This is a genomic window from Rhizobium sp. PP-F2F-G48 (genome assembly GCF_004342335.1).
GTDB lineage: Bacteria > Pseudomonadota > Alphaproteobacteria > Rhizobiales > Rhizobiaceae > Ferranicluibacter.
On the sequence record NZ_SLVH01000001.1, the window covers coordinates 851,420 to 908,232 of the forward strand.

Below are 56,813 nucleotides of genomic sequence, written 5' to 3' on the forward strand. Positions count from 1 at the left end.
AAATGCTGCAACGCAGCATAAACGACGGGGCATGGAGGCCGGCGATCGGGGCGGGCGGGCACGCTTCGCTCCGCGCACGCCTACGAGATGTTCCCCGGCTTTGCACCGGGCTTTCGGCTTGCGGTGCGGGTCATTCAAGGCCTGCGACGTTCGGCCGCGACAATGCGTCACGGTGGGACTGACGCAAGGCTGCCTTGCGGCATTTGCAAGGCTGGACATGCCCGTTTATCAAGCATAGAACCCGGGACATGGCTCGGGAATCCGGAGCGGCTTCGGGCTGCCGGTTTTCCGGCGGGGAGGCCGCGGGGCAAGCGGTCAAGAAAGTGTGGCGAGCTGGTCTCGCCTTATTGATTTGGCGCCGTTCTTTCGATCAAGTGCGGGAGGACAGAACCGGCGTCGGGGACGCGTGTGCGGCTTTTCGAGCCGCCGGGTTGAGAGGATGAAAAGGCCGTGAGCGAACACCACACGACAAGCGAGACACCGAGCGAGCCGACGCGCCGCGACTTCCTGTATCTGGCGACCGGCATGGCCGGCGCCGTCGGCGTCGCAGCGGTGGCCTGGCCGTTCATCGACCAGATGCGGCCGGACGCCTCGACGCTCGCGCTCGCCTCCATTGAGGTCGACGTGTCCAGCCTGCAGCCCGGCATGTCGCTGACGGCGAAATGGCGGGGCAAGCCGATCTTCATCCGCAACCGGACGGAGAAGGAAGTGGAGGAGGCCAAGGCCGTCCAGCTCGCCGATCTCAAGGACCCGGTGGCGCGCAACGCCAACATCGCGGCCGACGCGCAGGCGACGGATATCGACCGCTCGGCCGGCGAGGGCAAGGAAAACTGGATCGTCATGATCGGCTCCTGCACCCATCTCGGCTGCGTTCCGCTCGGCCAGGCCGGCGATTTCGGCGGATGGTTCTGTCCCTGCCATGGCTCGCATTACGATACGGCGGGCCGCATTCGAAAAGGCCCGGCGCCGATGAACCTCGCCGTGCCAAACTTTGCGTTCACGTCCGATACAGTCATCAAGATCGGTTGAGGGGGATTGCCGATATGAGTGGGGAACATTCAACCTATACACCGACATCGGGACTGGAAAAGTGGGTGGATTCGCGGCTGCCGCTGCCGCGGCTGGTCCATGACAGCTTCGTGTCCTATCCGGTTCCGCGGAACCTGAACTATGCCTATACCTTCGGCGCCATGCTGTCGGTGATGCTGATCATCCAGATCGTCACCGGCATCGTGCTGGCCATGCACTATGCCGCCGAAACGACCGTCGCGTTCAACTCGGTCGAGAAGATCATGCGCGACGTGAACCATGGCTGGCTGCTGCGCTACATGCATGCCAACGGCGCCTCGTTCTTCTTCATCGCGGTCTACCTGCATATCGGCCGCGGCCTCTATTACGGCTCCTACAAGGCGCCGCGCGAAATCCTCTGGATCCTCGGCGTGGTCATCTATCTCCTGATGATGGCGACCGGCTTCATGGGCTACGTGCTTCCCTGGGGGCAGATGTCCTTCTGGGGCGCGACCGTCATCACCGGCTTCTTCTCCGCCTTCCCGCTGGTCGGCGAGTGGATCCAGCAGTTCCTGCTCGGCGGCTTCGCCGTGGATCAGCCGACGCTCAACCGCTTCTTCTCGCTGCATTATCTGCTGCCCTTCATGATCGCCGGCGTCGTCGTGCTGCATATCTGGGCCCTGCACGTGACCGGCCAGACGAACCCGACCGGCATCGAGGTGAAGACCAAGACAGACACCGTCTCCTTCACGCCCTATGCGACGCTCAAGGATGCGCTCGGCGTGTCCATCTTCCTTCTCGTCTACGCCTGGTTCGTGTTCTACATGCCGAACTATCTCGGCCATCCCGACAACTACGTGCCGGCCAATGCCCTGAAGACGCCGGCCCATATCGTGCCCGAATGGTACTACCTGCCGTTCTACGCCATGCTGCGCGCCATCACCTTCAATGTCGGTCCGATCGACTCCAAGCTCGGCGGCGTTCTCGTGATGTTCGGGGCGATCATCGTCCTGTTCTTCCTGCCCTGGCTCGACACGTCGAAGGTCCGCTCGGCCGTCTATCGTCCCTGGTACAAGCTGTTCTTCTGGATCTTCGTCGTCAACGCGATCCTGCTCGGCTGGCTCGGCTCGCGCCCGGCGGAAGGCGCCTATGTGGTGATGTCGCAGATCGGCACGCTCTACTATTTCGGCTTCTTCCTGGTGATCATGCCGCTTCTCGGCCTGGTCGAGACACCGCGACGCATTCCGAACTCCATCACCGAAGCGGTGCTGGAACAGAAGGCCCGCAAGACCGCGGTGGCGGCGTGATGGCAAGAGACGAGACCAAGGAAAGCATGACGATGAAACAGCTGATCACCGGCCTCTTCGTTTCGGCCTTCGTGCTGGGCGGTACCCTTGCCGGCGCGACAAGCGCGCTGGCGCAGGAAAACGCGCCGCACGAGGGCAAGACCGCGACCGAGGAGCATGGCGGGGGAACGCCGCACTTCCCGATCAAGAAGCCGCAGGAAGAAGACTGGTCGTTTGCCGGCCCGTTCGGCCACTACGACAAGGGCCAGCTTCAGCGCGGGCTCAAGGTCTATACGGAAGTCTGTTCCGCCTGCCATTCGATGAACCTCGTGGCCTTCCGCATGCTGGAAGAGCTTGGCTATTCCGAAGCGCAAGTGAAGACCTTCGCGGCGAATTACGAGGTCCAGGACGGACCGAACGCCGAGGGGGAGATGTTTACCCGCAAGGCCCTGCCGTCCGACCATTTCGTGTCGCCCTTCCCGAACGCCGAGGCTGCGGCCGCAGCGAACAACGGCGCGGCGCCGCCGGACTTCTCGCTGATCGCCAAGGCGCGCGGCATCGAGCGCGGCTTCCCGACCTTCGTCTTCGACATCTTCACGCAGTATCAGGAAGGCGGAGCGGACTATATCCACGCGCTGCTCAACGGCTATGAAGAGCCGCCGGCCGGCGTGGAGATCGCAGCGGGGACGCATTACAACCCCTACTTCGCCAATGCCGCGGCGCTGGCCATGGCCAAGCCCTTGAACGAGGGCCAGGTGACCTATGAGGATGGTTCTCCGCAGACGGTGGAGCAGTATTCCCGCGACGTCGCCTCCTTCCTGATGTGGGCCGCGGAGCCGCATCTGGAAGAGCGCAAGCGGACCGGCTTCATGGTGCTGATCTTTCTCCTGATCTTCACCGGCCTGATCTACCTGACGAAGAAATCCGTCTACGCCAGCAAGGAGCACTAAGGCGCTCCGGGCCTTGCCCGGCCGCTCAGGTCTCCATCAGACAAGACACTGAAATGAAAATGGCCTCGCGGCGTTCCGCGAGGCCATTTTTTTGTACGCTCTCCAGCGCCGCTGACAGCGGTCGCCCGATGGGCTGTTGCCGATATGGTTTTACGACCAGAAGCGGCGGAATGTCGGGATATGGTCGGCCTCGGCTTTGCGGTAGCCGACGCCGTGGCCGATGAGGAAGCCTGCGAGGCCGACGAGGCCGAGAAGCAGGACGGTCGAGGACGGATGCTCGGTGGCCGTCTGGCGAACGGCTGCGGCTTCCGATCTGACGACGTTGACCGCTTTGGTGGCTCTGGTTTCATTCTCGCGGTGGCCCTGGGGCAAGTCGAGATTGGTCATCTGTTTCTCCTCTTTCTGTCTGTGGGTGGTCGGTCGGGCTGTCTGTGTGTGGTCGGGCACTCATGTCCCGGCCCGGTCTCTGTCGGTCGTTTTCCCGACAAACTCCCGTTCCCTTTCCTGTCGTTCGTCTTTTCGGGACAACCGGATCCCTGACACACTCTAGCGGTTGTTTTCGACGTCCAGTTCGATCTCGCGGCGCGAGATCAGATCGAGGGATCTGTCCGGTGCGATGCGGTAGGTCTCCGACCATTCTCGTCCATCGGGCGCGCGGAAGCGGTGCGGGAAGGTGCTGCCGATGGGGGATTTCGTCAGCTTGGTCTGTGGCTGGCCGCCATAGGTGATGCTGCCGGGAATAGGCGCGACCGAGCTTCCGGCGGCACCCGATGACGTGCCCGGCGTGGTGCAGGCCGTCAGGGCCAGCAGTGCGGCGGTCGCGGTGGCAAGAGCCAGTCTGTTCATGGATCACCTCTCTCAATGTCGGGCCACGCGTTTCTCAATGGTGGGATACGCGTCGGGCCCGCATCGCACCTCGAAAACGATTTGCTGGACGATATCGTTCCATGACAGGTGATCTGGTGTTCCGAGACGATGTTTCAACAGCAGGGGGTCGACGGCCATGGAAGCCGGCGCGTCGATGACCCGCTCTTCCTGCGGATCGACCGGACGCGAAAAACCCGCCGCACGAGAGACCATGCGGCGGGTTTCGAAGGGCGCAGGCGATCGGCTGGCAGGCGTCAGCTGAAGCGACCGGCGGCGTGGGCGAGCATGGTGTAGACCTTGCCCGTGTCGGAGGTCAGGTAGGTCTGGGTGATGACGCGGTCGCGGTCGTTGCGGGCGACGTCGGCCAGCAGTTTCTCGAAATCGGCGATGTAGCGATCGACGGCCGTGCGGAATTCCGGTTCGCGGTCGTATTTCCGCTGGATCTCGTCGAACGTCTGCTGGCCCTTCAGCGTGTAGAGGCGGCGCGTGAACACGTCGCGCTCGCCACGCTGGTAGCGGCGCCAGAGATCGACCGAGGCGTCGTGATCGATCGCGCGGGCGATATCGACCGAGAGCGAGTTCAGCGATTCCATCACGTGGCGCGGATTGCGGCTGTCGGTGCTGCGCTGGCCCTGCGGGGCCGGGGCAGGTGCCGCTTCCGGCCGCAGCCGTGCTGGAGCGATCTGCTGGGGCTCCTCCTCGCGGGAGGCACCGCGCAGGAGATCGCGCATCCAGCCCGAGCCGCCTTCGCGCATGTCATCCTCTGCGGATGACGCCGGGCGGAGCGGCGAGCGGTCGGACAGGCCGACGCTGCCGCGCAGCGGCGTTTCGGCCGGCGCGGAGGACCGTGGCTGGGCCGCAGGCTCCTGCAGAGTGCGCGGCGCGCGGGGGGCTTCCGGCGATGGCATTGCGGACTGGCGCGGCTCCGCCTGAGGACGGGCGGTGGCAGCCTGTGTGGGCGCCGGGGTTTGGACGGGCTGTGCCGGAACCGGGCGCGGCTGGGCAGAGGCGGCCGGGGCCGGGGCCGGGGCTGGGGCCGGGATAGGCCGAGCCGGTGCGGCCGGCTGCCGGTCCTGCGGGGTCCGGCCGGCTGACGGCTGGACCTCGGCGCGCTGTTCCGTCGCCTGGGGCCGCTCCGTCGGTGCGGGACGCGGCTGGGCCGACGGTGCGGAACCGGATGCCGGTACCGGCGCCGGGTGGCGCTGCGGCAGGACGGGGGCTTGCGTCGTGGCAACCGTGCGCGCCGGTGCGGCCTCCGCCGTGCGGGCGCCGAGCAGCGTCGAGGGGGTCGTCGGATAGGCCGCGTAGGGATTGACCTGCGACGTCTGTGCGACGGCCGTCTGGGTCGGCTGCGGCTGGGCGTAGAGCGGCGGGGCATAGGCCGGCTGGGCCTGTGCATACACCGGCTGGGCGGGTGCCTGCTGGCTTGTCGCCCGGCCGCGATACGGTGTCGGTTCGCCGATTTCGAGCTGGCTGGAGGAGCGCCCGACGATGTCGGACAGTTCCTGCAGCGCCTTGATCTGTTCCGACACCGCGCGGCGCATGACGGCCGCATTTTCCTTGGCTTCTTCCGGCAGGTCGAAGGCGCCGCGCTTCAATTCGGCGCGGGTCATGTCGAGTTCGCGACGGATTTCCTCGCCGGACCGGCGGATTTCATCCGTTGCGCCGGCAAAGCGGCCGATCGCTTCGTCCACGGACTGGCGGATCTGCTCGCGCATGTTTTCCGACAATGCGTCGGACCGCTTGCCCGTTTCGTCGAGCAGACCGTCGATGTCCGACAGCGAGGCGCCGACGCTGCCGCGCAGGCGGGCCGCGACGTCGCTGGAGCGCTCTTCGGCGCGGGCGAAGGTGCGATCGACGGAGGCACCGGCGGCGTCCGTCGCCGCGGCGATCGCCTCGCGCATGGCATCGCCTGCCGTGCGGGTGCGGTTCTCTGCGTCGGTCAGCGTGCGATCGACGTCGGAGGCGGCCGCGCGGACACCGTCGCGCAGCGTGCCGGCGACCTGGCCGGACCGTTCCTGCGTGCGGGCGAGCAGCGCGTCCACCGACTGACCGGCATCTTCGCCGGCCTGGGCCAGCGCGTCGCGCATGGCGAGTGCCGCCGTCTGGGTGCGCTCTTCGGCATCGGTGAGGATGCGGCCGACATCGTTGAACGAGGCCTGGATGCCGTTGCGCAGGTTGCCGGCGATCTGGTTCGAGCGATCCTCGGCGCGCTGGAACGAGCCTTCCACAAAACCTTCGAGCGCGCGCATGGTGCGCTCGATGTCTTCCGAGCGGCTGACGAGGCCGACGGAGAGGGTGCGCAGGGCTTCCTGGCGTTCCTCCAGCGTGCCGGCGAGGTTGGACTGCGCGGCGGCCAGGAGATCGGAGGCCTGGCCGAGCATCCGGGAGTGATCCTCGAACCGGCCGACGAGGCTGCCGACCTGCGACAGCGTGTTGGACGAGACCGAGACCAGACGGTCGGCCTTGCCTTCGAGAAGGCGGGTCGAGGCCGAAAGCATGTCGGAGGTCCGCTCGGCGGTTTCCGAGAAACGGTCGCCCGTGGCGTTCAGACGCTCGTCCATGGCGCCGAAGGTGCTGGTGGCTTCGCCAACGACATCGGCAATGGCGGCATTGCTGGCCGAAAGGCGTTCGATCAGCGCTTCCGCGGTCGATTGCAGGCGGTTCTCGACCATCTGGATCGCGCGGGCCGTTTCCTCGGCACGCTGCGAGATGGCGCCGAGCTGCTCGCCGGTGCGGGCGGAGAGGGCCGTCACGAGAGCATCGTTCTCGGCGCGCAGGCGCTCCGCGCCGTCGCGGGCGGCGGTGGTCAGTCGGTCGGCGGCATCGCGACCGGCGGCGACGTAGGAGTCCAGCACCGGGCGGGCCTGGTCCTCGATGAGGCGCGACAGTTCGCTGGTGCGGCCCGAGAGCATGGAATTGAGATCGCGCGTCCGCTCGTCGAGCGTGGTGCGGATCGCCTCGCCGCGGGCTTCGAGCGCCTTTTCGACGTCGGAGAGATCGCGCTGCAGGGCGTTGCCCTGCTCGGCGATGCGGTCCTGCGTTGCCGAGGCGCGCACGAGCGTCGCGTCGGCGGCTTCCCCGACGCTGCGGGCGAGCTCGGCGCTGCGCATGGCGGCCGTGGCGGCCGTGCGTTCGATGGCATTCTGGAAATCGGCCTGGCGCGCGGCCATGGCTTCGGCGAAATCGCCGCCGACCTTGGCGAGCACGTCGGACGAGCGGACGGCCTCGGCGTCGATATCCTGGGTGGTGTCGGAGACGGCGCTGCGCAGGCTGCCGACGAGATGGGCGGCCTTGCCTTCGATCGTGCGGCTGACATTGTCGAGGCCGACGGTCAGCGCGCGATCCATGGTGCCGAGGCGCTCTTCGATACGGCCCGTGCCGCGCTCGATCGTCGTCTCGATCCGCGTTGCGGCTTCGCTGCTGATCCGATCGAGTTCGCCGGTGCGCGCGGCGAGCGTCTCGGCGATGCGGCTGGCCGCTTCGCTGCTGATGCGGGCGATTTCCTCGGTGCGGCCGGCAAGGCTGCCGGAGATGCGCTCGGCGGCGGTGCGGCTCGCCTGGTCGAGTTCGGAGACGCGCTCCGACAAGGTGCCGGCGATGCGGTTGCCGGCTTCGTCCACCAGCGCATCGACATTTCCGACGCTGTCGCGGATGCGGGTCTCGAGCTGGCCGAGGCTCGCCTCAATGCGGGCGCCGGTTTCGTCGAAGCGGGTGTTGATGCCGGTGATGGAGCTGTCCATCCGCTCGGTCAGGCCGTCGGCCGCGCGGGCGAGTTCGGCCGTGGTGTCGCTCAGGCGCGTGGCGACGCGGCTGGTGCTGTCGCGCAGGCGGCCGTCGAGCGCTTCGGCGCTCTGGTCGATCGTGCGGGCGAAGGCCTCCTGGCGCTCCTCCAGCGTCATTTCGAGCATGCCGGCGCTGGCGGCGATCGTGGTGGCGATCGTGGCCGCCTGATCGTTCAGCATGTCGGCAAGCTGGTTCGAGCCATCGGCGACCGCGCTGTTGAGGGCCGCGATGCGGGTGTCGAGCGTGACGCGCAGGCGATCGTCCGTGGTGGACAGCGTCTGGTCGAGGCTGGCGGCGCGGGCCGACAGGGTCTGTTCGATCGCGCCGGCGCGGGTGTCGATGGCGGCCGCCAGCTCGGCGGCATGGGCGGACAGGGCGCCGGCGATTTCGCCGCTCGCGCCGGTCATGGTGCCGGCGATGGCGTTGACGCGGCCGGTCATGTCGTCTGCGATGTTGGCGGTGCGGTTCGTCAGATCGCGGTCGATCTCGGCGATCCGGTCGGTCATCGTCTCGGAGATGGTCGTCGCGCGCAAGGCGAGCTGGTCGGCGATGTCCTCGACGCGCGTCGTCAGCGTGTCGCCCATTTCGGCGGCGCGGCCGACGAGGATGCGCGACAGGTCTTCCGTGCGCTCGGCAAGGCGGTTGTCGATGGCGGCGGTCTGGCCGGTCAGCGTCTCGTCCAGGGCGCGGGCGTGCTGATCGATCATGGTGCCGAGGCGCGCGGTGGTGCCGTCGAGCGCGCGTTCGATGCGATCGGTGGCGCCGGTGAGCGAGCCGGAGAGGGCGGCGGTGCGCGCCTCGATCCCACCGGTCGCATCGTTCAGCATGTCGCTGATGCTGGACGCGCTGGTGGCCAGCAGGAAGTCCAGGCGTTCGGTGGTGCCGTCGATCGCGTTCTCGATGGCGGCGGTCGAGCCGCCGAGGACGTCGGTGAAGGCGGCGGTGCGGTCTGCGAGGATCGCGTCCAGACGGTCGGATGTGCCGGAAACGGTCTTGTCCAGATGACGCGTCGCTTCCGAAAGCGTGCTCTTGATGTTGCCGGCGCCGCGGACGAGGACGGCATTGATGTCGTCGGCATTGCCCTCGACCGCAGCCTCGATGGCGGTGGTGGTGGCGGCGAGTTCGCGGGCGCGGGCCGCGAGAACCGCGTCGATGCGCTCGGCGGAGCCGGCGAGCGTGCCATCCAGCAAGGTGGTTGCGCCGGCGAGCTTTTCCGACAGGCCCGTGGTGCCGCGGGCCAGCAGCGTGTCGAGCTGTTCGGCGGTTCCTTCGATTACGCCTTCGATGCCGGCCGTGGAGGAGGCGAGCACGCCCGAGAGCGTCATGGTGCGCTCGATCAGGATGTCGTCGATGCGCTCGGCGGTGCCCGTGAAGGTGGCGTCGAGGGCGCGCGTCGCTTCCGACAGGGAGCCGGTCAGGGTCGTCGTGCCGCGGCTCAGCACGCGGTCGATCTGCTCGGCCGTGCCTTCGACGGCACTTTCGATGCCGGCAGTGGACGAGGCCAGCACGCCCGAGAGCGACATGGTCCGCTCCGCCATGATGTCTTCGATGCGTTCGGCCGTGCCGTCGAACGTCCGGTCGAGCGTCCGCGTGGCCTCGGCGAGCTTGCCGGCGAGGCTTTCGGTGTTCTGCGAGAGGACCCGGTCGAACTCGCCCGCCGCACCCTCGACGGCACTTTCGATACCGGCGGTGGAGGAGGCCAGCACGCCGGAGAGCGTCATGGTGCGTTCGATGAGGATGTCGTCGATGCGCTCGGCGGTGCCCGAGAACGTGGCGTCCAGCGTGCGTGTGGCGTTCGAGAGGGCGCCCGTCAGGGTATTCGTGCCGCGGCTCAGCACGAGGTCGATCTGCTCGGCGGTGCCCTCGACGGCGCTCTCGATGCCGGCCGTGGAGGAGGCGAGCACGCCCGAGAGCGTCATGGTGCGCTCGGTCAGGATCTCGTCGATACGCTCGGCCTTGCCGGCAAACGTGTTGTCGAGGGCGCGCGTGGCGTCGGTGAGCGTCGTGTTGAGGGTGCTATTGCCGCGCAGCAGCATCTGCTCCATCTGCTCGCTCGTGCCTTCGATGGCGGCCGTCGAGCCCGCGAGAACGCCAGCCAGACGCGTCGTGCGCTCCGCCATGACCTCGTCGATGCGATCGGCGGTTCCGGCAAAAGTGGTGTCGATGATGCGCGTTGCGCCCGACAGTTTTTCCGAGAGGGTCGCGGTGCCCTGAGACAGCAGCGTGTCGATCTGCTCCGTGGTGCCCTCGAACAGGCTCTCCATGCCGGCGGTCGAGCCGGCGAGGACGCCCGAGAGTTCGAGCGTGCGCTCGGTCAGCATGGTGTCGATCTGTTCGGCGGTGCCTTCGAGCGCCGCGGTCGAGCTTGCGAGCACGCCCGAGAGGGTCATGGTGCGTTCGCTGATGATGTCGTCGATGCGCTCCGCCGTGCCGGCAAAGGCGCCTTCGATGGTGCGGGCGGCCGTCGAGAGGGTCGCGTCCAGCGCGCCGGCGCGGTCGCTCATCAGGGTTTCGATCCGCGACGCATTGTCCGACAGCGTTGCGGTGATGGTGGCCGCACGGGCGGCCATGATGCCGTCGATCCGTTCGGCATTGCCTTCCAGCGCGCCGTCGAGCGCTTCGGTGCTCGCGGCCAGCATGACCGAGAGTTCGAGCGTGCGGTCCGACAGCGTGTCGTCCAGGCGCTGGTGGCTGCTGGCGATCGTGCTGGCCAGGTCGTCGGCGCGCGCGGTCAGCGAGCCCTCGATGCGGCCCTGTGCGGCGTCGAGGCCTTCCAGCAGGCCGCGGGCGCGGGTGTCGAGCGTTTCCTGAAGGCGCTGTTCGGCACTGCCGATCGCGGCGGTGACGTCGTCGCTGCGGGTCGCGAAGGCCTGTTCGATGTTCCCACGGGCCGTGTCGAGAGCGCCGAGGAGGCGCTCGCTGCGGCTGTCGAAGGCGTCCGACAGGCGCCGTTCGGTGGTGTCCAGCGCCGTGGTGACGGCGCCCGTCCGCTCGGCCAGGAGCGTGCCGATCCGGGCCTCGGAGGCTCCGAGGCCGTCGATCAGCGCGCCGGTGCGGCTGTCGAGGGTTTCCGCAAGGCGGGCCTGGGTGGAGCCGAGCGCCGTCTCGAGGCTGCCGGCGCGTTCGGCAAAGCCGGTTTCGATCCGCTCCTGCGCGGCGGTCAGCGCGCTCATCAGCGAGCCCGAGCGGGCCGCGAGAACGCCGTCGATCCGCTCATGCGCCTGGCCGATGACGCCGTCCATCTCGCCGGTCCGGGCGGAGATGCTTTCCTCCAGGAGGGCCTGCGAGGTGCCGAGGGTCGTGGCGATGGCGAGCGACTGGTCGCTGATGGCGGAATGGAACTTGTCGAGGCCGTCGTCCAGCAGTCGGCCGAGCGTGTCGGACCCGCCGGCCACGGTCGTGTCGATGCGCGTCAGGCTGTCGGCCATCTTGGCGTCCAGAAGGTTCGCGCGGCGGTCGAAGGCGGTGGCGAATTCCTGGAAGCGGCCGTCGAAGGTGGTCGCCAATCGGCCGACTGTGCCCTGCAGCTTCTCCTCGAAGAAGCCGGAGCGCAGGTCGAGGTCCATGATGGCGTCGTCGGCCGCAGTCTTCAGGTTCTGGCGGAAGCTCGCGCCCTTCTCGTCGAGGGCGCCGTTCAGCGTGTGAAGAATGTCGTCGAGGCCGCCGGTGATCGCCTGCTGGCCGATGACGAGGCTCTCGTTGAGGTCGCGCGTCCGGGCGATCAGCGTTTCGTTCAGCTGGCGGGCGCGCTCGTTCAGCGCGGCGTTCAGCTTTTCGGTGCTGCTGTCGAGCGTGGAGGCGCGCGTCTCGAACTGTCCGAGAAGCTGCTGGCCGCGCTTGATCAGCGTGTGGTTCAACGCTTCCAGACGGGTGTCGAACTCGTCGGTGATCTCCGCACCGGCCGTGGTCAGGCCGCTGACGAGGGCTTCGGTGCGTGCGCTGAGAAGCGTGCTGATCGACTGCGACGCGGCCTGCGACTTTTCCATGAGCGCGGCGGCGCGGGTTTCGATGAGGGACGCGGCCGCTTCGCCGGAGATGGCGAGGCGCGTCTGCAGGTCTTCGCTCGCATGCGTCAGGTCGTCGCGCAGCTGGGCATGGACGCCGGTGATCGAGGAGCGGATGCGCTCGGCATGGCCGACGATCGCCTCGCGCTCGAGGCCGAGTTCCTGCACGAGCGTGCGGACCCGCAGTTCGTTGTCGCTGTAGCTGCGCTCGAGCGCGTTGACTTCCGAATGGACCAGCGTTTCGAGCTCGGTCGCGCGGGCGATCGTCCGCTCGATGCCCTCGTTCATGGCCGACACTTCGCGACGAACGGCCTGACCGACGGTCATGATACGGTCGGATGCGGTGGTTTCCGGCTCGGCGAGGCGGAGCGCGACCTCGGTCATCGACCGCGCGGCGTTCCGCATCTCCTGCGCACGGGCCATCATCACGCCGAAGGCGAAGAACAGCATGACCGGGAGGACGATGAAGATGGCGGCGACGATGGCGCCGGGCAGGGCCGCCAGTGCGGCCAGCGAGCGGATCTGCCAGATTTCCGGGCCATAGAGAAGATTGGCGATGCCGAGACCGGCGACGATCCAGACCAGCGACAGGATGGCGGCGCCGCGCATCGCGGCCCGGCCGGAGCGGGTTTCGAGCGAGCGGAGCATGGCCGGGGCGGAGCGGCGGCTGTCGTCATTGGCCGGCACGAAGGTGGGCGATTTCGCGCCCGGCGCAGCGGGCACGGATTCCGGCGCAAGGCTGCGCGGCGTGGCGAGCGGATCGTCGGTGGGCTGGTCGGCCCGCGACGCGGCCGCGGGCTTCTGGCCGGCGGCGTTCGATGCAGCAGCGGGCTGGGCCGGCCGTGCGGGCCCTGCCGGGCGGGACGGGGAGGGTGCGGCGGCCTGCGCCTTCGGCGCGGCGCGGCCCGCCTCGGGCGGCGTTTCGTTGAGGGCGGACTTCAGTTCGTCGAAGTCGATCCTCAAAGCGTCTTCGAGCGCTTGGAAGGCCTTGTCGTCGATCGACTCGTTGCTCTTGTTCGTCGCCATGCAGATACGCCTCGTTACCGAACTTTCCGTCTCGACATCGCGCAGCCGCAAGGCTGCCGGCGATGCCGGATCGGGGGTGAGGACAGTTCCTGCGCATTGGATGCACGCAATACAATGACCGCACCAATTTCATACCGCGACCGGCAATGCTTTTCCCATGGTCGCACAGCCATGGGAAGAGCCTCCCGGACGGATGCCGGCCCCCAGGGGAAACCGGTATCCTGTAACGTATCGTAGTGACACATCCGGGGTAGTCTTACAATTAACGCCCCCGGCCATTCGTTAAAATGCTAACAAGTTCTTAACGAAAATGCGGCCCGCACGGCGCCAAACCCCCTGCAATGCCGGATGTTTTCCTCTGTTAACCATACTTGACGAAAGGTGCCCTGATTGCGCCCCGTTTTCATCTGATAGCAGCCTCGCTGCTGTGAAATCCACAGGAGACGACGACGCGGCTGCAGGCCGGATGCGCAAGGGTTCAGAGCCCGCGCACATTCCGACCTGTCGCTGACATCCGCGTCACGGATTCCGAGCCCGTGGGGTGTCCCGCAACGTGCCGGCAGCGATGACAACAGAACAAGGAACACCGTGCATGGCCGCCCTCAATATCGCCTTCGACAGTCCCGAAACGGCACTGGGCCATCTCCACTCCCGCGGTCGCCCGATCGACCTCGTGCATCTCGCCACCCAGACGATGGGCGACAAGGCGCTGGAACTCGAAGTGCTGCAGATCTTCGCGCGCCAGTCGCGCCAGATCGTCAAGGAACTGATGATCGAGGACACGCAGGTCCGCAAGGCCGCCGCACACCGCCTGCGGGGCGCAGCGCTTGCCGTCGGCGCCTTTACGGTGGCCGACGTCGCGGCTTCCGCCGAGAACCAGCCGAACGACGCGGAAACGCTCGCCGCCCTGTCTTCGGCCGTTCTCGACACCGAGATCTTCATCCTGAAGCTTTGCCGATAGATTAGAGCCAACGGCGACCGGCCTGCCGGCCAGCCGTGTCGGTCCGGGATCGCGCGCGACACACGTCTCCGGAAAGCAGGCCTGTCGACCTGTTTTCTTGACGACCCGCATGAAACAATGTGAGAAAAACGGGCACCCCCTTTTGCGGGCGTCGTGCCCGTCGGCACCGGCGGTCCCGCGCATCCAGCATTCGAGACCGCGCCATCATGACAAAACTCAGCATCATCGCCTTCGACGGCACCCGCCACGAACTGGAGGTCCAGACGGGATCGACCGTGATGGAAAACGCCGTCCGGAACTCCGTGCCCGGCATCGAGGCCGAATGCGGCGGCGCCTGCGCCTGCGCCACCTGTCATGTCTATGTCGACGAGGCCTGGACGGCGGCCGTCGGCGCGCCGGAAGCGATGGAAGAGGACATGCTGGATTTTGCCTACGACGTCCGTCCGACCTCGCGGCTGAGCTGTCAGATCAAGATGAGCGACGCGCTCGACGGTCTCGTCGTGCATGTGCCCGAACGTCAGGCTTAGTTACCTCAGGCATAGTTACTGGCGGCCTGATCGTATGCAGGGCCCGATTCGCCCTTGGCGTTCGCGCCAAAAAAAGCCCCGCCTGTCACAGGGACAAGCGGGGCAGGAGGGCGCATCGCACGCAGGATGAGGGAGGGATCATCTGCGGCAACAGGATACGCCAGGAGAACACCGGGGCAGGGCAAAGCATTTCCGGTCGCCACGCGATCCGGCATCCTGCCGCTCCTGCAATATCGTCATCGTCTTCGCGTCGAGAGCATGACCGCTTCACTGCGTGTCTGCAGTCTCAGAGCTTTTAAGCTTCGTCTATTCTTCGCTTGCGATAATGAGACTATAGCCGAACTTTACCGGACGCACTATCGCTAGAAATCACCAATGAGTTATTGCGGCACGCGGCGCTAGCGCGCGAAGGCCGTCTGCCGTCGCATCGGCGCGTCAGACGCCGTCCCGAACCGGGCGACATTGCCTAGCGAAGCTCGGTTCCGCCCTTTTTCAGGCGCTCCAGGCGATACTGGAGGAGGCGCACCATGCGCTGGTCGAAATTGACGGCTTCGCGGCGGTCGAAGGCGGCCTGGTCCTTGTCGTGCGCGGCGATCGCGTCTTCGCTGATGCGGGCGACGCGGGCCTGCATCCGCTCGCAATCGGCCTCTGCCGGCAGGGAGAGGAGCGCCTTTTCCATGTCGCGCGCGTGGTTGCGGGCAATCTCCGCGTGGCGTTCCTCGTGGCGCTTGATGTCGCTCGACAGCGTGTCCCAGACGAGGGCGAGGTCACGCCCGGCCTTGTTGCGGTTGGTCCACCGCGGCAGGATCAGCCGCGTATTGAGCGTCACACGGGCGCTGCCGACGGCGCAGAGGCGTCCGCGGCGGACATAGCTCACGGTTCCCCCGAATTTTATGCGCGTCGCGCCGGGGTGGCGGGCGCCGGTCTCGCGCATTTGCGGGCCCTGCGACGACAAGGCCGCATCGAGTTCGGCCGCGGTGCGACCGCCGACCGAGAAATAGGTGATCGTCTTGTTCATCACCGTCTCCGCACCGACGGCGAGCGGTTGCGTGAGGATCGCGAGAGCGGCCAGCGGAACGAGGAGGTATTTGCGGGCCGTGTTCATGGATATGCTGTCTCGACGGTTGATGTCGTCCAAAGCTTGGGGCATAGGCTGGGCAAGCGCAACTGGAAATGCCCGCCGCCTTGAAACAAGGTTAGCGCGGCTGCCCCACAAGGTCGGCCCTTTTCGCCGAGATCCGTCATGGTTGAACCCCTTCACGCCGCCGACCCTTTCTCCGCCTTCGAATGGTCGCTCGGTCATGGACGCAGCCTGACGCTCGGTCCGCGCGGCGTGCTCATGGCGATCGTCAACGTGACGCCCGACTCGTTTTCGGATGGCGGCGCTTTTCTCGGTGTCGACAAGGCCTTCGCGCATGCTCTGGCGTGCCTGGAGAACGGCGCTGTCATTCTCGACATCGGCGGCGAGTCGACCCGGCCGGGGGCGGACGCCGTGTCTGCCGCGCAGGAACAGGATCGCGTCCTCCCCGTCATCGAGCGCCTGGCGCGGGAGACGGAGGCGTTGATCTCGATCGACACCTATCGCGCGGAGACGGCGCGGCTGGCGCTCGCTGCCGGCGCCCATATCGTCAACGACGTGCACGGACTGCAGCGCGAGCCCGAGATCGCCGGGGTCGTGGCGACAGCGCGGGCTGGCGTCTGCATCATGCATACCGGGCGGGGGCGCGAGAAAGCCGGCGACGTGATCGCGGATCAGAAACAGTTCTTCGGCCGGTCGCTGGAGATCGCCGCGGATGCCGGGATCGGGGCGGATGCGATCGTGCTCGATCCGGGCTTCGGCTTCGCCAAGGACGCGTCCGAGAACTGGGCGCTGATGGCGCGGCTGGATGCGCTGCACGGGCTCGGCCACAGGCTGCTGATCGGCACGTCGCGCAAGCGCTTCCTCGGCGCGGCCACCGGACGGGAGGCGGATGCGCGCGATGTCGCGACGGCGGCGACCACGACGGCGGCGCGTCTTGCCGGGGGGGCGATATTTCGCGTCCATGATGTCGCTTTCAACAGGGATGCCCTGCTGGTCGCCGATGCTATCCTGGCGGCACGACCCTGACGCCTTCAACGTTCCGAGCGGCCGGCGTCACGCCGTGGCTGCGACACTCGGCAGGAGACCCTGTGATGACGCCGACCTACACGATCACGCTCAAGAACTGCGCCTTCTTCGCGCGGCATGGCGTTCACGACGAAGAGGAGTTTCTCGGGCAGCGCTTTTTCGTCGATGCGGAACTGGTGGTGGAACAGGGGTCGGCCTTGCGCGAGGACCGGATCGAGGACACGGTGCATTACGGCATCGCCTTCGCCGAACTCGAGAAGATGATCACCGGCCGCCGTCGCTACCTCATCGAGGCGCTGGCACTGGAAATCGCCGAGATGCTCTGTTCGCGCTGGCCGCAGATCCATCGGGCGAAGATCACCATCCGCAAGCCGAACGCACCCGTGCCCGGCGTGCTCGACTATGTCGCCGTCACCGTCGAGCATGTCGCCAGATCATGAGCGCGATCGACGACGGCAGATGGCACCAGGCGGCGATCGGGCTTGGCGGCAATATCGGCGACGCGGCAGCCGCCATCGCGCAGGCGCTCGCGCGGCTCGATGCGCATCCCGACGTGACGGTTCTTGCCGTTTCCGGCCTCTACCGCACGCCGCCCTGGGGCAAGACCGACCAGGACTGGTTCTTCAATGCCTGTGCGGTGGTGCAGACGACGCTCGAACCGCTGGCGCTGCTGGACGCCTGCCTCGATGTGGAAAAGGCGATGAAGCGGCAGCGGCTGGAGCGCTGGGGGCCGCGCACGATCGATCTCGACGTGCTGACCTACGATACGATCACGATGCAAACCGCGGAGCTTACCTTGCCGCATCCGCGGATGACGGAGCGCGGCTTCGTGCTTCTTCCGCTGGCCGACATCCTGCCGGACCATGTCGTGGGCGGGCGAAGCGTCGCGGCCTGGGCGGGTGACGCCGATGCCGCGGGCATCGAGATCGCCGACGGTCGCGCGGTGTGGTGGCGCGACCGGGCCGGGGAGGTCAGCGGGGGCGTTTGATGATCGATCTTTGTTTCTGACGCGTTGTCCGACGCCGAAGCGATCCCGCTTCGGCTGGACATGCTAGCGGATCGAGCCGACGGCCATGGTGTCGGTCTGGCGCGTCAGGGCGACGCCGATGACGGGGACCATGGTCTCCTCGACCTTGACCGAGATGGTGATGTTGAGGAGCGAGGGATCAGACATGCGGGCGATCATCGCGCCGTTCAGCTTCTTGCGGTTGATGCCGACGACGATCTTGTCCTTCGACACGTTGCCCGAGACGATGTCGAGGCCCTTGCCTTCGGCGCCGTCGAGGAACTTGCCGGTATAGCTGTTGCCCTTCTGGCTGATGACGGCCGACATCGGCTGCTTGAAGACGCCGACGCGGCAGAAGCCGTCGAGCTTGATGCCGGTGGCATCCGTCGGCTCGCCGGACAGCTCGCAGGTGAACTTCGTGCCCTTGTACTTGCCGGCGACGATTTCGCCCGGGCCTTTCCACTGGCCTGCGACCTGTTCGAAGAAGGCCTTGTCGCGGCTTTCGGCGAGCGCCGGGGCAGGGACGGCGGCGAATGCCGCAAGCGTGAGTGCGGCCATACATGCGGCAGGGCCGCGCGCGATCAAAGAAGGGCGCGAGAACATGGGCGATCCTTGAGGGTCGGTGTCGAGAACGTGAGGTGACATTGGCACTTGAATGGTTAATGGAGCGTTTCATTCGGCCGAACGGCGCGCGCGTAAGGCGACGATCCGGTGGACCGCTGCAGATTTGCAACGCTTTCGATCCTCCGCGGTCGCCCTATCTTGCCATGGTCCGCGCGCGGGATTTTAAGACGGCTTTTTCACATGCGCCGCAGATCGCAGAGGCGAATCGCGGCGGGGGAGATCATCGATGACGCCTGTATCTAAGGAGATGGCATCCGGCGCCCGGCGCGGAGGGCGGCTGATCTATCGGCACGGTCTCATGACGCGCCTCACGCACTGGAGCTGGGCCGTCGCGCTTTTCTTCCTGCTGCTGAGCGGCCTGCAGATCTTCAACGCGCATCCCACCCTCTACATCGGCACGCAGTCGGGCTTTGCCTTCGACAACAGCGTCCTGAAGATGGATGCGATCTACGGGCCGGACGGGCAGCCGCAGGGCAGGACGACCATCTTCGGGCACAGCTTCGACACGAGCGGCGTGTTCGGCATGAGCGGGCCGGCGGAGCGGCCGGCCTATCGCGGCTTTCCCGCCTGGGCGACCGTGCCGTCCTATCAGGATCTCGCCACCGGCCGCGTGGTCCACTTCTTCTTCGCCTGGGTGCTCGCCATTACGCTGCTCGTCTGGCTGATCTCGGCCCTCGTTACCAGGCGGCTCCGGCGTGACCTGCTGCCATCGGGGCGGGAACTTCGCCACATTCCGCGCGATATCGCCGACCATGCCCGGCTGCGCTTTCGCCATGACGGCCGCTACAACGTGCTGCAAAAGCTTTCCTATGGCGGCGTGCTCTTCATCCTGTTTCCGCTGGTGATCCTCACCGGGCTTTCGATGTCGCCGACCATGAACGCCGCCTGGCCCGTCCTGCTCGATCTCTTCGGTGGGCGGCAGACGGCGCGGACGCTGCATTTCACCTGCATGCTGGCCCTCGTCCTGTTCTTCGTGGTGCACATCCTCATGGTGCTGCTCGCAGGGCCGCTGAATGAGCTGCGCTCCATCATCACCGGACGTTCCCGCACGCGCGACACCGTGCCTGTCACCGATGCCGCTTCTGGAGAACCGAGATCATGAGCCGCACCTTCCTGGCCAATCGCCGCCGTTTCCTGACGCTGGCCGGCGTTGCCGCCTCGACCGTGCCGCTTTCCGGTTGTGACGTGCTCGACGGCGTTCTCTCGGGCGATAGCGCCGTTCGCAAGACGCTCGCCTCCGCCAACAGCCTGAGTTATCGCGTCCAGCGCCTGCTGGCGGGCGACAGGCTTGCGCCTGAATTTTCGGCCACCGAAATCCGGCAGGGGCAGCGGCCGAACGGCTCGACAGATCCGAACGGGGCCGACTATCTCGCGCTGAAGGCGACGGCGTTCGCCACCTACCGATTGCCGGTGACCGGGCTTGTGGACAAGCCGCTCGATCTCGGCCTCGACGAGATCCGTGCCATGCCCGCGCGCACCCAGATTACCCGCCATGACTGCGTGGAGGGGTGGAGCTGCATCGCCAAATGGACCGGCGTGCCGCTCGCCGCCATTCTCGACCAGGCGAAGGTGCGGCCGGAGGCCCGTTACGTCGTGTTCCGGTGCTACGACGCCATGGACATCGGGCTTGGCGGACCGACGCCCTATTACGAATCCATCGACCTTCTCGACGCCCGTCACCCGCAGACGATTCTCGCCTATGGCTGCAACGACGCGGCCCTGTCGGTCGCGAACGGCGCACCGCTGCGCGTGCGGGTCGAGCGGCAGCTCGGCTACAAGATGGCGAAATACATCAAGTCGATCGAACTCGCCGCCACGCTCGTCCCCTATGGCGGCGGCAAGGGCGGGTTCTGGGAAGATGTCGGCTATGACTGGTATGGCGGGATCTGAGCCGCCTGACGCCCGACGGACGGTTAGACCTCGTCGACCACGGACTTTTTCTGGCCCGGTGCGAGGTCGCCGATGAAGTCGCCGATGCCGGGGCGCCTCAGGGCGCGGAAAGGCATGGGGCGGCAGAGGTCCATGGCGGCGATGCCGATGCGGGCGGTCATGAGGCCGTTGACGACGCCTTCGCCGAGACGGGCCGAGAGCTTGGACGCGATGCCGTGGCCGAGCACCTGCTGGACGAGACTGTCGCCGACCGCGATCGAGCCGGTGACGGCGAGATGGGCCAGCACGTCCCGGATGAGGCGAAAGAGGCCCAGCGTTCCCGGCCGGCCGCCATAGAGATCGGCCATGGCGCGGATGAGGCGGGCGGATTCGAACACGACATAGCCGAGATCGACCAGCGCGCGCGGACTGACCGCGGTGACGATGGAGACGCGTTTTGACGCGTTGAGGATCAGCGCGCGCGCTTCCCGGTCGAGCGGCGTCAGGAGTTCGCGCTCGGTGAGCTCGATCAGGTGCGGACCGTCGATGATCTCGCCTTCCGTCGCCTTCAGCCGTTCGCGGCCGCGGGCGGTTTCGGGACGCGCGGCGAGATGGTGCACGAGGTCGGTCATGGTCTTGCGGGCGGCCGTGTTGCCAGTGGCCGCGAAAGCGGCTGTGACCTCGTCCTTCAGCGCCTGCACCGCATTCAGCCGCATCAGGCCGAGGACCTCCCGGCCGACGATGCCGAGCACGGCGAGGACGACGATGGTGGCAGCGGCGATGGCGACATAGCCGAGCGCATCGTTGCGCGTGAAGAGATCGCGCACGAGGCTGTCGATCCAGAGGCCGAGGGCGAGCGACACCAGCACGCCGAGCGCACCGAATGCGAGCTTGGCCAGCGAAAACCGTCGCTTCGGACGGCGCTCTTCCAGCGCCGAGACGACGGGCGCGGAGAGCGTGGTGTCGGCGAACGGGTCGTCCGCATCGGGCGTGAGCACGACGCCATCGGCGAAGCTTGTCGGTGCGCGGCGGAGGTCCGGTCTTGGCGTCGTCTCGCCTTCGACCGTGAAGGCGGCAGGGCGGCGGGGAAGGTCGCTCATGCGAGGCGGTCTCCGAACAGGAACTGCATGGCCCGATCGAGCCGGATATGCGGAACGGACAGCTTGAGACCGCCGCCCGTTTCCTCGATATGCGGCGGGCGGAAACGGACGAAATTGACCTCCGGCAGGGGCTGGCCGGGCTCTTCGTCGATCCGGCGGAACAGGCTGTCGGGATCGCGCGGCAGGTCGCCGGGGAAGATCGCCGTCTTGCGCTCGCCGTCGAACAGCTCGCCATTGATGCGCTCGCCGGCAATGGGCGTGCCCACGATGACCGGTAGGGGATGGCCGTCGTGATTGACGGTGGCCTCGCGGGTGGCGCGCACCGAGGCGAGCGCCATGACCTCGACGCCGGCGCCGCTGCCGCCGATCCGCTCCATGGCGCGGGCGACGATGCGCGCGGTGATGCGCTCCAGCCGGTCGTGGCTTTCATGGTGCAGGTGATCGGCCTTGGTGGCGGCGATCAGCACCTTGTCGATGCGGCGGGTGAGGAAGGACGACAGGAAGGAATTGGTGCCCGGCTGGAAGCAGCCCATGACGTCGGCCAGCGCGCTCTCCAGATCGAGCAGCGCCTCCGGCCCGCGATTGATCGCCTGGAGCGCGTCCACGAGCACGATCTGGCGGTCGAGGCGGGCGAAGTGTTCGCGGAAGAAGGGTTTGACCACATGCGTCTTGTAGGCCTCGTAGCGGCGCTCCATCATCGCATGGAGCGAACCGGAGGCGGCGCGACCGTCGGGCAGGTCGGGCAGCGGTGCGAAGGTGAGCGCGGGCGAGCCTTCGAGGTCGCCCGGCATCAGGAAGCGCCCGGGCGGCAGGGTGGAGAGCGAGCGCTCGTCCGTGCGGCAGGCGCGGAGATAACGGGTGAAGGCCTCGGCCAGCGCGCGGGTGCGGCCCTCGTCCGCATCCGCCTCGGCCGGCGCGGTGTCGCAGAGCGCCAGCCATTCGGCGGACAGCTCGCGGCGGATGCCGCTGCGCGCGCGCGCGACGGTGGCGGCGCTGAACTGGCGGTAATCCTGCGAGAGGAGCGGCAGGTCGAGCAGCCATTCGCCGGGATAGTCGACGATGTCGATGGACAGGCGGCCGGGCGAGAACATGCGATTCCAGCCGCTGGCGCTTTCATAGTCGAGCGTGATCCGCAGCTGCGAGATGGCTCGGGTCGAATCGGGCCAGATGCGGTCGCGCACCAGCGCCGTGATATGATCCTCGTACTGAAAGCGCGGCACGGCATCGTCGGGCTGCGGCTCCAGCCGGATCTTCGACACGCGGCCCGAGCGCACCGGCTCGAACACCGGCAGGCGGCCGCCGTTCAGCAGGTTGTGGACGAGGGAGGAGATGAACACGGTCTTGCCTGCGCGCGACAGGCCGGTGACGCCGAGGCGGACGGACGGATTGACCAGACCGGCGGCCCGATCCGTGAGGGTATCCAGAGCAAGTTTCGCATCGTCGGACATGCGGGTGAGAAATGACACGCGACTTGGCTTCCCTCTAAGAGATCGACGACATCCACGGATGTTCGGGCCGGGTGACCCGGTTGCGATATAGGGAGCCACGCGCCCGAGGGAAAGATGAACCGGTTTGTTCCGCGCGGGAGAGCCGCGCGGGATAGCAGCACGGGATAGCGGCATGGGGCGGGCCGACCTCAGGGCTTGAGGACCTCGACGAGATGGCTTGGCCGTTCGCCCGGCGCCGCGTCCGGCCTGCGGGCGATGGCGACGACCATGCCGGGGAGAAAGCCGGCCGGCAGCACGCGCGTGGCGACCGTCGAGCCGAGGCATTCCCAGGCCAGCTGCTCCAGGATCGGATTGTGACCGACGAGGGTCAGCGGTTCGCCGGTGCCGGCTCTCTCGGAGAGGTCGGCCAGCACCGCGAGATAGGCGTCGAGCGCGCCGTCATAGAGCGACGCCTCGAAGGCGATGGAGGCGGAGGGTGTGGCGCCCAGCAAAATCTCGGCCGTCTCGCGGCAGCGGCGCGCGGGCGAGCAGGCGATGTGGCCGAGCGACCAGCCCCGTGCCTGCAGCAGCGCCGCGACGCGGGCCGCGTCCGTCCGGCCCATCTCGTCGAGCGTGCGGTCGAAATCCCGTTCTCCCGCCCGGGGGCCGCCTGCACGGGCATGGCGCACGAGAAAGAGAGCAGGCTGGGACATTGCGGACGACATGGGGTGGCCACCGGGCTTACTGAGATCAGACCTTGTCTCCCGGCCGTCGAGAAAGATCAAGCGCCGGTCTCGACCATCGGCCGGGCCATACAGGGGAGGTCCGGCGGACATTGGAAAAAACACTGCTTGATTTTTAGGCCGCGATTGTACGCGGCACCCCTGCCGAACCTGGCGTGGTAGGGCGGCGGTCCCGCCTAGACCGGAGGGTGCCTGTCATGCTCTTGTAATTCTGGTGAAATATGAGGCCGCTAGCTTCGTTTTCGAGCAGTTTGAAATATGCGGGCGGCGTGCGCGGAGACTTGAAACGCGGACTTCATAGGTCTATAGACCCGCCGCATGAGATGTTCTTCAGGAGAATCGCGTTGAGTGAGAAGATCGATCTTGGTACCTACGTTCTTTCCGAAGACGACGAATTCATGAATTCCAATCAGCGGGCCTATTTTCGGGCCAAGCTGAACGCCTGGAAGAACGATATTCTCCGGGAAGCGCGCGAAACGCTCGGTCACCTTGCCGAGGAAAGCGCGAACCACCCCGACCTCGCCGACCGCGCCTCTTCGGAAACCGACCGCGCCATCGAGCTTCGGGCCCGCGACCGCCAGCGCAAGCTGATCTCCAAGATCGACTCGGCGCTGCAGCGGATCGACGAGGGAACCTACGGCTATTGCGAGGAGACCGGCGAGCCGATCGGCCTGCGCCGCCTCGACGCCCGTCCGATCGCTACCCTGTCGATCGAAGCGCAGGAGCGGCATGAGCGTCGCGAGAAAGTCTATCGCGACGAATGATCGGTCATCTGGTCTGACATAGTCCGGTAACGTTCGAAATGGTCGCCTTCGGCGGCCATTTTTCGTGATGGGAGGGTCATGACAAAGTCCGCGGCGTGCCGGCCTTCAGACGTGATGGGCCTCCCACGGCGAGCCCCATCGGTCTTCCCGACATCGCACGAAACGTCACGATTTGCGTTCGTTGCCCATCTCGCTCAGCATCCGGTTCATCTCCTCCTCCAGCGTCGGCTCCTTGCGTGGAGCGGGGCGGGGCGCTTCGATCGACGGCGCGCGGGGGGCGGGTTCCGATGCGATCCGGCCAAGGTCTCCCGAAATCTGCGCATCCAGCAGGCGCTCGAAATCGCGACCGTCGTCCCGCTTTCCGATTTCGGCTGCCGCCGGGCTGCCCTTGGCCGCTGGAGCGGAGGCTTGCGGCTGGGCGGGGGGCTGGGCAGGAGGCTGGGCAAGAGGCTGGGGCGGGGACGGGATCTGCGGCAGAACACGGGCGCGGGCGGCTTCGAGGATATCCTCGGGCGCAGCGCGCGCAGCCGGCGCGGCCGGTCTCGGCGACGGCTTCGGCGGCGTGGCCGGAGCCGGTGCGGTCACGCGGGCGGCGGGGTTCGGACGTGGTGCGACCGCGTCGTCGCCATAGAGCGCCTGGCCCATGTTGGAGACCGGGGGCTGGGCCGGGCGTGCGGCCGGTCGTGTTTCCGCGCGGGCGTCAGGCCTCGGCTCGGCCCGGCTCTCAGCCCGGCTCTCGGGGCGCCGCTCCTGGGCGATACGGGCGGGTGGTGCGGGCAAGGCCTCGGTGCGTGCGGGGCCGGCAAGGTTTGCGGGCGCGGCCTGGGCTGCGATCTGGGCGCCGGTCGTCTGGGCACCAATCATCTGGGCATTGGCGGGCGGTGCGGCGAGGGCGGCGTTTGCGGCCTTCGGCGGCTCCAGGCCCGGATTGGCGCCGACGATCCGGCTTTCAATGACGATATCGGTCGGGCCGCCGATCATGATCAGGTGCTCGACATCGTCGCGGCGAACGAGAACGAGGCGACGGCGGGTATCGACCGCGGCGGCATCGAGCACGGCCAGACGCGGCAGGCGATTCTTGCCGCCGCGGATAAAGGGGGACGATGCACGATTGCGCATGAACCAGAGGACGGCCACCAGCAGCAGCAGGCCGGCGGCCACGGCCACGGCAGCGATGATGAACCGACCGCCGTTATTGCCGACGACATCTTCAAACATCTTCGCTCTCCTCGTCTGGAACGGACGGCGTGGGGACGGCGCCGCGAAATGGGAATTGACGTCTTTTTGCCGGTGGAAACAAGCCGTGAGAACGCATTGTCCCGGTAAATGGAGCGGCAGTCGGTCGCGTCCAGAGATCGGCGGGCGGAAAACCGGCTTCGTCGCGCAAATGTCGAAAACGCGCTCTCGCCGCGGGCGCGTCGCGGTCTCGGCCGGCCCGATCCTCGGAAGACGGCATTCTGCGAGGGGGGAGGCGAGGCCGGCGCCCGGAATGTGCCGGGTTCGGCTACGATCCCGTGATTCCTTGTGAATTCGGCTCAGATTGCTCGGGTGAGCGCCTGAGAACGCTTTGTCAGACAGGCGCCGGCTGATAAAGAGAATCGACCACGGACGTCGCGTGCGCGGACCTTCCATGGGCCGGGCCACTTCAAGCGGCGGGGCAAAGAGGACCCTGATGACGAAACTGCGACAGGCAGACGAGTATCGCATGCCGATCGTCGATCGGGGAACGCGTCCGGGAACCGTGCTGCGCATCGTGCTTCTGGCGATCGTGCTGATCGCCTCGGCCGCGGCCTTCGTGATCTTCAAGAACCAGCTCGGCAACGAGGTCGTCCTCGGCATTCTCGGCATCCTCGCGATGGTCGGGATCTTCTTCCTGGTGTCGGCCGTCATCGGCTTCATCGAGGTCATGCCGCAGTCGCGCCCGGACGAGCTGGCGCGCGCCTTTCTGGACGGACACCCCGAGGGCACGCTGATCACCGACCGCAAGGGGCGGATCGTCTATGCCAATGCTGCCTATGGCGCGCTGACCGGCACCGACAAGGCGACCGACGTGCAGTCGCTGGAGACGATCCTCTCGCGCGATCGGGAGGCGACGGAGGCGATCTACCGGCTGACCAACGGCCTGCGCGAAGGCAAGGCCGGCCATGAGGAATTCCGGCTGATGAAGCCGCTGCGCGCGGCCGGCGGGTCGGCAGGCTCGGGCGCTCACTGGTTCCGCCTGAAGGCGCGGGTGCTGCCGCTGGAGGATGCCGACCGCAACCCGCTCTTCATCTGGCAGATTTCCGACATTACGGCCGATCGCGACGATCAGGAGCGTTTCTTCAAGGAGCTTCAGAACGCGATCGACTATCTCGACCATGCGCCGGCCGGATTCTTCTCCGCCGGCAAGAAGGGCGAGATCTTCTATATCAATGCGACGCTGGCCGACTGGCTGGGCCTCGACCTCACGAAATTCCAGCCCGGCTCCATGACGATCGCGGATCTCGTGGCCGGCGAGGGCCTGGCGCTGGTGCAGTCGGTGCAGGCGGATCCCGGCCTTCGCAAGACGAAGACCCTCGATCTCGACCTTCGCCGCGCCAACGGGCAGAGTTTTGCCGTGCGCATGGTGCACCGCGTCTCGTCGGCCCGCGACGGCGCGCCGGGCGAAAGCCGGACGATCGTGCTGGCCCGCACGGTGGACGAGGAAGCCGATCCCTCCGCCTCGCTCGCGGCCATCCGCTTCACGCGCTTCTTCAACAATACGCCGATGGCGATCGCCTCCGTCGACGGCAACGGACGGATCCTGCGCACCAACGCGCCATTCCTAAAACTCTTCTCGGGCGTGGTGTCGCAGGACGACATGGAGCGCGGCGCGCTGCTGGAGAGCGTGGCGCGCACCTCGGAGCGCGGCCGCCTGCAGGAAGCGCTGGCCGCAGCCAAGGACCGGCAGAGCGATATCGCGCCCCTCGACCTGCCGCATCCGACCGACGAGCAGCGGTTCTTCCGCTTCTACGTCAATGCCGTGATCGACCAGAGCGAGCAGGCGCCCGAAGAGGCGGCCATCGTCTATGCGGTGGAGATCACCGAGCAGAAGGCGCTCGAAACACAGATGGCGCAGACGCAGAAGATGAACGCGGTGGGGACGCTGGCCGGCGGCATCGCGCACGACTTCAACAACGTGCTTACCGCCATCCTGCTATCCTCCGATCACCTTCTTCTGTCGGCGCGTCCCTCCGACGCCAGCTTTGCCGACCTGATGGAGATCAAGCGGAACGCCAACCGCGCCGCGGTGCTGGTGCGCCAGCTGCTGGCTTTCTCGCGCAAGCAGACCATGCGCCCGACCGTCCTCAACATGACCGACGTCATCGGCGATCTGCGCATGCTGGTCGATCGCATGACGGGCACGCATGTGAAGCTCGAGGTCGAGTATGGCCGCGATCTCTGGCCGGTCCGCACCGATCTCGGCCAGTTCGAGCAGGTGCTGATCAACCTGGCCGTCAACGCCCGCGATGCCATGCCCAAGGGTGGCGTGATCACGATCCGCACGCGCAATCTACCGGCGGAGGAGGCGGCGGCCTTGAACCGGCGCGAGCTTCCGGCGGAGGATTTCGTGATCGTCGAGGTCAGTGACGAGGGAACCGGCATCGCCCCCGAAATCGTCGACAAGATCTTCGAGCCGTTCTTCACCACCAAGGAGGTCGGCAAGGGCACGGGCCTCGGCCTTTCCATGGTCTACGGCATCGTCAAGCAATCGGGCGGTTTCATCTATCCCGAGTCCGAGGTCGGCAAGGGCACGACGTTCCGTATCCTGCTGCCGCGCTTCATCGAGGAGGTGCTGCCTGCCTCCGGCGCGCCGGTTGCGCTCGACCAGCCTCTGACGCTCGCCACCTCGACGCCGGCAAAGGCCGAGGAGCCGACGGACCTCACCGGCGACAGCGCCATCGTTCTGCTCGTCGAGGACGAGGAGGCGGTGCGCCGCGGCGGCAAGCGCATGCTCGAAACGCGGGGATACAAGGTCTACGAGGCGGGGTCCGGCGTCGAGGCGCTTGAGGTGATGGAAGAGCTGAACGGCATGGTCGACATCGTCGTCTCCGACGTCGTCATGCCCGAAATGGACGGGCCGTCGCTGCTGCGCGAGCTGCGCAAGACTTATCCCGATCTCAAGTTCATCTTCGTGTCCGGCTATGCCGAGGATGCCTTTGCGCGGAACCTGCCGGCGGATGCGAAATTCGGCTTCCTGCCGAAACCGTTCTCGCTGAAGCAACTGGCCGTGGCCGTCCGCGAAATGCTGGACAGCTGATCGGGCCGCAAGGCTTCTCGCAATGCGGTCTCGGGAATGATGCGACGTCGGTCAAGGGTGGCCGGCGATGATCGGGAGAAGTCGATGCGTCTCGTCCTGCTTTTCCTCGGCGTGCTCCTGACGCTGATGTCGGCCGTGCCGAGCTTTGCGGCGCCCTATCCGACGCCCGAAGCGCTGATCAAGGCACTCTACCGCTACGACCCGGACGAGACGGACGCCGAGGCGCCTTCGCCCTACACGCCGTTCTTTTCGGATGCGCTCAACGCCCGCTTCCAGGCGGACCGCGACCGCACACCGGATGGCGAGGTCGGCGCGATCGACTTCGATCCCGTCATCTCCGGCAATGACGGCCGCGCGCGTCATCTGACGATCAGTCCGCCGATCGTCCTCGGCGACAGAGCCGAGCTGGAGGTGCGGTTCGAAAACGGCGGGCCGGTGACGCTCTATTATACGCTGGTGAAGGAGCATGGCGGCTGGACGGTGGACGATATCGCCAATCAGCAGGGGGATACGCCCTGGAGCCTCTCCGGACTGTTCGACGCCGCCGAAAGGTGAGGGCCGAGAGGTGAGGGCTGCACCAAATCATGTGGTGCCGGCCGAACGGCCTATGGCGCCGCCCGGCCTGCACGCACAGCGCCCGTTCACATCATCGCGACGGCGATTTCCGCGGCGAGGCGGGCATTGTTTTCGACCAGGGCGATATTGGTTTCGAGGCTCCGGCCATCCGTCAGCTCGAAGATGCTCTGCAGGAGATAGGGCGTCACGGCCTTGCCGATTATCTTGTCGCGATCGGCATTGTCCAGCGCGCGGGCGATATAGATCTCCATCTCGTCACGCGGGATCTCGCTGTCTTCCGGCACCGGATTGGCGATCAGCATGCCGCCGTCGATGCCGAGCCGGTCGCGCATCCGCTGGAAATTGGCGATCGCGGCCGGGCTGTTCAGCATCAGCGGGCTCTTCAGCCCCGAGTCGCGCGACCAGAAGGCCGGAAAGATCTCGCTGTCATAGGTGACCACGGGCACGCCGCGGGTCTCCAGCACTTCGAGCGTCTTCGGGACGTCGAGGATGGCTTTGGCGCCGGCGCAGACAACGATGACGCCGGTGCGGGCGAGCTCTTCGAGGTCGGCCGAGATGTCGAAGGTTTCCTCCGCCTTGCGATGCACGCCGCCGATACCGCCGGTCGCAAAGACGCGGATACCGGCGCGCGCCGCGGCGATCATGGTGGCGGCCACCGTCGTCGCGCCGGTGCGGCGCTCGGCGATGGCGAAGGCGAGGTCGGCGCGCGAGACTTTCATGGCCCCGCGTGTCTGGGCCAGCGCCTCCAGCCGCTCGGCATCGAGCCCGATATGCAGCGTGCCGTCGATGACGGCGATGGTGGCGGGAACGGCGCCCTGGTCGCGGATGATCGCCTCGACGCTGCGGGCCATGTCGAGATTGCCGGGATAGGGCATGCCATGGGTGATGATGGTCGATTCCAGCGCGACGATGGCCGAGCCGCGGGCCTTGGCGGCGGCGACCTCGGCGGAATAGGCGATCGGGAGATCGTGCGAGATGGGGCGTGTCATGGGGCGTCCTTTTCGGCACTGCGATGATGGGCCTGTGAAAACAGGATTTCGGCCGGAGACACAAGGCGCAATTGCTGCGCCAGCCGCTCCGGCGAGAGATCGTCGGCGACCGCCAGCGGCGAGCGAACCGTGATGGCGGCGGCGGCAACGCCCGCCCGCAGGCAGGCGCCGAGATCCGCACCTTGCATCCAGGCGTCGAGAAAGCCCGCTGCGAGCGCATCTCCGGCGCCGGTGACGTCCCCGAGGGCATCGATCTCGGGTGGGCGCACGGTGGCGATCGTCGTCCCCGCAAAGGCGACGGCCGCGCGTCCGCCGCGCGTGACCACGCCGCCGGCAATGCCGGCCGCGCGCAGGATCGCCGGCCAGCCCTCGGCCGTCACGCTCTTCTCACCGCCGATCGCCGCCGCCTCGGCCTCGTTCAGAAACAGACAATCGAGGTGCGGAAAGGCCGGCCTGAGCCGGCCGACCTTCGCCGGGGAGATGGCGATGGCCGCCGTGGACGCGCCGGCCGCCTTCGCCATCCGCAAGGCCGCCTGCAGCGTCTCCGCCGGCAGGTTCGCATCCACGAGCACGAGATGCGCGGCCTCCACCAGATCCCGCAGCGCCCTCTGGCGCAGCCGGCGGGGCGAAAACAGCGTGTAGAGGTCCATGTCGGCGAGGGCGACGACCAGGTTTCCGTCGGCCTCGAGGATTGCGGTGTAGCTCGGCGTGCGCCGGTCGAGGAAGGTGAAAGACCGATCGACGACACCGGCGTCCTCCGCCGCCCGCGCGACCGTTTCTCCTTCCGCATCGCCGCCGCGCGGCGCGACCATGCTGACGGACAGGCCGAGCCGTGCCAGGCCCCGGGCGGCATTGAAGCCGCCGCCGCCCGCTTCCTCGAACCAGTGTCCGGGATGGCTGGCGCCCAGCGTCGTCGCCGTGGCGATGCGGCCGCGACGATCGATATGCGCGCCGCCGAAAACGACCACGGTCTTCATTTTGTTTCTCCCCGTTTCAGGCCGCCCGGGAACCGATTCGCAAGGCGGACGGTCGCGGAACATGTTTCTGCATCAAGGACATGGAGGGTTGAGAACATCCGGAGAACAAGGATCGAATTCGATTGTTGCGTCAATGTGTTGAAGGCCTCTTGCGGAATGAGAACAAAAAGGGTACATACAGGACAGCGGCGGGTTCATTGCCTCGATTGACCCGATAACCTAAAGGTGGATGAAATGGCTCAGAACTCTTTGCGGCTCGTAGAGGACAAATCGGTGGACAAAAGCAAGGCGCTGGAAGCAGCACTCTCCCAGATCGAACGGTCGTTCGGCAAGGGATCGATCATGAAGCTCGGTGGAAAAGACAGCATCGTCGAGATCGAGACCGTTTCGACGGGGTCTCTCGGCCTGGATATCGCGCTCGGCATCGGCGGCCTGCCCAAGGGGCGCATCATCGAGATCTACGGCCCGGAAAGCTCGGGCAAGACGACGATGGCGCTGCAGACCATTGCCGAGGCACAGAAGACGGGCGGCATATGCGCCTTCGTGGATGCGGAACATGCGCTCGATCCGGTCTATGCCCGCAAGCTCGGCGTCGATCTTGAAAACCTGTTGATCTCGCAGCCGGATACCGGCGAGCAGGCGCTCGAGATCACCGATACGCTGGTGCGGTCCGGCGCGATCGACGTGCTCGTCATCGACTCGGTCGCGGCGCTGACGCCGCGGGCGGAAATCGAAGGCGAGATGGGCGACAGCCTTCCCGGCCTGCAGGCGCGCCTGATGAGCCAGGCGCTGCGCAAGCTGACGGCGTCGATCTCCAAGTCGAAGTGCATGGTGATCTTCATCAACCAGATCCGCATGAAGATCGGCGTCATGTTCGGCTCGCCCGAGACGACGACGGGCGGCAACGCGCTGAAATTCTATGCCTCCGTCCGTCTCGACATCCGCCGCATCGGCGCGGTCAAGGAGCGGGACGAGGTCATCGGCAACCAGACCAAGGTCAAGGTCGTCAAGAACAAGATGGCGCCGCCCTTCAAGCAGGTCGAATTCGACATCATGTATGGCGAAGGGGTCTCCAAGACCGGCGAGCTGGTCGATCTCGGCGTCAAGGCGGGAATCGTCGAGAAGTCGGGCGCCTGGTTCTCCTATAACAGCCAGCGCCTCGGGCAGGGTCGTGAAAACGCCAAGGCCTATCTCCGCGACAATCCGGAAACGGCGCGCGAGATCGAGCAGTCGCTGCGCCAGAACGCAGGCCTGATCGCCGAAAAGTTTCTGGAAGATGGCGGTCCGGAGCCGGACAGCGATGGCGACGACGCCGCGCTCGGCTAGAACGTCTTGGGGGAGGCGCCGGTTCGATCGGCAAGCCTCTCCGATGTCCTCTCGTGACGGTTTCGGCCGATCGTCGGGATCTTATTCGGCCGCTTCCATCCGGAGCGGCCGTTTTGCTGTCTGCGATATTCTCATCGCATGATGGAGGCGCATCGCATGGTGGAGGCGCTTCGCACGGTGGAGGCGGTTTTGCGGCGGGGCGCTCTGCAAAAAGCGGGAGATTGTCCGCGGGATCGGAACGTTGCGGGACATGCGGCTGGACAGGCATTTGCGCGAGCGATAAAAGCCTCGGGTTCGCGCAAGCGCCCTGTTTCGATGGAGGTTGCCTTGCGGAGACGTGAACCATCGATATCGCCCGGAGCCGCTCGTCAACAGCTGCCTGGGTGCGCAGGGACGAAGGACCAGACATGAGCGGCGTAAACGAGATCCGGTCGACTTTCCTCGACTATTTCAAGACGAACGGCCACACCGTCGTGCCGTCGAGCCCGCTCGTTCCGCGCAACGATCCGACGCTGATGTTCACCAATGCCGGCATGGTGCAGTTCAAGAACGTGTTCACGGGTCTGGAGCAGCGCCCCTATTCCACGGCGACCACCGCGCAGAAATGCGTGCGCGCCGGCGGCAAGCATAACGATCTCGACAATGTCGGCTATACCGCGCGCCACCACACGTTTTTCGAAATGCTCGGCAATTTCTCGTTCGGCGATTATTTCAAGGAACGCGCGATCGAGCTTGCCTGGAACCTGATCACCAAGGAGTTCGGCATCGATGCCAAGCGCCTGCTGGTGACGGTCTATCACACCGACGACGAGGCCTTCGGGCTCTGGAAGAAGATCGCCGGCCTTTCCGAAGACCGGATCATCCGCATCCCGACCAGCGACAATTTCTGGGCCATGGGCGATACCGGCCCGTGCGGCCCCTGCTCGGAAATCTTCTACGACCATGGCGACCATATCTGGGGCGGACCTCCGGGCTCGCCGGACGAGGATGGCGACCGCTTCATCGAGATCTGGAACCTCGTCTTCATGCAGTACGAGCAGGTGACGAAGGAGGAGCGTCTCGATCTGCCGCGGCCCTCGATCGACACCGGCATGGGGCTGGAGCGCGTCGCGGCGCTGCTGCAGGGCAAGCACGACAATTACGACATCGACCTGTTCCGCGCGCTGATCTCGGCCTCCGAGGAAGCGACCGGCGTCAAGGCCGAGGGCGACCGGCGCGCCAGCCACCGGGTCATCGCCGATCATCTGCGCTCCTCCGCCTTCCTGATCGCCGATGGCGTGCTGCCCTCGAACGAGGGGCGTGGCTATGTGCTCCGCCGCATCATGCGCCGCGCCATGCGTCATGCCGAGCTTCTCGGCGCGCGCGAGCCGCTGATGTGGAAGCTGCTGCCGGCGCTGGTCGGCGAGATGGGTCGCGCCTATCCGGAACTGGTGCGCGCGGAATCGCTGATCTCGGAGACGCTGAAGCTCGAGGAAACCCGTTTCCGCAAGACGCTCGATCGCGGCCTCGGGCTGCTCGCCGATGCGACGGCGACGCTCGACAAGGGCGACACGCTCGACGGGGAAACCGCGTTCAAGCTCTACGACACCTATGGCTTCCCGCTCGACCTGACCCAGGACGCGCTGCGCGGCCGCGGCATCGGCGTCGATCTCACCGGCTTCACCGATGCGATGCAGCGGCAGAAGGCCGAGGCGCGGGCCAGCTGGTCGGGATCCGGCGATACCGCGACCGAGACGATCTGGTACGAACTCAAGGATCGGTTCGGCGCGACCGAATTTCTGGGTTACGACACCGAGACGGCCGAAGGCGTCGTGCAGGCGCTGGTGCGGGGCGGGGCGCTGATCGAGACCGCGTCTGCCGGAGAAAGCGTTCAGATCGTCGTCAACCAGACGCCGTTCTATGGCGAATCCGGTGGCCAGATGGGCGATACCGGCGTCATCACCGCCGATGGGGCACGTCTCAGCGTGACCGACACGCAGAAGCGCGGCGAGGGCGTCTTCGTCCATACCGCGACGGTGGACGAGGGCACGATCAGGGCCGGCGACGCGGTCGCGTTGACCGTCGATCACACCCGCCGCGGGCGGCTTCGCGCCAATCACTCGGCGACGCATCTGCTGCACGAGGCGCTGCGCGAGGTGCTCGGCACCCATGTCGCGCAGAAGGGCTCGCTGGTCGCGCCCGAGCGCCTGCGCTTCGACGTATCGCACCCCAAGCCCATGACGGCCGAGGAGTTGAAGATCGTCGAGGATATGGCCAACGAGATCATCGTCCAGAATACGGCTGTCACGACCCGGCTGATGAGCGTCGATGACGCGATCGCCGAGGGTGCGATGGCGCTGTTCGGCGAAAAATATGGCGACGAGGTGCGCGTGGTGTCGATGGGGCAGGGCGTGCGCGGCGGCAAGGCCGGCCGGCCCTATTCGGTCGAGCTCTGCGGCGGCACGCATGTGGGCGCGACCGGCGAAATCGGGCTCGTGCGGATCCTCGGCGAGAGTGCGGTCGGCTCCGGCGTGCGCCGCATCGAGGCGCTGACCGGCGTCTCGGCGCTCGGCTATCTCTCCGAGCAGGACGAACGCGTCAAGACGCTGGCCTCCACGCTCAAGGTTCAGCCCGGCGACGTCATCGGCCGGGTCGAAAGCCTGATGGACGAGCGACGCAAGCTCGAGCGGGAACTGGCCGACGCGCGGCGCAAGCTTGCGCTCGGTGGCGGCGGCGCCTCGGGCTCCGCCGATGCCGTACGCGAGATCGGCGGCATCAAGTTCCTCGGCAAGGTCGTCACCGGCGTCGATCCGAAGGATCTGAAGGGCCTGGCCGACGACGGCAAGAAGAGCCTCGGCTCGGGCATCGTCGCCTTCATCGGCGTGGCCGACGACGGCAAGGCCAGCGCGGTCATCGGCGTCACGGAAGATCTCGTCAAGGCCCACAGCGCCGTCGATCTCGTCCGCATCGCCGCGGCCGCCCTCGGCGGCAAGGGCGGCGGCGGCCGTCCCGACATGGCCCAGGCCGGCGGCCCCGACGGCACGCTCGCCGCAGACGCCATCGAAGCCGTCGCGCAAGCCATTGCGGATATCGCGGCGGCGGCCTGATCGAGGAGGCACAAGGGGGCGCTGTTCCTGCGCCCTCTATAATCTCGGCCTCTCGGTGGCCCTGCCTTGAGCGAGCCTCTTGTCTGAAACGAGTGCTCAAGACGGAGGCCGCGTCTCCGGACGCTTTTTCCGAGTGCGACAGCGAAGGCTTCAGTAAAGCCGACAGATCGTTCTCGATCGGTCTTAAAGGTACCGCGCGACCTTTCAGACGTTCCTGCCCCACGTCACAGCATTGTCCGAACAGGGCGGCGTCACGATCCGGGGCGGCGTTTTGCGCCTCTGAGCGCGCGCTTTACAAAGGCTTCCGGTACTGCACGAAGCCCGAGGCGGCGGCGATGTGGTCGTAGAGGCGGCGGGCGGGGGTGTTGGTTTCCTGGGTCAGCCAGTAGAGGCGGCCGGCCTGTTTTTGGCGGGCGAGGTCGGCGGTGGCTTCGATGAGGGCGGCGCCCGTGCCGGAGCCGCGGGTGGCGGCATCGACAAAGAGGTCCTGGAGGTAGCACGTCCAGTCCGGCAGCCAGCAGGACCGGTGGAAGATCACATGCGCGAGGCCGATCAGGCGACCGTCGGCGGCAAAGGCTCCGAGCGCATGCATCGGCTCGGTCGCATCCTGGAGCCGTTGCCATGTGAGGTCGTATTGCGTGGGCGGCAGGCTTGTCTCGTAAAAGGCGAGATAGGCGCGCCACATCGGCTCCCACTGGGCTCGGTCCTGTGGCGCGAGCGGGCGAATCGTCGGCTTCGTCGTGTCGGTCATCGGGATCTCGCGTTTGCGTCCTGCGCGGTGTCGCGCGCTTCGGAGCATGTTAAAACGCTTCGGCTTTTCTTCGAACCGCAAAAACGCTCCCGTCGTCGTTTTTCCGCAAAACCGCTTCGGACGCTTGTCGGACGTGTCCGCTGGAAATACCGGGGGGCCGAAACGAAAGAACCCGGCGGTGAAGCCGGGTTCGATGTCGTGGTCGTCGATCGGGGCCGTATCAGGCCGCCATGGCCTTGCCGAGGTTCTCGTCGATCTTGTCGAGGAAGCCCGTGGTGGAGAGCCAGGGCTGGTCGGGGCCGATGAGAAGCGCGAGGTCCTTGGTCATGTAGCCGTCTTCGACGGTCTCGATGCAGACGCGCTCCAGCGTGTCGGCGAACTTCGTCAGCTCGGCATTGCCGTCGAGCTTGGCGCGATGGGCGAGGCCGCGTGTCCAGGCGAAGATCGAGGCGATCGAATTGGTCGAGGTTTCCTCGCCCTTCTGGTGCTGGCGGTAGTGGCGCGTGACCGTGCCGTGCGCGGCTTCGGCTTCCACCGTCTGGCCATCCGGCGTCATTAGAACCGAGGTCATCAGGCCGAGCGAGCCAAAACCCTGCGCCACGATGTCGGACTGGACGTCGCCGTCATAGTTCTTGCAGGCCCAGACATAGCCGCCCGACCATTTCAGCGCCGAGGCGACCATGTCGTCGATCAGGCGATGTTCGTACCAGATCTTGGCTTCCTTGAACTTCGTTGCGAATTCCGTTTCGAAGACATGCTGGAAGATGTCCTTGAAGCGGCCGTCATAGACCTTGAGGATGGTGTTCTTGGTCGAGAGATAGACCGGAACGCCGCGCTGCAGGCCGTAGTTGAGCGATGCGCGGGCGAAATCGGTGATCGATTCGTCGAGGTTGTACATGCCCATGGCCACGCCGGCGGCCGGAGCGTCATAGACGTCGCGCTCGATGACCGTGCCGTCGTCGCCGACGAACTTCATGGTCAGCTTGCCCTTGCCGGGGAACTTGAAATCGGTTGCGCGATACTGGTCGCCGAAGGCGTGGCGGCCGACGATGATCGGCTTGGTCCAGCCGGGCACGAGGCGCGGCACGTTCTTGCAGATGATGGGCTCGCGGAAGATGACGCCGCCCAGGATGTTGCGGATCGTGCCGTTCGGCGACTTCCACATGGTCTTCAGGCCGAATTCCTCGACGCGGGCTTCGTCCGGCGTGATCGTCGCGCACTTGACGCCGACGCCGTGCTTCTTGATGGCGTTGGCAGCGTCGATCGTGACCTTGTCGTCGGTCGCATCGCGGTTTTCCATCCCGAGATCGTAGTATTCGAGGTCGATGTCCAGATAGGGGTGGATCAGCTTGTCCTTGATGAACTGCCAGATGATGCGGGTCATCTCGTCGCCGTCGAGTTCGACGACGGGATTGGCAACCTTGATCTTGGTCATAAAAGCGTGCCTCGTAGCTTGGAATGGGGCTCGGTGTGTGAATGCCCCCGTTTGCGGAACGGACGATAGCTGGCGCTATAGCATTGGCAAGGCCGAAGGCAAAGGCCTCAGGCAGGGGGCTGCACGGTAAACATGTGCGGGTTTTGCAATCTTATCGTTTGAAAACAGTGGATCGGGTTGAGTGCACATGGCCGTGGACGTCTCCTCCCTTCGTGACCGGCTGCTGGCCAACGACCCGGCATTTTCGCGGCTGCGAACCGGCCTGCGGGTGACGCTGAGCGTCTGCCTGTCCGTCGGTCTTCTCGCGGCGCTGCACATGCTCTGGTTTCCGCTTCCCAAGGCGGCCTACGCGCTGGCCATCACGCTGTCGATCCAGAGCGGCCTTTCGGTCAAGGACGCCACGATGCGCGATCAGTTCGTGACGCGGCTTCTCGGCTGCGGCGTCTGTCTCGGCGTCGTGGCGCTCGCGGCCCTTCTGGAGGGCACGCGATCTGTCTCGGATCTCGTCTTCCTCGTGCTGATCTTCGTCGCGACCTGTGCGCGCGCCTTCGGGCCGCGCGGTTTCGCGCTCGGCATGTTCGCCTTCATGTCCTTTTTCATCGGCGCCTATCTCAAGCCTGCGCTCGGCGACCTGCCGCTGGTGGCGATCGGGCCGTTGACGGCGCTTCTGGTCGGGCAGGGCGTCCGCCGTTTCGTTCTGGCCGACGACTGGCGGGTCGATCTCGGCCGGGCCGTGGCCGCGGTGGAAACGCGGGTCGATCGCATTCTCTCGCAGATCTCGGCCACCGCCGGCGGCATCGAAGACCGCCACCTGCGGACGATGGCCCGAGGCATGGAGGGGCCAATGGACGGGCAGGTCGAGCGGCTGAAAGATGCGGTGCTGATGGCCGAGAGCTTCGTGCCGGCGCGGCCGGAAACGGACGGGCGACACGATGCGGAACGGGACGATCCCCGCCGCAGCGCGGTCACGGTCTGCCTGTTCGAACTGCATGTGGCCGCCGAAAGCCTCGTGGTTCTCTCCCGCCAGGCCGTTCCGCCCGCGCGCCTCGTTGCCGCACTGCGCGGGGGCACGCGGGAGACGGTCGAGCGGCTGGCCCGCAAAGCGATGCGCGCGGCGGCGGATGACGTCACTCTGCAGGAGACCGTCGATGCCTGCCTGTCGCTCGATGCGGTGCGCCGGCGGCTTGCGGTCGCGGTGTCGCAGCTTGTCTCGGCACCCGACATTTCCCTCTCGGCAAAGCCGGGCCCTGTGAACGCCGGCGCGGCGACGTGGCCGGACGTCTCGCTCGCCAATCCCGCGGTGCGGAGCGCGATCCAGATCACGCTGGCCTCGGCAATCGCGATGGTGTTCGGGCTGATGCTGTCGCGGGAGCGATGGTTCTGGGCCGTGCTTTCGGCCTTTCTCGTCTTCACCAACACGCGCTCGCGCGGAGACACGGCGATGCGCGCCGTTCAGCGGTCGGTCGGAACCTTCTTCGGCATCACGGTCGGCCTCGTCGCGGCGAGCCTGCTGCAGACGATGACGCCGGTCATTCTGAGTCTGGCCGCTCTCTGCGTCTTCCTCGCCTTCTATCTTCTGGCGGTGTCCTACGCGGCCATGACCTTCTTCGTGTCGATCGTCCTGGCACTGGTCTACAGCCTGATCGGCAGCCTGACCTTGGATGTGCTGGTGCTGCGGCTGGAGGAAACGATGATCGGCTCCTTTGCCGGGCTCGTGGTCGCGTTCCTCGTCTTTCCCGCGCGCACGGAGGCGCTGGCGGGGGAGGCGTTGGGGCGGTGGTGTGCGGCGCTGCGGCGTTTGCTCACCGACGCCGCCGAGGGGCGCAGCAGCTTCGATCTCATTCACCGGTCGCAGGCGCTGGAGCGGGCCTATGCGGAGCTCTCCTCGGTCGTGCGGCCGCTCGGCTCTTCCTGGCAGCTCGTCACCCGGCCGGGCGTCGTGCGCCAGACGCTGATGACCCTGATGGCGGCGACCTACTGGGCGCGAACTTTTGCCGGTGGGCTGGCCGCGGCAGGCGGTCCGGAAGGGGAGACGGGCGGCGATCGGCTTCGATCCGGGCGGATGGCCCCGCTCGTTGCGGAGGCGCTTGCGGCCGTCGATCGGATCGAGGCGAAGGGCGGCGCTTTATTTTTGACCAGGCGCACATCCCTGCCGCGCAAGCGCCGTCATTTCCGCCTATCGCGGCAATCGTCCCTCGTCGGGCTGGAAATGATCGCGCGGACACTCTCGCGACTGGAGCCGGCGCCGCAAGCGGGGGACGCGCCACAGACACCCCCGCGCGATGGTCCGGGGACGCATCAGGAGAGCCCTGCGTGAAACGAACCCTTGTCTTCACCCTTCTTGCCATGGCCGGATCGGGCGCTCTGGCAACGACTTTGGCGGCCACCGCGGCACAGGCGGCCGATGTCACGGCGCCCGTGAAGGAAATCATGACGGAGGCCCAGAACGGCTGGTCGGAAAATCCGGTCGGGGAGCCGCGGGATTATTTCGACGAGGAGCGCCTGAAGCGGATCTACAGCCAGGATTTCGCGCGCGTCTACACGGATGCCACGCGTTTCCCGGCCTTCGAGGATGGCGATTCGCCGCTCGACTACGATCCGATCGTAAGCGGTCAGGACAGCTGCTCGCTGAAGGACGTGAAGATCGTGCCGGCGGCGCCTGAGGGTGCCCGGGCCGATGTCGCCGTGACCTTCGACAATATTTCCTGCCTCGAGGACCCAGGCGAGCGCAAGCCCGCCGAACTGCACTTCATCGTCGTCGAGGAAAACGGAAAACCCGTGATCGACGATATCCTGCGGGGCGGCGAGCAGGGGTCGCTGAAGGCGGAACTCGTGGCCATCGCCGCGCAGGGCGCTCAGTAGCCGGCGTCTTTCAAAATCTGCCGATCTATGCGACGTAGCGGCGATCTTGGACGGGTGCGGGACGACGCGACACCGACGGCCGGCGGTAAGGCCGTGGACCGTCTGACCGTTGGCCAAGTCCGCACAGCTTTGAATGAGGACGATATGGCAGGCACGAACAGCGAGCGCCCGCTTCTGGCGGAAGGACCGGCGATCATTCTGGTTCATCCGCAGCTCGGCGAGAACATCGGCATGGTGGCGCGGGCGATGGCGAATTTCGGGCTGGCCGAGCTGCGCCTCGTCAATCCGCGCGACGGCTGGCCGAGCGAGAAGGCGCAGGCGGCCGCCAGCCGCGCCGACCATGTCATCAACCAGGCCAAGCTCTACGGGACCACGGAGGAGGCGGTTGCCGACCTCAATTTCGTCTATGCGACGACGGCGCGCGACCGTTACGGCTACAAACCGGTGCGCGCGCCCGGTGTCGCGGCCGAGACGTTGCGTGGTCGTTTCGTCCGCGGCGAGAAGACCGGCATCCTCTTCGGGCGCGAGCGCACGGGCCTGACCAATGAGGAGATCGCGCTGGCCGACGAGATCGTGACCTTTCCGGTCAATCCGGCCTTCGCCTCGCTCAATCTTGCGCAAGCCGTTCTCCTGATGTCCTACGAGTGGATGAAGACGTCCATGGTGTCGGAGGAGCAGACATCCTTTCAGGCCCTGCCGCAGCAGCCGGCAACGAAGACGGACCTGCAGGGGCTGTTCGACCATGTGGAAGAGGCGCTCGACGCGCGGGGTTACTTCCGGCCGCTCGCCAAGCGTCCGAAGCTGGTCGACAACCTGCGCGCCGTGCTGACGCGGCCGAGCTTCAGCGCCACGGAAATCCGCGTCATTCGCGGCGTCATCTCCTCGCTCGACCGGTTTACGCGGGAAACGCCGCGCGGCGCGGGCGCGCCTGCCGACGGACGCAGCGGCGCCGGCCGGCCGGCCGTGCCGGAAACGACGACGCCAGACGAGAGCGACGCCTGACATGAAGCCGGTCCTCGTCTTCGACAGCGGTATCGGCGGGCTGACGGTTCTGCGCGAGGCGCGCGTGCTGATGCCGGAACGGCACTTCGTCTATGTCGCGGACGATGCCGGCTTTCCCTATGGCGGCTGGACGGACGAGGCGGCGCTGAAGGCGCGCATCATCGGCCTGTTCGGCACCCTCTTGGCGGAGCACGATCCGGAGGTCTGCATCGTCGCCTGCAACACGGCGTTCACGCTGGTGGGCGCGGATCTGCGCGCGGCCTTTCCGCAGATGCGCTTCGTCGGCACCGTTCCTGCGATCAAGCCGGCCGCGGAGCGGACCCGATCCGGCATGGTCTCCGTGCTCGCCACCCCCGGCACGGTGAAGCGCGCCTATACGCGCGCCCTGATCCAGTCATTTGCCGCACAGTGCGATGTCCAGCTGGTGGGGTCGCAGCCCCTGGCAGCCATGGCGGAGGCCTATATCCGCGGCGAGACGCTCGACGACGCGGCCGTGCTGGCGGAAATCGCGCCCTGTTTTCGGGAGGTTGACGGGCGCCGCACCGATATCGTCGTGCTCGCCTGCACGCATTATCCCTTCATGGCGAACCTCTTCCGCAAGCTCGCGCCCTGGCCGGTCGATTGGCTCGATCCGGCAGAGGCGATCGCCCGGCAGACCCGCCGGCTGGTGCCGGCCACCGAAAGCGACGTGCCGCTGACGGGCATCGATCCCGCGATCTTCACATCGGGAACGCCGGATTTTCCCTCCCGACGCCTGATGCAGGGGTTCGGGCTGACGGTGTCGCCGCCGCTTTAGCTGTGGGTTGCGCCCGATGAAGGGCGCGGGGCGGGGGAAAATCTGATAGGCCTGAAGGCTGGCAGCGTGGCGGCGCGGCATTCCAGACGAGAACGAGGGTTTCATGAAGGTCGGCATCGACATGGGGACGGCGCTGGACGGCAAGTCCGTACCGCTCGATATCGAGGAACTGCTGGCGACGCGCCTTCTGGTGCAGGGCAATTCCGGCTCCGGCAAGTCGCATCTGCTCCGCCGTCTTCTCGAGCAGTCCGCGCCCTGGGTGCAGCAGTGCATCATCGATCCCGAAGGCGACTTCGTGACGCTGGCCGACAGGTTCGGCCATGTCGTCGTCGAGGGCGAGCGGACAGAAGCCGAGCTTGTCGGCATCGCCTCGCGCATCCGCCAGCATCGCGTCTCCTGCGTGCTGTCGCTCGAAGGGCTCGATATCGAGCAGCAGATGCGCACGGCCGGTCTTTTCCTCAACGCGCTGTTCGATGCCGACCGCGAGTTCTGGTATCCGATCCTTGTCGTGGTCGATGAGGCGCAGCTTTTTGCGCCCTCGGTCGGCGGAGACGTGACGGAGGAGGTGCGCAAGCTCTCGCTCGGCGCCATGACCAACCTCATGTGCCGTGGCCGCAAGCGCGGTCTCGCCGGCGTGATTGCGACCCAGCGGCTGGCAAAGCTTGCCAAGAACGTGGCGGCGGAAGCCTCCAACTTCCTGATGGGACGCACCTTTCTCGATATCGACATGGCGCGCGCCGCTGACCTTCTTGGCATGGATCGGCGGACGGCGGAGATGTTCCGTGACCTGAAGCGCGGCTCGTTCGTGGCGCTCGGGCCGGCTTTGTCGCGTCGGCCGCTGCCGGTGACGATCGGCACGGTGGAGACCTCGGCGCGGTCCACGAGCCCGATGCTGACGCCGCTGCCGGAGGCGCTGGCGGACGTGGAAGACCTGATCTTCACGCCCGATCCGGACGAACTGACCCGGCCGCTGACGCGCCGCGCCGCGCCCGCACCCCGGCCGGCGACCGATATTCTCGCCGAACTCTCGCGTCCCCGCCCGGACCCGGTCGCACCCGCCGAGGTGCGGCCGCAGCAGCCGGACATGCCGCCTGCCGACCGGGAGGCGCTGCTCGACCAGATCCTTGCCGAAATCCTCGATCATCCCGGTGCGGCCTTTCGGGCCGATGCCGAGCTCTTCCAGGATTTTCTCGTGCGCTGCCGCATACGCCGGGTGCCGGGTGCGGCTCTGTCCCTCTCCGCCTTCCGCCGCAAGATGGCGATCAGCCGTTCCGGCGTCGATGCCGACACCGCCTCGACCGAGGCGTGGAAGACGGCGCTCGACCTGTCGCGGCAGGTGACGGAAGATCTGCAGGGCGTGTTCCTGAATGTCGCGCAGGCGGCTTTGCGCGGACTCGCGTGCCCGTCCGACCTGATGATCGCGCGCGCCTATGGAACGCATTCGGCCAGACGGGCCCGCCGCCTGCTCGGCTATTTCGAGGAGCAGGGCCTGGTCGTCGTGCATGGCGATGCCTCGGGCCGGCGGATCGTCGCGTTTCCCGATCTGAACGCAGAGACGGCGCCGGGCGACCCGAATGCCGCGCTCGACATGGATGAGCGGAGCGCTGCGGAGTAGGGGTCAGGTGGGGTAAGGTGAAAAGCGTCCGCGCCACCGATGACGGCCTGCCTCGACAGGCGCCGGTCGAAGGTCGCCAGCGTGCCGCCCTTCGATGCTGGGAGGCCGGGGAGATCGGTGTCGGTGCTGTCTTTGGAGGACAGGCCCTTCAGATTGAAGATGGCGCGATCCGTCAGGCTGATATCGTCTGACCAGAATTGATGGTTTCCCCGCAAACGGAGCGATGAAAGGGCGGCTTGCGCTGCGGCGCAGTGGCGCACTGTGTTGCTGTAGGCGGCGTTTGAAAGAATGCGGATCAGGCCGTTTTCCGTGATGGGGCATGTCGCCCAGCCGTCCAGGACCTGTGTGGCGAACCACTCCTCCACGAGGTCATGATGGGCATGCTTCTCATCGGCCAGCGCGATCAGGAGGTTGACGTCCAGCAGAAAAATCACTGGCCCGGCGGACCTCCTCCTCGTCCATCTCTTCCTGAATCTGCCGGATATGTTCCAACGCAGCGGCTTTATCGTTCGCCATACCCAGACGCGCCATTTCGGAGATCACGCTGGCGACCGGGCGGCTCTGGCGTTCGGCAACCTTTCTGGCGGTCTCGAACACGTCGTCATCGATGTTCAAGGTAATCTGCATCGTTCGTCCTTTGATGGTCTCTCATATACAGGAAAAGCGTTGCCCGCTCAACGCACTCTGATGTTGACAATTCCATGACTTGTCCCTAAACACCGCGACAACGCCGGGCCGCAAAGCCCGGTGTTTTATTTGACATGTCCCGTGGCGTCTCCGTTAGCGTAATGTGAGATACCTGTCAGAACGGCGCAAGCGGTTCAGAGGAGGGCGTGTTTCCTTCATCCTGTCTGGCAACAGGCGGGTGCAACGTTCTGAAAGGAAATGCGATGAGCAAGCGCGAATCGTCCAAGTACAAAATCGATCGCCGTATGGGCGAGAACATCTGGGGTCGTCCGAAGTCCCCGGTGAACCGCCGCGAATACGGCCCCGGCCAGCACGGCCAGCGTCGCAAGTCCAAGCTCTCGGACTTCGGTGTCCAGCTGCGCGCCAAGCAGAAGCTCAAGGGCTACTATGGCGATATCCGCGAGAAGCAGTTCCGCGCGATCTACGACGAAGCCAACCGCCGCAAGGGCGACACCTCGGAGAACCTGATCGGTCTGCTCGAATCGCGTCTCGATGCGATCGTGTACCGCGCCAAGTTCGTGCCCACGGTCTTTGCTGCCCGTCAGTTCGTCAACCACGGCCACGTCACGGTCAACGGCGTTCGCGTCAACATCGGTTCGTATCGCTGCAAGGTCGGCGACGTGATCGAAGTTCGCGAAAGGTCCAAGCAGCTCGTGTCCGTTCTGGAAGCTGTCGGCCTCGCCGAGCGTGACGTTCCCGACTACGTCGAAGTCGATCACAACAAGATGGTTGCGACCTTCGCGCGTATTCCGTTCCTTGCCGACGTGCCTTACGCCGTCATCATGGAACCGAACCTCGTCGTCGAATTCTATTCGCGATAAGCTTTCGGCCAGGCTTCGGCCTTGCACATTCGGGAAAAAGCCGCTCCATTCGGGGCGGCTTTTTTCATGCGGAAACGGTCATGCAACGACGTGAGGACCCCATGTCGGATACGGACACTCTCGATCTCCAATCGGTTCTCGACGACATCTACGCCGCCATCGAGCCGCGGCGGGGCGAGGGCAAGGTTGCGGATTACATCCCCCAGCTCGCGCGAATCGATCCTGAGCGTTTTGGCATGGCGATCGTCACGGTCGATGGCACGGTGTTTTCCGTCGGCGATGCTGCGATCCCCTTTTCGATCCAGAGTATCTCCAAGGTGTTTACGCTGACCCTGGCGCTCGGCAAGCATGGCGAGCGCCTGTGGAGCCGCGTGGGGCGCGAGCCGTCCGGTACCGCCTTCAACTCGATCGTGCAGCTGGAGCACGAGGGCGGAAAGCCGCGCAATCCCTTCATCAATGCGGGCGCCATCACCATCAGCGACCTCATTCTCGCCGGCCATACGCCGCGGGAGGTGATCGGCGAGATCCTGCGGTTCATGCGGATGCTCGCCGATGACGAGGATATCTCGATCGATCCGCAGGTGGCGAAGTCCGAAGCCGCGACGGGCTTTCGCAATGCGGCCCTCGCCAATTTCATGCGATCCTTCGGCAAGCTCGATCATCCGGTGGAGCATGTGCTCGGCGTCTATTTTCACCATTGCGCCATTGCCATGACCTGCGTCCAGCTGGCCAAGGCCGGGCTCTTCCTTGCCAATAACGGGCAGCAGCCGGGAACCGGTCATTCGATCGTCTCACGCCAGCGGGCGCGGCGCATCAACGCGCTGATGCTGACCTGCGGTCATTATGACGGCTCCGGCGACTTCGCCTATCATGTCGGCCTTCCCGGCAAGAGCGGTGTCGGCGGCGGCATCATGGCGGTGGCGCCGGGCAAGGCCTCGGTCGCCGTCTGGTCGCCGGGGCTGAACGAGAACGGCAATTCGCAGCTCGGCTCGGCGGCGCTGGAGATGCTTGCAAACCGCACCGGATGGTCGGTGTTCGGCGCCTGAGGCGGCCCGCGTTCGATTTGTCTTGATCTTGCCACGCGGGGCGGGCATGGCAGGGCCATCCAACTGTCTGCGCGTGGCCGTCGGCATTCGCCTCGGAATGCGCCTCGGAATGCGCCTGCCGGAAAGCCTCCTGATGACACCTCAATCCCTGCTGCTGAGCGACGACGCGCCTTCGCAGACCGCTTCTCCGGCAGAGCTGCCGGCGATCTTCCGCGGCATGCCGGACAGCGTCAGCTTCAACAAGCTGCGCAAGCGGCTCTTGCGCAACGTCCGCCAGGCGATCGACGATTTCGGCATGCTGAACGGGCAGAAGCGGTGGCTGATCGGCGTTTCCGGCGGCAAGGACAGCTACAGCCTGCTGGCGCTGCTGATCGACCTCAAATGGCGCGGCCTGCTGCCGGTCGAGCTGATCGCCTGCAATCTGGATCAGGGACAGCCGAACTTTCCAAAGCATATCCTGCCGGACTATCTGGCCTCGATCGGCGTGGCGCACCGGATCGAGTATCGCGACACCTATTCGATCGTGAAGGAGAAGGTGCCGGCAGGCGGGACCTATTGCGCGCTTTGCTCCCGTCTGCGGCGCGGCAATCTCTACCGGATCGCGCGGGAGGAGGGCTGCGACGCGCTCGTTCTCGGCCATCATCGCGAAGATATTCTCGAGACCTTCTTCATGAACTTCTTCCATGGCGGGCGGCTGGCGACGATGCCGGCCAAACTCGTCAACGACGAGGGCGACCTGACGGTGCTGCGTCCTCTCGCCTATGCGGCGGAGGACGATCTTGCGAAATTCGCCGCCGCCATGCAGTTTCCGATCATTCCCTGCGACCTCTGCGGCTCGCAGGACGGGCTGGAACGCAATGCGATGAAGGCGATGCTGGCCGACATCGAGGCGCGCATGCCCGGCCGCAAGGACACGATGCTGCGCGCGCTCGGCCATGCCAATCCATCGCATCTGCTCGACCCGAAACTCTTCGACTTCCAATCCCTGACGACCCAGAAACCCCAGACAGTGGAACCGCTTTCATGACCCGCGAGATCGACATTGCCGGACTGGCCAACCTGCTGCAGGAGGCCGCCGCGGTCGAAATCATGCCGCGCTTCCGCAACCTTTCGAGCGGCGACGTGCGGATGAAGACCGAGGCGATCGACCTCGTCACCGAGGCGGACGAGGCGGCGGAGCGGTTGATCAAGGCGCGCATCGGCGATGTCGTGCCCGGCGCGCTGTTCATCGGGGAAGAGTCCGTCTCCGCCGATCCGGCGCTCCTCGACAAGCTTGCCGGTGCCGATCTCGCCGTCATCGTCGATCCGATCGACGGGACGTTCAACTACGCCGCGGGCATGCCGCTCTTCGGCGTCATGGCGAGCGTGGTTGCCGGCGGCGAGACGATTGCGGGGATCATCTACGATCCCATGGGCAACGACTGGGTGATCGCCGAGAAGGGCGCAGGCGCCTGGTTGTGCCGCGCGGACGGATCGCAGGACCAGCTTTCGGTGACCCCGGCACCGACGACGCTGGCCGATCTCGTCGGCTGCGCCTCCACCGGTTTCTATGCGCCGGATGCGCGCCGGACCATCATGGGCAATATGGCGAGCGTGCGGATTGCGACCAGCTATCGCTGTGCCGCGCACGAATACCGCGCCTTTTCCGCCGGGCATTTCCACTTCCTCATGTATCAGAAGCTGATGCCGTGGGATCATCTGGCCGGCTGCCTGATTGCGGAAGAGGCGGGCGCCTATGTGCGTCGTTTCGATGGCGCGCGCTACCAGCCGCAGCACCTCGACGGCGGCCTGCTGGTCGCGTCCGACGAAGCGAGCTGGCACCTGCTGCGGCAGGAGGTTTTCACGATCTGAGGCGTGTCACCAGGGATTGAATGACAAAAGGGCGGCCACCGGGTCGCCCTTTTCGATTCCGTCTCCGTGGTTGTCGGTCAGTGGCCGCCCATGCCGGGTTCCATCTCCGGTTCGTCGCCCGGGTGGGTGAAGAGCTGGCCGCGTTCGGCCCAGAGCACGGCGAGGATGGTGAAGATGCCGAAAAGGGCGAAGCCGACGAAGAGCGGGCGCACCGTGCCATCGAACATCTGCCCGATCATGCCGCCAAGGAGCGCGCCGCCGGTGGTCGAGACGAAGCCGGTCACGGCGGTCGCCGTTCCCGCGATATGGCCCATCGGTTCCAGGCAGATGGCGGTGAAGTTGGTCGTGATCACGGCGAAGAACATCAGCATGATGCTGAGCATGAGATAGGTGAAGAGGAAGGATGGCGTGCCGAACAGCGCGACGCCGACGCCCAGCACCCCGAGCGCCGTGAAGACGATCATGCAGGCGTGGGAAATGCGGCGCATGCCGAAGCGGCGAACGAAATAGCCGTTGACGAAGTTGGCGACCGCGATGCCGGAGGCCGTGCCGGCAAAGGCGATCGGCAGCCAGTCGCCGAGGCCGTAGACCGTTCCGAAGATCTGCTGCACCGTGACGATGAAGGTGCAGATGACCGCCGTGAACAGGGTGAGGCCGAGCATGTAGCCGCAGGTGATGCGGTTGGTGAGCACCGTGCGGAAGCCGCCCGAGATCGCGGCGACCGACAGCGGCAGCCGTTCCGAGACGGGCAGGGATTCGCGCATGCGCATGCTCGCCCAGACGAACAGGATGGCGCCGATGACGCCGAGCAGGATGAAGATCCAGTGCCAATCGGCATAGGTGAGCACGGCCTGGCCGAAGGACGGCGCGAGGATCGGCACCAGCATGAAGACGATCATGATGTAGGACATCACCCGCGCCATCTCGCGGCCGTCGAAGCAGTCGCGCGTGATGGCGGTGGTGGTGATGCGGATCGCCGCGCCGCCGACGCCCTGCGCGAAGCGGAAGGCGAGGAGGGCGGTAAAACTTTCCGTCCAGGCGGCGGCGAAGGTCGTGACCGTGAAGATGGCAAGGCCGAGCAGCAGGATCGTGCGTCGGCCGAACGCATCCGCCAGGCTGCCGAAGACGAGCTGGGCAAAGCCGAAGCCGAAGAAATAGACGGCGATGACGAGCTGCGCGTCGTTCGGATTGGGCACGTTGAGCGAGCTGGCGATGTGCGGCAGGGCGGGCAGCATGCTGTCGATCGCGACGGCGATGCTCGCCGTCATCAGGGCGATGGTGACGACGAATTCGCGGAAGCCGAGCCCGATGCGTTGCGAGCCTTGCGGCAGAGGCGGCGTGGTTGAGGTGGACATACGGATCTCGATTTCAAAGGCGGTTGCGGCTCAGCCGGCGGGGTGGTGGTGATCGGAGGAAAACAGGCGTCCCCGCTCGGCCAGAAGCACGAAGAAGAGGCCGATGATCGCGACGGCGAGGAAGCCGAAGGCCAGCGGCGTCACCGTGCCGTCGAAGGCCTGCCCGATCATGGCGCCGATCAGCGCGCCGCCGATGGTCTGCATGAAGCCGATGACGGAAGACGCGGTGCCGGCGACATGGCCAAGCGGCTCCATCGCCATGGCGTTGAAATTGGCGCCGATCAGGCCGAACTGGAACATCGCGCTGCCATAGAGGATGGCGAACAGCCAGAACGGCAGGAAGCCGGCGGCGGAAAACAGCGCCCAGAAGGCGCTGGCGACGACGAAGAGCAGAAGCGCGATATGGGACACCCGGTGCATGCCATAGCGGCCGACGAGGCGCGAATTGGTGAAGGAGGCCACCGCCATCAGGCCTGCGAAACAGGCAAAGACCAGCGGGAAGTAGTTGCCGAGGCCGAAAACGCCGACCATGACCTGCTGGGCCGAATTGATGAAGCCGAACAGCGCGCCGAAGATGAAGGAGATCGAGAGCGCATAACAGAGCGCCGTGCGGTTGCCGAGAACGATGGCGAAAGAGGCGGAAATGCCCTTGATCGTGAACGGCCGGCGGCGATCCGTCGCCAGCGTTTCGGGAAGGTAGATCACGACCAGCACGGTGGCGACGAAGGCATAGACGGAGATGACCAGAAAGATCATGTGCCATTCGGCAAAGAGCATGACGAGCTGGCCGATGCTCGGCGCGATGACCGGCACGACCATGAAAACCATCATGACGAGTGACATGACCTCGGCCATCATGCGCCCGCCATAGATATCGCGGACGATGGAGACGCTGATGACGCGAGTGGCGGCAGCGCCCAGGCCCTGCACGAAGCGCAGTGCGAGCAGGGCGCCGAAGCTCGGCACGAAGACGATGGCGAAGGCGCAGAGCGCGTAGATGAGCAGGCCGGCGATCAGCGGTATCTTCCGCCCGAACCTGTCCGACAGCGGCCCGAAGAACAGCTGGGCGCTGCCCATGCCGATCAGATAGGAGGTGATGACGAACTGGCGGCTGTTCTCGTCGGCGACGCCGAGGCTCTGGCCGATCTGCTGCAGGCCGGGCAGCATCATGTCGATCGACACGGCATTGATCGACATCAGCATGGCCATGATGGCGATGAACTGGCCCTTCGACAACGGCATCGCGATGGCGGGTTCCGCGGCTACGGGCTCGGTTGTGGACGTCATTCTCAAAAGTCCTTCCATCCCGCCGCTTCGCGGCAGGCGATCCGACAGGCGCACGCGGCAGCGCCACGCATCGGCCGGATGTTCAGCCATAGGTCGCAGATGATCCCGGGGATCAGACGCAATCCCGGGGATCAAGTCTGATCCCGGGGTCAATCCCGAGATCGACAGCCCATAGCGCTTTTCAACGAAATCTGCCGGAAACCGGCGATGATGGGAGGCATCGCTGCTGTCCCGGTCTGTTTGTGAGGAGGGGTCAACGCGTGATTCGGGACCCGACACATAACATATAGCGGCCCCCACGCCTTCGATAGCGCAATCCGGCAACAGATCGGTGACGAATGACCGTCCGCGACCACACGCAGACCGTGTCGAAGGCGAGCTTACCGTAAAAGCGCCGATTTCGCGGCAATGCCCTCAAAACAACGACCCCGGCGCTCGGCCGGGGATCGGAGGTCTTCCGGAGAAGGCGGGATCAGGCCGAGGCTTTGACCTCGACGCCGTTTTCCTGGAGGTGGGTCTGGAGCTCGCCGGCCTGGAACATCTCGCGGACGATATCGCATCCGCCGATGAACTCGCCCTTGATGTAGAGCTGGGGCACCGTCGGCCAGTTCGAATAATCCTTGATGCCCTGACGAAGGTCTGCATCCGCCAGCACGTTGACGCCCTTGTAATCGACGCCGAGGTAATCGAGGATCTGGACGACTTGTCCGGAGAAGCCGCATTGCGGAAACTGCGGGGTGCCCTTCATGAAGAGCACGATGTCGTTGGTCTTGACCTCATTGTCGATGAAATCGTTGATACCGCTCATTCTGGAATTCCTTCTCTGTCCCGTTTCAAGGACGGGTGTCGACAAGCCTTCACATAGCATGCCGCCACGCGCTTTTCACCCGTCTCGGCGAAAAAAGGATGGGACCTCCGCATAACCGGTCGAGCCCGTCCCTGCCTCAAGCTGCAGTCTCCGCCGCCGATCCGTCAGACCCGCTTCTGTTTGCTGCGCGCCGCGGTGGTGCGCTTGCGGCTCACCTGTTTCTTCGGTGCCACGGCCTTGACGATCGCATCCTTGACGAGCTCCGTGACCATGCCGGTCGGCGTGCGGGCCTGCCGTCTCCTGCGCTTCGTCGTGGTCGTGCCGCTCTTCTTCAGGATTTCCTTCAAGACCCCGTCGACGACGCCCGACATCAGAAGCTTCATGAGCCCTGCCATCGGCTTACTCCGGAACCGAGGTTTGCAGAGCCAGCGCGTGGAGCACGCCGCCCATATTGCCCTGGAGCGCGTTGTAGACCATCTGGTGCTGCTGCACGCGGCTCTTGCCGCGGAAGGCTTCGGCCACGACTTCGGCCGCGTAATGATCGCCGTCGCCGGCAAGATCGCGGATGGTGACCTGCGCACCGGGAATGCCGGTCTTGATCATGTCCTCGATATCGCCCGGTTTCATCGCCATCTGGTGTCCTCCTTGTTCCCGTGCCTGCTCGACCCTCGGGTCGGCTTTCGGCTTATTCGGTCGCCGGCAATTCGCCGGACATGAAGTCAGGGAACCACGATTCATACGCCTTTTGCAATCTCTCGATCGGAACGGCGCGGGCAGCGCCGAGCGTGACCGTCGCGCCGCCGGTCTTGCCGATGACGGGGGCGTGGACGCCGCGAACTTCCGCGATTCTCTGGATCTCCTCGACATCGTCGGCCTTCACCGTGACGACATAGCGGGCCTGGTCCTCTCCGAAGAAGACGGGGATCGGATCGCGGCCGTCGACGGCGTCGATCACGGCGCCGATATCGGAGGCGATGGCCATTTCGGCGATGGCAAGCGCCAGGCCGCCGGACGAGCAGTCATGCACCGCCGTGACGAGGCGATCACGGATGAGTTCGCGGACCAGATCGCCGGACTTGCGCTCAAGTGCCAGATCGACAGACGGCGGCGGGCCATCGGTGCGGCCGTGGATGTCGCGCATATAGACCGACTGGGCGATATGCGTGCCGAGTTCGACCGGCGCGCCGACGAGGAGGATCGTCTCGCCTTCGGCCGCAAAGCGGATGCGCGCCATCTTCGACCAGTCGTCGATGAGGCCGACGCCGGCAATGGTCGGGGTCGGCAGGATCGCCTGGCCGTGCGTCTCGTTGTAAAGCGAGACATTGCCGGACACGATCGGGAAATCGAGCGCGAGGCAGGCTTCGCCGATGCCCTTGATGGCATGAACCAGCTGGCTCATGATCTCGGGCTTTTCCGGATTGCCGAAATTGAGGTTGTCGGTGGCGGCGAGCGGCAGTGCGCCGGTCGCGGTCATGTTGCGCCAGCATTCGGCCACCGCCTGCTTGCCGCCTTCGAACGCATCGGCTTCGACATAGCGGGGCGTGACGTCGGAGGAGAAGGCGAGCGCCTTGGTCGCGTGGCCCTCGACGCGGACAACGCCGGCATCGCCGCCCGGCAGCTGCAGCGAGTTGCCCTGGATCAGCGTGTCATATTGCTCGTAAACCCACCGGCGCGAGGCATTGTTCGGCGACCCGACGAGCTTGAGCAGGGCGTCGGCGATATCGGCCTGGGGAATGTCGTTTGCGGCCAGCGGGGCTTGAACCTTGGCCGGCGTCCAGGGGCGGTCGTATTCCGGCGCTTCGTCGCCCAGTTCCTTGATCGGCAGGTTGGCGACTTCCTCGCCCTGGTGCAGAACCCGGAAACGCAGATCGTTCGTGGTCTTGCCGACGATGGCGAAGTCCAGACCCCATTTGACGAAGATCGCCTTGGCGACCTCTTCCTTGGAGGGTTCGAGCACCATGAGCATGCGCTCCTGGCTTTCCGACAGCATCATTTCATAGGCCGTCATCCGCTCTTCGCGCACCGGCACCTGGTCGAGGATCAGCTCGATGCCGAGGTCGCCCTTGGCGCCCATTTCGACGGCCGAGCAGGTGAGGCCGGCGGCACCCATGTCCTGAATAGCGATCACGGCGCCGGTCTTCATCAGCTCAAGGCAGGCTTCGAGCAGGCATTTTTCAGTGAAGGGGTCGCCGACCTGGACGGTCGGGCGCTTCTCCTCGATCGATTCGTCGAATTCGGCCGAGGCCATCGTCGCGCCGCCGACGCCGTCGCGACCGGTCTTGGCACCGAGATAGACGACGGGCAGGCCGACGCCCTTGGCTTCCGACAGGAAGATCGCGTCGGTCTTGGCAAGGCCCGCCGCGAACGCGTTGACGAGAATGTTGCCGTTGTAGCGCGCATCGAACTCGACCTCGCCGCCGACCGTGGGAACGCCGAAGGAATTGCCGTAGCCGCCGACGCCGGCCACGACGCCGGACACAAGATGGCGGGTCTTCGGATGATCCGGCGCGCCGAAACGCAGCGCATTCATGGCGGCGATCGGCCGGGCCCCCATGGTGAACACGTCGCGCAGAATGCCGCCGACGCCGGTGGCCGCGCCCTGATAGGGCTCGATGAAGGAGGGATGGTTGTGGCTTTCCATCTTGAAGACGACGCAGTCGCCATCGTCGATATCAACGACACCGGCATTTTCGCCTGGACCCTGAATGACACGCGGACCCTTGGTCGGCAGCGTCTTCAGCCACTTCTTGGAGGACTTGTACGAGCAGTGCTCGTTCCACATGGCCGAGAAGATGCCGAGTTCGGTAAAGCTCGGCTCGCGGCCGATCAGATCCAGGATGCGCTGGTATTCATCCGGCTTCAGGCCGTGGGAGGCAATGAGGTCCGGCGTGATCGGGCGGGCATTTGAGATGGCCATGTGCAAGTTCCCTGAGACGTTGGCCGGTTCTTAGCCGAAGCCCGCCCGTCGCGCGATAGGAAAATGCCATGGGAATGACGTGGGATGGAGGGAAATGCGGTTTTTCCAGATCCTGTTTTTGAAGGCCGGCCCGCCGGTCAGACGTTGTCCTGCGGAGCCGTCTCGGGCCCGGTGGCCGAGGCGCATGCGCGCGAAGGGCGCATGCGGCTTAGCTGGCGCTGTCGTAGCCGGCGACGCCGCCGTCGAGAACGTTCCGGAGGAGCTGAAAACCTCGCCGGATGTCGTCGCTGCCATGATTGGAGAAGGCGATGCGCGCCCGATGATGCACCTTGTCGGAGCGCCCGGCCTTGAACTCGTCCTCGCCGTCGATGAGGACGCCTGCGTCGAAAGCGGCTGCCTTGAACGTTCCGGACAGCCAGGGCTCCGGCAATTGCAGCCAGAGGAAAGGGATCTGGGGCAGGGAGCGGAAGGTATGCCCCTCGAAAATCGCGCGCGCCAGTGTTTCCCGCGCCTGGAGTTCTGCGACGACGCGGGTCCGGATCGCCTTCGCCTCACCCGAGAGAACAAGTCTCGCGGCGCATTCCGCAAGCAGAAAAGCCGTGCCGCCGGTGAGCATCTTGTGGGCGATCTTGACCCGGGCGGCGAAATGCGGCGGGCAGGACACCCAGCCGCCGCGCACGCCGGGCGACACGGATTTCGACAGGCCGGAGATGACGAAGGTCCGTTCCGGAGCCAGAGAGGCGAGCATCGGCTGCGTGTCGTTCAACAGGACGCCGTAGATATCGTCCTCGATCACGAGAACATTATAGCGCCGGGCGAGGTTGGCAATCGTCTCGCGGCGTGCCCGGTCCATCGCGGCAAGGGTCGGGTTCTGGAGGGTCGGCATGAGAAAGACGACAGCCGGATGCTGCTGCTGGCAGATGCGCTCGAAATCGTCCGGCACGAGCCCCTGCGCGTCGGTTTCCCCGGCAAGGATGCGCCGGCCCATGAGGCTCAGCGCCCGGGCGACCTGGCTGTAGGTGAGGTTTTCAAACAGGATCCGATCCCCCGGTGCCGTCACCGCCGTGACGACGGAAACAATGGCGGCATGGGCGCCCTGCGTGACGACGATGCCCTCGGTCTCGGGCGTCCAGCCGGCGCGCGCCATCCAGAGGGCGCCCGCCTCCTGCCAATGGCCCGGTGCCGAGCGGGTGTAATCCGAGATCTCCGTCGGGTGATCGGCCGCGACCTTTGTCAGGATCGCCTCGATCGCGGCGGCCTGTCCGACATGGGGCGCCCCGGTCGCATCGAATCGCAGCTTGCCGACCGGCGCCTCGAAAGGCTGTGTGCCGGCTAAGGATCTGATCCCTCCCGTGGGCGTATCGGTGTGTGCCTTTCGCTCGCGGACATAGGTTCCCCGCCCGACTTCCCCCGCAACGAGGCCGCGTTCATGCACGAGAGCATACGCGCGGCTGACCGTGCCGAGCGTGACGCCGATATCGAAGGCCAGATTGCGTTGGGCCGGAAGCTTTTCACCGGGCGGCAAAGCGCCGCTGTCGATCGCAGCCTCGATGGACTGCGCGAGCTTGAGATAGAGCGGTCCTTCTCCAGCGGAGAGGTCGGGAAGCCAGTTTGTCATGGTGACAATAATGACATTGTCTGATTGTATTTGTCAATTGTATCTATTGCTCAACACCAGAGTTTCCGCCATCCGAGGATCGTGATCATGGTATCCCAGAGCTATAACAATACAATTGATACAATGTACCCAGACGGTTTTGAGCGCGAACGGTTGTTCCGCTCGAGCGGCGACATGCTGTCCGCCACGGGACCGGTCGGACCCGGAATTTTCGCGCGTTTGTGGGAAAGGCTCGCTCATTGGCGGATGAAACGCGCGGGGCGGCTGGTGCTCAGGGATCTGACGGACGATCAGCTGAACGATATCGGCCTGACGCGCTGGGATATTCGCGCGGAGCTCGAGAGGTCGGCTTTCATCAAGTAGATGGCTTTCAGGCAGCGTGAGGATTCGCTCGCACGGTTCCGTACAAGCCGACAGTCTGCCAGACAGAAACGGGGCAGCGGCGCCCCTATGGACTACGCCGAGACGTTACCCGCCGTGGAAATGGCTCGAAGCGCGCGATCGTGCGCTCAGCAGCCTTTGTCGCCGGCCATCCAACGCTTGATGTCGCCCGTCATACGGGTGCCGACCGGTTCGCTGAACAAGGGGCCGAAGGCGTCGACCTTGGCCGGATGGCCTTCAGCCTGGATGACCGCGAGAGGGCGTGCTTCCGGATTGTTGCGCTTGACGAGCAG

At 65.9% G+C, this 56,813-nt stretch carries 48 protein-coding genes and 1 pseudogene (1 of these 49 cut by a window edge); 25 read left to right on the forward strand and 24 right to left on the reverse strand.

The genetic code is table 11. The features are described 5' to 3' along the window. The first annotated feature begins 450 nt into the window (after positions 1-450). From petA to C8J36_RS03885, 3 genes are read left to right on the forward strand one after another with little or no spacing between them, the layout of a single operon-like run. Positions 451-1,029, forward strand: coding sequence for a ubiquinol-cytochrome c reductase iron-sulfur subunit (gene petA / locus C8J36_RS03875; RefSeq protein WP_062592920.1), 579 nt, complete (start codon positions 451-453; stop codon positions 1,027-1,029). Positions 1,030-1,043: 14 nt separating this feature from the next. After that, a complete protein-coding gene (locus C8J36_RS03880) occupies positions 1,044-2,315 on the forward strand; it encodes a cytochrome b N-terminal domain-containing protein (protein ID WP_132532744.1) in 1,272 nt (423 codons plus the stop codon). Positions 2,316-2,347: 32 nt separating this feature from the next. Next, positions 2,348-3,244, forward strand: coding sequence for a cytochrome c1 (locus C8J36_RS03885; RefSeq protein ID WP_132532746.1), 897 nt, complete (start codon positions 2,348-2,350; stop codon positions 3,242-3,244). Positions 3,245-3,394: 150 nt separating this feature from the next. On the opposite strand, the gene C8J36_RS03890 is transcribed toward C8J36_RS03885, so the two are convergent. The 4 genes from C8J36_RS03890 to C8J36_RS03915 all read right to left on the reverse strand — a co-directional run bounded on the left by C8J36_RS03890 (position 3,395) and on the right by C8J36_RS03915 (position 12,927). Continuing rightward, positions 3,395-3,631, reverse strand: coding sequence for a hypothetical protein (locus C8J36_RS03890; RefSeq protein WP_062592924.1), 237 nt, complete (start codon positions 3,629-3,631; stop codon positions 3,395-3,397). Between the two features lie 159 nt (positions 3,632-3,790). After that, complete coding sequence (locus tag C8J36_RS03895; RefSeq protein WP_132532748.1) at positions 3,791-4,090, reverse strand: hypothetical protein; 300 nt, start codon at positions 4,088-4,090, stop codon at positions 3,791-3,793. Between the two features lie 12 nt (positions 4,091-4,102). Beyond that, positions 4,103-4,324: a hypothetical protein gene (locus C8J36_RS03900; protein ID WP_132532750.1), complete on the reverse strand. Its 222-nt coding sequence runs from the start codon at positions 4,322-4,324 to the stop codon at positions 4,103-4,105. A gap of 41 nt (positions 4,325-4,365) precedes the next feature. Further along, the gene (locus C8J36_RS03915) at positions 4,366-12,927 is read right to left on the reverse strand and encodes a hypothetical protein (RefSeq protein ID WP_165914938.1); all 8,562 of its coding nucleotides are present in this window, start codon (positions 12,925-12,927) and stop codon (positions 4,366-4,368) included. A 592-nt stretch (positions 12,928-13,519) separates the two neighbouring features. Between C8J36_RS03915 and C8J36_RS03920 the strand changes: the two genes are divergently transcribed. Further along, positions 13,520-13,888 (forward strand): Hpt domain-containing protein, encoded by a 369-nt coding sequence (locus C8J36_RS03920; RefSeq protein ID WP_132532752.1) that lies wholly within the window; start codon positions 13,520-13,522, stop codon positions 13,886-13,888. Between the two features lie 206 nt (positions 13,889-14,094). Continuing rightward, entirely contained in the window at positions 14,095-14,415 is a 321-nt protein-coding gene (locus tag C8J36_RS03925; protein ID WP_132532754.1) for a 2Fe-2S iron-sulfur cluster-binding protein, read from the forward strand. A 466-nt stretch (positions 14,416-14,881) separates the two neighbouring features. Here C8J36_RS03925 and C8J36_RS03930 read toward each other — a convergent pair whose 3' ends face one another. Then, positions 14,882-15,520, reverse strand: a complete 639-nt coding sequence (locus C8J36_RS03930) for a DUF922 domain-containing protein (protein ID WP_132532756.1) — start codon at positions 15,518-15,520, stop codon at positions 14,882-14,884. A gap of 138 nt (positions 15,521-15,658) precedes the next feature. Here C8J36_RS03930 and folP point away from each other — a divergent pair, with 138 nt between their 5' ends. The 3 genes from folP (at position 15,659) to folK (ending at position 17,510) form a co-directional block, all read left to right on the forward strand. Further along, positions 15,659-16,522, forward strand: a complete 864-nt coding sequence (folP, locus tag C8J36_RS03935) for a dihydropteroate synthase (RefSeq protein ID WP_132532758.1) — start codon at positions 15,659-15,661, stop codon at positions 16,520-16,522. A gap of 65 nt (positions 16,523-16,587) precedes the next feature. Continuing rightward, positions 16,588-16,962, forward strand: a complete 375-nt coding sequence (gene folB, locus C8J36_RS03940) for a dihydroneopterin aldolase (RefSeq protein WP_132532760.1) — start codon at positions 16,588-16,590, stop codon at positions 16,960-16,962. Further along, positions 16,959-17,510 carry a 2-amino-4-hydroxy-6-hydroxymethyldihydropteridine diphosphokinase gene (gene folK, locus C8J36_RS03945; protein WP_132532762.1) on the forward strand — a complete coding sequence of 184 codons (552 nt, stop codon included), beginning with the start codon at positions 16,959-16,961 and terminating at the stop codon, positions 17,508-17,510. Before folB ends, folK begins: the two co-directional genes overlap by 4 nt. Positions 17,511-17,573: 63 nt before the next feature. Here the strand turns inward: folK and C8J36_RS03950 are convergent, their stop codons facing one another. Then, entirely contained in the window at positions 17,574-18,131 is a 558-nt protein-coding gene (locus C8J36_RS03950; RefSeq protein ID WP_062592941.1) for a hypothetical protein, read from the reverse strand. A gap of 247 nt (positions 18,132-18,378) precedes the next feature. Here C8J36_RS03950 and C8J36_RS03955 point away from each other — a divergent pair, with 247 nt between their 5' ends. Both C8J36_RS03955 and C8J36_RS03960 read left to right on the forward strand, forming a co-directional pair. Beyond that, positions 18,379-19,254, forward strand: a complete 876-nt coding sequence (locus C8J36_RS03955) for a cytochrome b/b6 domain-containing protein (RefSeq protein WP_245506440.1) — start codon at positions 18,379-18,381, stop codon at positions 19,252-19,254. Continuing rightward, a complete protein-coding gene (locus C8J36_RS03960; RefSeq protein WP_132532764.1) occupies positions 19,251-20,042 on the forward strand; it encodes a molybdopterin-binding protein in 792 nt (263 codons plus the stop codon). The genes C8J36_RS03955 and C8J36_RS03960 overlap by 4 nt, the downstream gene beginning before the upstream one ends. 23 nt (positions 20,043-20,065) lie before the next feature. On the opposite strand, the gene C8J36_RS03965 is transcribed toward C8J36_RS03960, so the two are convergent. The 3 genes from C8J36_RS03965 to C8J36_RS03975 all read right to left on the reverse strand — a co-directional run bounded on the left by C8J36_RS03965 (position 20,066) and on the right by C8J36_RS03975 (position 23,261). Continuing rightward, positions 20,066-21,121, reverse strand: a complete 1,056-nt coding sequence (locus C8J36_RS03965) for a TIGR01620 family protein (RefSeq protein WP_132532766.1) — start codon at positions 21,119-21,121, stop codon at positions 20,066-20,068. Continuing rightward, positions 21,118-22,569 (reverse strand): YcjX family protein, encoded by a 1,452-nt coding sequence (locus C8J36_RS03970; protein WP_132533044.1) that lies wholly within the window; start codon positions 22,567-22,569, stop codon positions 21,118-21,120. The genes C8J36_RS03965 and C8J36_RS03970 overlap by 4 nt, the downstream gene beginning before the upstream one ends. A 188-nt stretch (positions 22,570-22,757) precedes the next feature. Beyond that, positions 22,758-23,261 carry a histidine phosphatase family protein gene (locus C8J36_RS03975; protein WP_165914939.1) on the reverse strand — a complete coding sequence of 168 codons (504 nt, stop codon included), beginning with the start codon at positions 23,259-23,261 and terminating at the stop codon, positions 22,758-22,760. Positions 23,262-23,635: 374 nt separating this feature from the next. Here C8J36_RS03975 and dksA point away from each other — a divergent pair, with 374 nt between their 5' ends. After that, complete coding sequence (gene dksA / locus C8J36_RS03980) at positions 23,636-24,055, forward strand: RNA polymerase-binding protein DksA (RefSeq protein ID WP_062592954.1); 420 nt, start codon at positions 23,636-23,638, stop codon at positions 24,053-24,055. A gap of 165 nt (positions 24,056-24,220) precedes the next feature. On the opposite strand, the gene C8J36_RS03985 is transcribed toward dksA, so the two are convergent. Next, a complete protein-coding gene (locus C8J36_RS03985) occupies positions 24,221-25,273 on the reverse strand; it encodes a flagellar biosynthetic protein FliO (RefSeq protein WP_132532770.1) in 1,053 nt (350 codons plus the stop codon). 454 nt (positions 25,274-25,727) lie between these two features. On the opposite strand from C8J36_RS03985, the gene C8J36_RS03990 reads away from it, so the two are divergent. Both C8J36_RS03990 and C8J36_RS03995 read left to right on the forward strand, forming a co-directional pair. Continuing rightward, positions 25,728-28,334 (forward strand): response regulator, encoded by a 2,607-nt coding sequence (locus C8J36_RS03990; protein WP_132532772.1) that lies wholly within the window; start codon positions 25,728-25,730, stop codon positions 28,332-28,334. A gap of 84 nt (positions 28,335-28,418) precedes the next feature. Then, on the forward strand, positions 28,419-28,889 hold the full coding sequence (locus C8J36_RS03995; RefSeq protein ID WP_132532774.1) for a hypothetical protein: 471 nt from the start codon (positions 28,419-28,421) through the stop codon (positions 28,887-28,889). Positions 28,890-28,975: 86 nt separating this feature from the next. Here C8J36_RS03995 and C8J36_RS04000 read toward each other — a convergent pair whose 3' ends face one another. Together C8J36_RS04000 and C8J36_RS04005 are read right to left on the reverse strand one after the other, a co-directional pair. Next, positions 28,976-29,899: a pseudouridine-5'-phosphate glycosidase gene (locus tag C8J36_RS04000; RefSeq protein WP_132532776.1), complete on the reverse strand. Its 924-nt coding sequence runs from the start codon at positions 29,897-29,899 to the stop codon at positions 28,976-28,978. Next, positions 29,896-30,876 (reverse strand): carbohydrate kinase family protein, encoded by a 981-nt coding sequence (locus C8J36_RS04005; RefSeq protein ID WP_132532778.1) that lies wholly within the window; start codon positions 30,874-30,876, stop codon positions 29,896-29,898. Before C8J36_RS04005 ends, C8J36_RS04000 begins: the two co-directional genes overlap by 4 nt. Positions 30,877-31,110: 234 nt before the next feature. Here C8J36_RS04005 and recA point away from each other — a divergent pair, with 234 nt between their 5' ends. Both recA and alaS read left to right on the forward strand, forming a co-directional pair. After that, complete coding sequence (gene recA, locus C8J36_RS04010; RefSeq protein WP_132532780.1) at positions 31,111-32,202, forward strand: recombinase RecA; 1,092 nt, start codon at positions 31,111-31,113, stop codon at positions 32,200-32,202. Between the two features lie 407 nt (positions 32,203-32,609). Continuing rightward, positions 32,610-35,288 (forward strand): alanine--tRNA ligase, encoded by a 2,679-nt coding sequence (gene alaS / locus C8J36_RS04015; RefSeq protein ID WP_132532782.1) that lies wholly within the window; start codon positions 32,610-32,612, stop codon positions 35,286-35,288. 292 nt (positions 35,289-35,580) lie between these two features. Here the strand turns inward: alaS and C8J36_RS04020 are convergent, their stop codons facing one another. Together C8J36_RS04020 and C8J36_RS04025 are read right to left on the reverse strand one after the other, a co-directional pair. Then, positions 35,581-36,039, reverse strand: coding sequence for a GNAT family N-acetyltransferase (locus C8J36_RS04020; protein ID WP_132532784.1), 459 nt, complete (start codon positions 36,037-36,039; stop codon positions 35,581-35,583). Positions 36,040-36,259: 220 nt separating this feature from the next. Further along, on the reverse strand, positions 36,260-37,474 hold the full coding sequence (locus C8J36_RS04025) for an NADP-dependent isocitrate dehydrogenase (protein ID WP_132532786.1): 1,215 nt from the start codon (positions 37,472-37,474) through the stop codon (positions 36,260-36,262). A gap of 187 nt (positions 37,475-37,661) precedes the next feature. Between C8J36_RS04025 and C8J36_RS04030 the strand changes: the two genes are divergently transcribed. The 5 genes from C8J36_RS04030 to C8J36_RS04050 all read left to right on the forward strand — a co-directional run bounded on the left by C8J36_RS04030 (position 37,662) and on the right by C8J36_RS04050 (position 43,749). Further along, on the forward strand, positions 37,662-39,791 hold the full coding sequence (locus tag C8J36_RS04030; RefSeq protein ID WP_132532788.1) for an FUSC family protein: 2,130 nt from the start codon (positions 37,662-37,664) through the stop codon (positions 39,789-39,791). Beyond that, a complete protein-coding gene (locus tag C8J36_RS04035) occupies positions 39,788-40,336 on the forward strand; it encodes a hypothetical protein (protein ID WP_082476898.1) in 549 nt (182 codons plus the stop codon). The genes C8J36_RS04030 and C8J36_RS04035 overlap by 4 nt, the downstream gene beginning before the upstream one ends. Positions 40,337-40,480: 144 nt before the next feature. Then, positions 40,481-41,338, forward strand: coding sequence for an RNA methyltransferase (locus C8J36_RS04040; protein WP_132532790.1), 858 nt, complete (start codon positions 40,481-40,483; stop codon positions 41,336-41,338). A gap of 1 nt (position 41,339) precedes the next feature. Next, positions 41,340-42,134, forward strand: coding sequence for a glutamate racemase (murI, locus tag C8J36_RS04045; protein WP_132532792.1), 795 nt, complete (start codon positions 41,340-41,342; stop codon positions 42,132-42,134). 103 nt (positions 42,135-42,237) lie between these two features. Further along, on the forward strand, positions 42,238-43,749 hold the full coding sequence (locus C8J36_RS04050) for an ATP-binding protein (RefSeq protein WP_132532794.1): 1,512 nt from the start codon (positions 42,238-42,240) through the stop codon (positions 43,747-43,749). A 98-nt stretch (positions 43,750-43,847) separates the two neighbouring features. Here C8J36_RS04050 and C8J36_RS04055 read toward each other — a convergent pair. Together C8J36_RS04055 and C8J36_RS04060 are read right to left on the reverse strand one after the other, a co-directional pair. Beyond that, positions 43,848-44,183, reverse strand: a pseudogene (locus tag C8J36_RS04055) (VapC toxin family PIN domain ribonuclease); the annotation flags it as partial. Beyond that, positions 44,137-44,376 (reverse strand): hypothetical protein, encoded by a 240-nt coding sequence (locus tag C8J36_RS04060; RefSeq protein ID WP_132532796.1) that lies wholly within the window; start codon positions 44,374-44,376, stop codon positions 44,137-44,139. The pseudogene C8J36_RS04055 and the gene C8J36_RS04060, both read right to left, overlap by 47 nt. 263 nt (positions 44,377-44,639) lie before the next feature. Between C8J36_RS04060 and rpsD the strand changes: the two genes are divergently transcribed. The 4 genes from rpsD (at position 44,640) to C8J36_RS04080 (ending at position 48,154) form a co-directional block, all read left to right on the forward strand. After that, a complete protein-coding gene (gene rpsD, locus C8J36_RS04065; RefSeq protein WP_062592992.1) occupies positions 44,640-45,257 on the forward strand; it encodes a 30S ribosomal protein S4 in 618 nt (205 codons plus the stop codon). Between the two features lie 101 nt (positions 45,258-45,358). After that, positions 45,359-46,303: a glutaminase gene (locus C8J36_RS04070; protein ID WP_062592994.1), complete on the forward strand. Its 945-nt coding sequence runs from the start codon at positions 45,359-45,361 to the stop codon at positions 46,301-46,303. A 217-nt stretch (positions 46,304-46,520) separates the two neighbouring features. After that, positions 46,521-47,330 (forward strand): tRNA 2-thiocytidine(32) synthetase TtcA, encoded by an 810-nt coding sequence (ttcA, locus tag C8J36_RS04075; RefSeq protein WP_165914954.1) that lies wholly within the window; start codon positions 46,521-46,523, stop codon positions 47,328-47,330. Next, a complete protein-coding gene (locus tag C8J36_RS04080) occupies positions 47,327-48,154 on the forward strand; it encodes an inositol monophosphatase family protein (protein ID WP_132532798.1) in 828 nt (275 codons plus the stop codon). The genes ttcA and C8J36_RS04080 overlap by 4 nt, the downstream gene beginning before the upstream one ends. 77 nt (positions 48,155-48,231) lie before the next feature. Here C8J36_RS04080 and C8J36_RS04085 read toward each other — a convergent pair whose 3' ends face one another. The 7 genes from C8J36_RS04085 to C8J36_RS04115 form a co-directional block, all read right to left on the reverse strand. Next, positions 48,232-49,509, reverse strand: a complete 1,278-nt coding sequence (locus tag C8J36_RS04085; RefSeq protein ID WP_132532799.1) for a multidrug effflux MFS transporter — start codon at positions 49,507-49,509, stop codon at positions 48,232-48,234. A gap of 30 nt (positions 49,510-49,539) precedes the next feature. Further along, entirely contained in the window at positions 49,540-50,796 is a 1,257-nt protein-coding gene (locus tag C8J36_RS04090; RefSeq protein ID WP_132532801.1) for a multidrug effflux MFS transporter, read from the reverse strand. A 472-nt stretch (positions 50,797-51,268) separates the two neighbouring features. Next, complete coding sequence (gene grxD, locus C8J36_RS04095) at positions 51,269-51,604, reverse strand: Grx4 family monothiol glutaredoxin (protein ID WP_062593001.1); 336 nt, start codon at positions 51,602-51,604, stop codon at positions 51,269-51,271. A gap of 164 nt (positions 51,605-51,768) precedes the next feature. Further along, positions 51,769-51,999 (reverse strand): hypothetical protein, encoded by a 231-nt coding sequence (locus C8J36_RS04100; RefSeq protein ID WP_132532803.1) that lies wholly within the window; start codon positions 51,997-51,999, stop codon positions 51,769-51,771. 4 nt (positions 52,000-52,003) lie between these two features. Then, positions 52,004-52,237 (reverse strand): BolA family transcriptional regulator, encoded by a 234-nt coding sequence (locus tag C8J36_RS04105; RefSeq protein ID WP_062593005.1) that lies wholly within the window; start codon positions 52,235-52,237, stop codon positions 52,004-52,006. A gap of 52 nt (positions 52,238-52,289) precedes the next feature. Continuing rightward, a complete protein-coding gene (gene purL / locus C8J36_RS04110; protein WP_132532805.1) occupies positions 52,290-54,521 on the reverse strand; it encodes a phosphoribosylformylglycinamidine synthase subunit PurL in 2,232 nt (743 codons plus the stop codon). A 208-nt stretch (positions 54,522-54,729) separates the two neighbouring features. Next, positions 54,730-56,139, reverse strand: coding sequence for a PLP-dependent aminotransferase family protein (locus tag C8J36_RS04115; protein WP_132532807.1), 1,410 nt, complete (start codon positions 56,137-56,139; stop codon positions 54,730-54,732). Positions 56,140-56,226: 87 nt separating this feature from the next. Here C8J36_RS04115 and C8J36_RS04120 point away from each other — a divergent pair, with 87 nt between their 5' ends. Continuing rightward, positions 56,227-56,502 (forward strand): DUF1127 domain-containing protein, encoded by a 276-nt coding sequence (locus C8J36_RS04120; RefSeq protein WP_245506442.1) that lies wholly within the window; start codon positions 56,227-56,229, stop codon positions 56,500-56,502. 146 nt (positions 56,503-56,648) lie between these two features. Here the strand turns inward: C8J36_RS04120 and C8J36_RS04125 are convergent, their stop codons facing one another. Then, positions 56,649-56,813, reverse strand: the 3' end of a protein-coding gene (locus C8J36_RS04125; protein WP_132532809.1) for a hypothetical protein. Its footprint extends 225 nt past the window's final position; 165 of the gene's 390 nt are visible here — the last part of the coding sequence; its start codon lies off the right edge, out of view; the stop codon is at positions 56,649-56,651.

What these genes read in the sequence shown, in the direction of transcription:
- C8J36_RS03880 (WP_132532744.1), top strand. Translation starts at nt 1,044, where the DNA reads ATGAGTGGGGAACATTCAACCTATACACCGACATCGGGACTGGAAAAG.
- C8J36_RS03885 (WP_132532746.1), top strand. Translation starts at nt 2,348, where the DNA reads ATGAAACAGCTGATCACCGGCCTCTTCGTTTCGGCCTTCGTGCTGGGC.
- C8J36_RS03890 (WP_062592924.1), bottom strand. Translation starts at nt 3,631, where the DNA reads ATGACCAATCTCGACTTGCCCCAGGGCCACCGCGAGAATGAAACCAGA.
- C8J36_RS03895 (WP_132532748.1), bottom strand. Translation starts at nt 4,090, where the DNA reads ATGAACAGACTGGCTCTTGCCACCGCGACCGCCGCACTGCTGGCCCTG.
- C8J36_RS03900 (WP_132532750.1), bottom strand. Translation starts at nt 4,324, where the DNA reads ATGGTCTCTCGTGCGGCGGGTTTTTCGCGTCCGGTCGATCCGCAGGAA.
- C8J36_RS03915 (WP_165914938.1), bottom strand. Translation starts at nt 12,927, where the DNA reads ATGGCGACGAACAAGAGCAACGAGTCGATCGACGACAAGGCCTTCCAA.
- C8J36_RS03920 (WP_132532752.1), top strand. Translation starts at nt 13,520, where the DNA reads ATGGCCGCCCTCAATATCGCCTTCGACAGTCCCGAAACGGCACTGGGC.
- C8J36_RS03925 (WP_132532754.1), top strand. Translation starts at nt 14,095, where the DNA reads ATGACAAAACTCAGCATCATCGCCTTCGACGGCACCCGCCACGAACTG.
- C8J36_RS03930 (WP_132532756.1), bottom strand. Translation starts at nt 15,520, where the DNA reads ATGAACACGGCCCGCAAATACCTCCTCGTTCCGCTGGCCGCTCTCGCG.
- folP (WP_132532758.1), top strand. Translation starts at nt 15,659, where the DNA reads ATGGTTGAACCCCTTCACGCCGCCGACCCTTTCTCCGCCTTCGAATGG.
- folB (WP_132532760.1), top strand. Translation starts at nt 16,588, where the DNA reads ATGACGCCGACCTACACGATCACGCTCAAGAACTGCGCCTTCTTCGCG.
- folK (WP_132532762.1), top strand. Translation starts at nt 16,959, where the DNA reads ATGAGCGCGATCGACGACGGCAGATGGCACCAGGCGGCGATCGGGCTT.
- C8J36_RS03950 (WP_062592941.1), bottom strand. Translation starts at nt 18,131, where the DNA reads ATGTTCTCGCGCCCTTCTTTGATCGCGCGCGGCCCTGCCGCATGTATG.
- C8J36_RS03955 (WP_245506440.1), top strand. Translation starts at nt 18,379, where the DNA reads ATGACGCCTGTATCTAAGGAGATGGCATCCGGCGCCCGGCGCGGAGGG.
- C8J36_RS03960 (WP_132532764.1), top strand. Translation starts at nt 19,251, where the DNA reads ATGAGCCGCACCTTCCTGGCCAATCGCCGCCGTTTCCTGACGCTGGCC.
- C8J36_RS03965 (WP_132532766.1), bottom strand. Translation starts at nt 21,121, where the DNA reads ATGAGCGACCTTCCCCGCCGCCCTGCCGCCTTCACGGTCGAAGGCGAG.
- C8J36_RS03970 (WP_132533044.1), bottom strand. Translation starts at nt 22,569, where the DNA reads ATGTCCGACGATGCGAAACTTGCTCTGGATACCCTCACGGATCGGGCC.
- C8J36_RS03975 (WP_165914939.1), bottom strand. Translation starts at nt 23,261, where the DNA reads ATGTCCCAGCCTGCTCTCTTTCTCGTGCGCCATGCCCGTGCAGGCGGC.
- C8J36_RS03985 (WP_132532770.1), bottom strand. Translation starts at nt 25,273, where the DNA reads ATGTTTGAAGATGTCGTCGGCAATAACGGCGGTCGGTTCATCATCGCT.
- C8J36_RS03990 (WP_132532772.1), top strand. Translation starts at nt 25,728, where the DNA reads ATGACGAAACTGCGACAGGCAGACGAGTATCGCATGCCGATCGTCGAT.
- C8J36_RS03995 (WP_132532774.1), top strand. Translation starts at nt 28,419, where the DNA reads ATGCGTCTCGTCCTGCTTTTCCTCGGCGTGCTCCTGACGCTGATGTCG.
- C8J36_RS04000 (WP_132532776.1), bottom strand. Translation starts at nt 29,899, where the DNA reads ATGACACGCCCCATCTCGCACGATCTCCCGATCGCCTATTCCGCCGAG.
- C8J36_RS04005 (WP_132532778.1), bottom strand. Translation starts at nt 30,876, where the DNA reads ATGAAGACCGTGGTCGTTTTCGGCGGCGCGCATATCGATCGTCGCGGC.
- recA (WP_132532780.1), top strand. Translation starts at nt 31,111, where the DNA reads ATGGCTCAGAACTCTTTGCGGCTCGTAGAGGACAAATCGGTGGACAAA.
- alaS (WP_132532782.1), top strand. Translation starts at nt 32,610, where the DNA reads ATGAGCGGCGTAAACGAGATCCGGTCGACTTTCCTCGACTATTTCAAG.
- C8J36_RS04020 (WP_132532784.1), bottom strand. Translation starts at nt 36,039, where the DNA reads ATGACCGACACGACGAAGCCGACGATTCGCCCGCTCGCGCCACAGGAC.
- C8J36_RS04025 (WP_132532786.1), bottom strand. Translation starts at nt 37,474, where the DNA reads ATGACCAAGATCAAGGTTGCCAATCCCGTCGTCGAACTCGACGGCGAC.
- C8J36_RS04030 (WP_132532788.1), top strand. Translation starts at nt 37,662, where the DNA reads ATGGCCGTGGACGTCTCCTCCCTTCGTGACCGGCTGCTGGCCAACGAC.
- C8J36_RS04040 (WP_132532790.1), top strand. Translation starts at nt 40,481, where the DNA reads ATGGCAGGCACGAACAGCGAGCGCCCGCTTCTGGCGGAAGGACCGGCG.
- murI (WP_132532792.1), top strand. Translation starts at nt 41,340, where the DNA reads ATGAAGCCGGTCCTCGTCTTCGACAGCGGTATCGGCGGGCTGACGGTT.
- C8J36_RS04050 (WP_132532794.1), top strand. Translation starts at nt 42,238, where the DNA reads ATGAAGGTCGGCATCGACATGGGGACGGCGCTGGACGGCAAGTCCGTA.
- C8J36_RS04060 (WP_132532796.1), bottom strand. Translation starts at nt 44,376, where the DNA reads ATGCAGATTACCTTGAACATCGATGACGACGTGTTCGAGACCGCCAGA.
- rpsD (WP_062592992.1), top strand. Translation starts at nt 44,640, where the DNA reads ATGAGCAAGCGCGAATCGTCCAAGTACAAAATCGATCGCCGTATGGGC.
- C8J36_RS04070 (WP_062592994.1), top strand. Translation starts at nt 45,359, where the DNA reads ATGTCGGATACGGACACTCTCGATCTCCAATCGGTTCTCGACGACATC.
- ttcA (WP_165914954.1), top strand. Translation starts at nt 46,521, where the DNA reads ATGCCGGACAGCGTCAGCTTCAACAAGCTGCGCAAGCGGCTCTTGCGC.
- C8J36_RS04080 (WP_132532798.1), top strand. Translation starts at nt 47,327, where the DNA reads ATGACCCGCGAGATCGACATTGCCGGACTGGCCAACCTGCTGCAGGAG.
- C8J36_RS04085 (WP_132532799.1), bottom strand. Translation starts at nt 49,509, where the DNA reads ATGTCCACCTCAACCACGCCGCCTCTGCCGCAAGGCTCGCAACGCATC.
- C8J36_RS04090 (WP_132532801.1), bottom strand. Translation starts at nt 50,796, where the DNA reads ATGACGTCCACAACCGAGCCCGTAGCCGCGGAACCCGCCATCGCGATG.
- grxD (WP_062593001.1), bottom strand. Translation starts at nt 51,604, where the DNA reads ATGAGCGGTATCAACGATTTCATCGACAATGAGGTCAAGACCAACGAC.
- C8J36_RS04100 (WP_132532803.1), bottom strand. Translation starts at nt 51,999, where the DNA reads ATGGCAGGGCTCATGAAGCTTCTGATGTCGGGCGTCGTCGACGGGGTC.
- C8J36_RS04105 (WP_062593005.1), bottom strand. Translation starts at nt 52,237, where the DNA reads ATGGCGATGAAACCGGGCGATATCGAGGACATGATCAAGACCGGCATT.
- purL (WP_132532805.1), bottom strand. Translation starts at nt 54,521, where the DNA reads ATGGCCATCTCAAATGCCCGCCCGATCACGCCGGACCTCATTGCCTCC.
- C8J36_RS04115 (WP_132532807.1), bottom strand. Translation starts at nt 56,139, where the DNA reads ATGACAAACTGGCTTCCCGACCTCTCCGCTGGAGAAGGACCGCTCTAT.
- C8J36_RS04120 (WP_245506442.1), top strand. Translation starts at nt 56,227, where the DNA reads ATGGTATCCCAGAGCTATAACAATACAATTGATACAATGTACCCAGAC.